General features: G+C 71.6%; 40 protein-coding genes. 22 read left to right on the top strand and 18 right to left on the bottom strand.

Going from position 1 to position 40,669, the window contains the following annotated elements; genetic code table 11:
- Positions 1–124: 124 nt before the first annotated feature.
- From AC2D8W_RS10210 to AC2D8W_RS10190, 5 genes are all read right to left on the bottom strand, one after another.
- Positions 125–1,051, bottom strand: a complete 927-nt coding sequence (locus tag AC2D8W_RS10210) for an alpha/beta fold hydrolase (RefSeq protein WP_484671445.1) — start codon at positions 1,049–1,051, stop codon at positions 125–127.
- Between the two features lie 69 nt (positions 1,052–1,120).
- Positions 1,121–2,785 (bottom strand): long-chain fatty acid--CoA ligase, encoded by a 1,665-nt coding sequence (locus AC2D8W_RS10205; protein WP_484671444.1) that lies wholly within the window; start codon positions 2,783–2,785, stop codon positions 1,121–1,123.
- 25 nt (positions 2,786–2,810) lie between these two features.
- Positions 2,811–3,752 (bottom strand): hypothetical protein, encoded by a 942-nt coding sequence (locus AC2D8W_RS10200; RefSeq protein WP_484671443.1) that lies wholly within the window; start codon positions 3,750–3,752, stop codon positions 2,811–2,813.
- Between the two features lie 115 nt (positions 3,753–3,867).
- Positions 3,868–4,662: a meso-2,3-butanediol dehydrogenase gene (budC, locus tag AC2D8W_RS10195; RefSeq protein ID WP_484671442.1), complete on the bottom strand. Its 795-nt coding sequence runs from the start codon at positions 4,660–4,662 to the stop codon at positions 3,868–3,870.
- A gap of 26 nt (positions 4,663–4,688) precedes the next feature.
- Entirely contained in the window at positions 4,689–5,381 is a 693-nt protein-coding gene (locus AC2D8W_RS10190) for a nitroreductase (RefSeq protein ID WP_484671441.1), read from the bottom strand.
- 118 nt (positions 5,382–5,499) lie between these two features.
- Between AC2D8W_RS10190 and AC2D8W_RS10185 the strand changes: the two genes are divergently transcribed.
- The 4 genes from AC2D8W_RS10185 to AC2D8W_RS10170 all read left to right on the top strand — a co-directional run bounded on the left by AC2D8W_RS10185 (position 5,500) and on the right by AC2D8W_RS10170 (position 9,234).
- Positions 5,500–7,326, top strand: a complete 1,827-nt coding sequence (locus AC2D8W_RS10185; protein WP_484671440.1) for a flavin-containing monooxygenase — start codon at positions 5,500–5,502, stop codon at positions 7,324–7,326.
- A complete protein-coding gene (locus AC2D8W_RS10180) occupies positions 7,323–7,709 on the top strand; it encodes a VOC family protein (RefSeq protein WP_293484276.1) in 387 nt (128 codons plus the stop codon). The genes AC2D8W_RS10185 and AC2D8W_RS10180 overlap by 4 nt, the downstream gene beginning before the upstream one ends.
- Positions 7,710–7,812: 103 nt before the next feature.
- Positions 7,813–8,097, top strand: a complete 285-nt coding sequence (locus AC2D8W_RS10175; RefSeq protein ID WP_484671439.1) for a hypothetical protein — start codon at positions 7,813–7,815, stop codon at positions 8,095–8,097.
- Positions 8,098–8,199: 102 nt separating this feature from the next.
- Positions 8,200–9,234: a BON domain-containing protein gene (locus tag AC2D8W_RS10170; protein ID WP_484671438.1), complete on the top strand. Its 1,035-nt coding sequence runs from the start codon at positions 8,200–8,202 to the stop codon at positions 9,232–9,234.
- Positions 9,235–9,433: 199 nt separating this feature from the next.
- Here the strand turns inward: AC2D8W_RS10170 and AC2D8W_RS10165 are convergent, their stop codons facing one another.
- On the bottom strand, positions 9,434–10,237 hold the full coding sequence (locus AC2D8W_RS10165) for an FkbM family methyltransferase (protein WP_484671437.1): 804 nt from the start codon (positions 10,235–10,237) through the stop codon (positions 9,434–9,436).
- A 38-nt stretch (positions 10,238–10,275) separates the two neighbouring features.
- Positions 10,276–11,034: a bifunctional 2-polyprenyl-6-hydroxyphenol methylase/3-demethylubiquinol 3-O-methyltransferase UbiG gene (ubiG, locus tag AC2D8W_RS10160; protein WP_484671436.1), complete on the bottom strand. Its 759-nt coding sequence runs from the start codon at positions 11,032–11,034 to the stop codon at positions 10,276–10,278.
- A gap of 187 nt (positions 11,035–11,221) precedes the next feature.
- Between ubiG and AC2D8W_RS10155 the strand changes: the two genes are divergently transcribed.
- Entirely contained in the window at positions 11,222–12,469 is a 1,248-nt protein-coding gene (locus AC2D8W_RS10155) for an aspartate kinase (RefSeq protein WP_293484285.1), read from the top strand.
- A 254-nt stretch (positions 12,470–12,723) separates the two neighbouring features.
- Positions 12,724–13,149 carry a hypothetical protein gene (locus AC2D8W_RS10150; protein ID WP_484671435.1) on the top strand — a complete coding sequence of 142 codons (426 nt, stop codon included), beginning with the start codon at positions 12,724–12,726 and terminating at the stop codon, positions 13,147–13,149.
- A 9-nt stretch (positions 13,150–13,158) separates the two neighbouring features.
- Here the strand turns inward: AC2D8W_RS10150 and AC2D8W_RS10145 are convergent, their stop codons facing one another.
- A complete protein-coding gene (locus AC2D8W_RS10145) occupies positions 13,159–14,061 on the bottom strand; it encodes a hypothetical protein (RefSeq protein WP_484671434.1) in 903 nt (300 codons plus the stop codon).
- A 65-nt stretch (positions 14,062–14,126) separates the two neighbouring features.
- Positions 14,127–15,566 carry an MFS transporter gene (locus AC2D8W_RS10140; RefSeq protein ID WP_484671433.1) on the bottom strand — a complete coding sequence of 480 codons (1,440 nt, stop codon included), beginning with the start codon at positions 15,564–15,566 and terminating at the stop codon, positions 14,127–14,129.
- A gap of 52 nt (positions 15,567–15,618) precedes the next feature.
- Here AC2D8W_RS10140 and AC2D8W_RS10135 point away from each other — a divergent pair, with 52 nt between their 5' ends.
- Positions 15,619–16,245 carry a helix-turn-helix transcriptional regulator gene (locus tag AC2D8W_RS10135; RefSeq protein WP_484671432.1) on the top strand — a complete coding sequence of 209 codons (627 nt, stop codon included), beginning with the start codon at positions 15,619–15,621 and terminating at the stop codon, positions 16,243–16,245.
- Positions 16,246–16,291: 46 nt separating this feature from the next.
- Here AC2D8W_RS10135 and AC2D8W_RS10130 read toward each other — a convergent pair whose 3' ends face one another.
- Positions 16,292–16,840, bottom strand: a complete 549-nt coding sequence (locus AC2D8W_RS10130; RefSeq protein ID WP_484671431.1) for a lipocalin family protein — start codon at positions 16,838–16,840, stop codon at positions 16,292–16,294.
- Positions 16,841–17,104: 264 nt separating this feature from the next.
- Positions 17,105–18,829 (bottom strand): alpha/beta hydrolase, encoded by a 1,725-nt coding sequence (locus AC2D8W_RS10125; protein WP_484671430.1) that lies wholly within the window; start codon positions 18,827–18,829, stop codon positions 17,105–17,107.
- Positions 18,830–18,959: 130 nt separating this feature from the next.
- On the opposite strand from AC2D8W_RS10125, the gene AC2D8W_RS10120 reads away from it, so the two are divergent.
- Complete coding sequence (locus tag AC2D8W_RS10120) at positions 18,960–20,135, top strand: amidohydrolase family protein (protein ID WP_484671429.1); 1,176 nt, start codon at positions 18,960–18,962, stop codon at positions 20,133–20,135.
- 61 nt (positions 20,136–20,196) lie between these two features.
- Entirely contained in the window at positions 20,197–20,886 is a 690-nt protein-coding gene (locus AC2D8W_RS10115) for a M24 family metallopeptidase (RefSeq protein ID WP_484671428.1), read from the top strand.
- Between the two features lie 6 nt (positions 20,887–20,892).
- Here the strand turns inward: AC2D8W_RS10115 and AC2D8W_RS10110 are convergent, their stop codons facing one another.
- Positions 20,893–22,254: a cytochrome P450 gene (locus tag AC2D8W_RS10110; protein WP_484671427.1), complete on the bottom strand. Its 1,362-nt coding sequence runs from the start codon at positions 22,252–22,254 to the stop codon at positions 20,893–20,895.
- 150 nt (positions 22,255–22,404) lie between these two features.
- Here AC2D8W_RS10110 and ptsP point away from each other — a divergent pair, with 150 nt between their 5' ends.
- The 4 genes from ptsP (at position 22,405) to AC2D8W_RS10090 (ending at position 27,553) form a co-directional block, all read left to right on the top strand.
- On the top strand, positions 22,405–24,666 hold the full coding sequence (ptsP, locus tag AC2D8W_RS10105; protein ID WP_293484304.1) for a phosphoenolpyruvate--protein phosphotransferase: 2,262 nt from the start codon (positions 22,405–22,407) through the stop codon (positions 24,664–24,666).
- A 54-nt stretch (positions 24,667–24,720) separates the two neighbouring features.
- A complete protein-coding gene (locus AC2D8W_RS10100) occupies positions 24,721–25,890 on the top strand; it encodes a helix-turn-helix domain-containing protein (protein ID WP_484671426.1) in 1,170 nt (389 codons plus the stop codon).
- Positions 25,891–25,967: 77 nt separating this feature from the next.
- Positions 25,968–27,137, top strand: coding sequence for a flavodoxin-dependent (E)-4-hydroxy-3-methylbut-2-enyl-diphosphate synthase (ispG, locus tag AC2D8W_RS10095; protein ID WP_484671425.1), 1,170 nt, complete (start codon positions 25,968–25,970; stop codon positions 27,135–27,137).
- A 122-nt stretch (positions 27,138–27,259) separates the two neighbouring features.
- Positions 27,260–27,553 carry a hypothetical protein gene (locus AC2D8W_RS10090; protein WP_293484310.1) on the top strand — a complete coding sequence of 98 codons (294 nt, stop codon included), beginning with the start codon at positions 27,260–27,262 and terminating at the stop codon, positions 27,551–27,553.
- An 80-nt stretch (positions 27,554–27,633) separates the two neighbouring features.
- On the opposite strand, the gene AC2D8W_RS10085 is transcribed toward AC2D8W_RS10090, so the two are convergent.
- Positions 27,634–27,945 carry a hypothetical protein gene (locus AC2D8W_RS10085; RefSeq protein ID WP_293484312.1) on the bottom strand — a complete coding sequence of 104 codons (312 nt, stop codon included), beginning with the start codon at positions 27,943–27,945 and terminating at the stop codon, positions 27,634–27,636.
- 92 nt (positions 27,946–28,037) lie between these two features.
- A complete protein-coding gene (locus tag AC2D8W_RS10080; protein WP_484671424.1) occupies positions 28,038–28,622 on the bottom strand; it encodes a pyridoxamine 5'-phosphate oxidase family protein in 585 nt (194 codons plus the stop codon).
- Positions 28,623–28,695: 73 nt separating this feature from the next.
- On the opposite strand from AC2D8W_RS10080, the gene prfA reads away from it, so the two are divergent.
- Entirely contained in the window at positions 28,696–29,772 is a 1,077-nt protein-coding gene (gene prfA / locus AC2D8W_RS10075; RefSeq protein ID WP_484671423.1) for a peptide chain release factor 1, read from the top strand.
- 9 nt (positions 29,773–29,781) lie between these two features.
- Here the strand turns inward: prfA and AC2D8W_RS10070 are convergent, their stop codons facing one another.
- The gene (locus tag AC2D8W_RS10070) at positions 29,782–30,798 is read right to left on the bottom strand and encodes a YihY/virulence factor BrkB family protein (RefSeq protein WP_484671422.1); all 1,017 of its coding nucleotides are present in this window, start codon (positions 30,796–30,798) and stop codon (positions 29,782–29,784) included.
- Positions 30,799–30,974: 176 nt separating this feature from the next.
- Between AC2D8W_RS10070 and AC2D8W_RS10065 the strand changes: the two genes are divergently transcribed.
- From AC2D8W_RS10065 to AC2D8W_RS10055, 3 genes are all read left to right on the top strand, one after another.
- Entirely contained in the window at positions 30,975–31,754 is a 780-nt protein-coding gene (locus tag AC2D8W_RS10065; RefSeq protein ID WP_484671421.1) for an MOSC domain-containing protein, read from the top strand.
- Positions 31,751–32,620: a peptide chain release factor N(5)-glutamine methyltransferase gene (prmC, locus tag AC2D8W_RS10060; RefSeq protein ID WP_484671420.1), complete on the top strand. Its 870-nt coding sequence runs from the start codon at positions 31,751–31,753 to the stop codon at positions 32,618–32,620. Before AC2D8W_RS10065 ends, prmC begins: the two co-directional genes overlap by 4 nt.
- 248 nt (positions 32,621–32,868) lie before the next feature.
- Positions 32,869–33,861, top strand: coding sequence for a DUF4167 domain-containing protein (locus AC2D8W_RS10055; protein ID WP_484671419.1), 993 nt, complete (start codon positions 32,869–32,871; stop codon positions 33,859–33,861).
- Between the two features lie 283 nt (positions 33,862–34,144).
- Here AC2D8W_RS10055 and AC2D8W_RS10050 read toward each other — a convergent pair whose 3' ends face one another.
- Positions 34,145–36,175, bottom strand: coding sequence for a TonB-dependent receptor (locus AC2D8W_RS10050; RefSeq protein ID WP_484671418.1), 2,031 nt, complete (start codon positions 36,173–36,175; stop codon positions 34,145–34,147).
- A 104-nt stretch (positions 36,176–36,279) separates the two neighbouring features.
- Between AC2D8W_RS10050 and AC2D8W_RS10045 the strand changes: the two genes are divergently transcribed.
- On the top strand, positions 36,280–36,762 hold the full coding sequence (locus tag AC2D8W_RS10045) for a Fur family transcriptional regulator (RefSeq protein WP_293484327.1): 483 nt from the start codon (positions 36,280–36,282) through the stop codon (positions 36,760–36,762).
- Between the two features lie 141 nt (positions 36,763–36,903).
- Here AC2D8W_RS10045 and AC2D8W_RS10040 read toward each other — a convergent pair whose 3' ends face one another.
- Positions 36,904–37,803 (bottom strand): RcnB family protein, encoded by a 900-nt coding sequence (locus AC2D8W_RS10040; RefSeq protein ID WP_484671417.1) that lies wholly within the window; start codon positions 37,801–37,803, stop codon positions 36,904–36,906.
- A gap of 150 nt (positions 37,804–37,953) precedes the next feature.
- On the opposite strand from AC2D8W_RS10040, the gene AC2D8W_RS10035 reads away from it, so the two are divergent.
- Positions 37,954–38,496, top strand: a complete 543-nt coding sequence (locus tag AC2D8W_RS10035) for a DUF924 family protein (protein WP_484671416.1) — start codon at positions 37,954–37,956, stop codon at positions 38,494–38,496.
- A gap of 25 nt (positions 38,497–38,521) precedes the next feature.
- On the opposite strand, the gene AC2D8W_RS10030 is transcribed toward AC2D8W_RS10035, so the two are convergent.
- The gene (locus AC2D8W_RS10030; protein ID WP_484671415.1) at positions 38,522–38,755 is read right to left on the bottom strand and encodes a hypothetical protein; all 234 of its coding nucleotides are present in this window, start codon (positions 38,753–38,755) and stop codon (positions 38,522–38,524) included.
- Positions 38,756–38,927: 172 nt separating this feature from the next.
- Here AC2D8W_RS10030 and AC2D8W_RS10025 point away from each other — a divergent pair, with 172 nt between their 5' ends.
- Genes AC2D8W_RS10025 through AC2D8W_RS10015 form a run of 3 tightly spaced genes read left to right on the top strand, consistent with a single transcriptional unit; the run spans position 38,928 to position 40,666 of the window.
- Entirely contained in the window at positions 38,928–39,788 is an 861-nt protein-coding gene (locus AC2D8W_RS10025; RefSeq protein WP_484671414.1) for a thymidylate synthase, read from the top strand.
- Between the two features lie 4 nt (positions 39,789–39,792).
- The gene (locus AC2D8W_RS10020; RefSeq protein ID WP_293484334.1) at positions 39,793–40,104 is read left to right on the top strand and encodes a nucleoside triphosphate pyrophosphohydrolase family protein; all 312 of its coding nucleotides are present in this window, start codon (positions 39,793–39,795) and stop codon (positions 40,102–40,104) included.
- A 40-nt stretch (positions 40,105–40,144) separates the two neighbouring features.
- Entirely contained in the window at positions 40,145–40,666 is a 522-nt protein-coding gene (locus AC2D8W_RS10015; protein ID WP_484671413.1) for a dihydrofolate reductase, read from the top strand.
- The last annotated feature ends 3 nt before the right edge of the window (positions 40,667–40,669 follow it).

The following is a 40,669-nucleotide window of genomic DNA, read 5'->3' as shown; positions in this document are numbered from 1 at the left end:
CCACTGCGCCCTGCTCAGCTCGTAGCGCTTCACGCCCATCAACCCGCTCCGAATCAGAAACCCGGAGACGGATTGATTCAGCACCCTTCAGATCTGGGAATCCTGAATGTGGATTGGTCCTAGCTCAGGCCGCGCGCGCCTTCGGGAGCCTGGACGGCAGCAGGGCCGGCAGCTTCGGCCACCGGAACGTCCACAGGGTCGAGCGCTGCGGAATGCAGGACTCGATCGCCGCGAGCAGGACCTCGGCCGGCCCGTCGTTCAGGAAGTGGTTCGCGCCCTCGGTCCGCACGACCCGGATGGGCCGCCGCGTGACCGTCTCCGCCGCCAGCTTCTCGGCCACCTCGACCGGGGCGAAGTCGTCCTGGTCTCCGTGGATGATGTGGATCGGCAGGTTCACGCGCGACAGCGCGCGCTTGGCGTGGCGAAGCTGCGGCTTCTGGCCGGTGACCTCGATCACCGCGTTGCGCAGGTCGCGCGGGATCATCCTCAGCGCCTTGCCGCCCAGGTCGAGCAGCCAGCGCGCCGTCGGTCCCGCCTCGCCGAAGAAGCCGGACAGCAGCACCAGCCCCGCCACCTTGCCGGGGTTCTGGTCGGCCATGATCGAGGCGATGGCCGCCCCGTAGCTCTGGCCGACGAGAAGCACCTTCTGGCCCCGGGGCGCATACAGCACGGGGGCGAGCGCTTCGGCCTGCACGCGGATGTCCGTGACCGGATGCAGGGGCTCGGAGTTGGCGTAGCCCGGCCGGTCGACGACGATCATCTCGCGGTCCTGCGGCAGCTCGGCGAGCGTCTCGGCCCAGTATTCCGCCCAGGACGGCGCGCCGGTGATCACCACGATCTTCCAGGGCGGCGGCGCCTCACGGGGCGTCTCGATGGCCGAGATGCGCCAGCCGTGGCCGCCCCCCGCCATGAAGCTGGTGCGGCGGACCACGCTCTCGGGATAGTCGGCCGACGTCGGGGCGTGTTCGGTCCGCCCTCGGGCCGCGGCCTCTATCGCCGCCCACCCCATCGCCAGCACGCCCTTGGGCCGCTTCCGAGCCACCGAACTCACCTCCTGGCCTCCATTCTCAGCTGTGAAGGCTGAACGCACGGTTCAAGAGGTGGTTCGTTCCTGTTCAGGTCATCGAGTCGATGCGTCCGCCGGGGCCGCGAGCCGGTCGCGAAGTTCCCGCTTCAGCACCTTGCCCGTGGGCCCGATCGGGAGCTCGTCGACGATCCGAACCTCGTCCGGCGTCCACCACTTGGCGACGCGGGCGCCCACGTGCGCCCTCACCGCCTCGGGATCCGCCGTCTGTCCCGGCCGCAGCGTCACCAGCAGCAGCGGGCGTTCGTCCCACTTCGGATGGGGCATGCCCACGGCGGCGGCCATGGCGACGGCGGGATGCGAGCAGGCCGCCTCCTCGAGGTCGAGGGTCGAAATCCACTCGCCGCCGGACTTGATCACGTCCTTCGCCCGATCGGTGAGACGCAGATAGCCTTCAGGATCGAGGGTGGCGATGTCACCGGTGTCGAACCAGCCGTCGTCGGTGAACGCCTGGGCGCCGTCCTGCTTGAAGTAGGCCGAGGACACCCAGGGCCCGCGCACCTGCAGGGCGCCGCTGGACTTCCCGTCGCGCGGCAGCTCGCGGCCGTCCTCGCCCACGATCCGCAGCTCCACGCCCCACAGCCCGCGGCCCTGCTTCAGCTTACGCTGCAGGGTCGCCTCGGCGCTCTCGCCGGCATGGGTCGGCAGCGGCGTGTTGATGACGCCGAGCGGCGAGGTCTCGGTCATGCCCCAGATCTGGCGCACCTTGCCGCCCAGCCGGGCCTCGATCCGGGAGATGAGCGCCGCGGTCGGCGCCGAGCCGCCGATGGCGATGGTGCGGACGGACGTCAGCCGGCCGCCCGTCTGATCGAGGTGGTCGGCCACCCCGACCCAGATCGTGGGCACCCCCAGGAGGAAGGTGACGTCCTCGGCGGCGATGAGCTCCGAGATGCTGGCGCCGTCGAGCGCGCGGCCCGGCAGCACCAGCTTCGCCCCCACCAGGGGCGCGGCGTAGGGCGTGCACCAGGCGTTGGCGTGGTACATCTGGGCGCACGGCATCACCACGTCGCGGGCCGAGAGGTCGAAGGCGTCGGGCAGCGCCAGCGCCAGGGCGTGGAGCACCGTCGAACGGTGGCCGTAGAGCACGCCCTTGGGGTTGCCCGTGGTGCCCGAGGTGTAGCAGAGGCCCGAGGCCTGCTTCTCGTCGAGGTCGGGCCAGGCGAAGTCGGCGGTCTGGGCCGCCAGCAGGTCCTCGTAGACCAGCACCCCGGCCGCGTCGCGCCACGGCGGCGCGTGCTCGGCGTCGGTCATCGCGACCAGCGTGCGGACGGTCTTCATCCGCGGCGCAAGCTCGCGCACCTGGTCCGAGAAGGTGATGTCGAACAGCAGGACCGAGTCTTCCGCGTGGTCGGCCACCCAGACGATTTGCTCGTCGTGCAGGCGCGGATTGATGGTGTGCAGGATCGCCCCGATCCCGGTGACGGCGAAGTAGAGCTCGAAGTGGCGGTGGGTGCTCCAGGCCAGGGTCGCCACGCGGTCGCCCGGCTTCACCCCAAGCGCCAGCAGCGCCTTCGCCATCCGCTTCGCCCGCGCCAGCGCATCGCGGTAGCCATAGCGGTGGATCGGACCCTCCACCGTCCGCGTCACCACCTCCCGGTCGCCGTGGTAGAGCGCCGCGTGCTCCAGGATCGACGGAAGCGTGAGCGGTCGGTCCATCATCAGGGCGAGCATCGTGGGCGGTTCCTCCAGCGGGCGCCGCATTGAACCATGACCGCCGCGCAGATCGCTAGCGCTCGCCGCGCGCCTCCAGGGTGGCGGCGTTCAGCTTGCGGATCCGCTGCTCGTAGAGCTGGGCCAGGCGCGCCGGGTCCGAGACCTCGCTGCGGGCGTCCCGCCACGCCAGCTGCCGCTGCCGCAGCGTCGCGCGGTCCTCGTGCGCATCGAGCGCCCGCGCATAGGCGCGGCGCAGGTCCACCTGCAGCCGCTGCAACCGGGGCGTCTCGCAGATGACCTGATCGGCAGGCGTGCCTTCGGCGCAGGGCCGGGTCGGGGCCGCGTCGGCCTCGGCCGTCTGGACCGGCGCGGCCTCCGGCTCGGGTTCCGTCGCCGGGGCCGTGGCGGGGGGCGGGACGGTCTCGGAGGGAGCTTCCAAGGCGGGAGGAGGTTCAGCCGGATGCTCGGCCGGCGCGTCGACGGCCGGCGCCGCCTCGAGGGGCGCTGCGGCAATCTCCAGGCGCGTCGGCGCGGCGGGGATGTTGGTGGGCACCGGAGGTTCGGCGCGCGGCGGCTCGCCGCTCACGATCTCGGCGACTCCGACCCCGACCATCGCGCCCACGGCCAGGCCGGCCGCGAAGCCGGCCGCGACCCAGGGCGACCGGCGCGGACGGGTCCGGGCCGGCGGCGTGCGGCTGCGCGCCGGCGCAGGCGGAGGTTCCGCCGCCTCGAGAGTCAGGGGCGGCTCGTCCGGCGGCAGGTCGGCGGGCTCGACCAGCTCCGGATCCGGCCGGGGCTCGAGGGGGTCTCCCAGATCGAGGGTGATCGGCCGGGGCTCGACGTCCCGGCGGGCGCGGAGCAGCCGACCGCGACCTTCCCGCGCGTGGCGCTCACGGCGGTCGGCCATCTCCTGGAGGATCCGGTAGCTGAGGTCAGCCTGTCCGCGGCTGCGGGTGGAGTCGAGCAATTGCCGGAGCTCCGGCCCGCTCAGGGAGGAGAGGTCGACCTGCAGCATGCGAAGCAATCCCGGGCGCGTCACAACATTCGTCGCCGGCGCCCGTCACCTCACCAGCTGGACGCAGTGTGCGCTTGCTCCGCGCTTTTGTGAACCGGTCTCCGCGCCGCAGGCGCTAGCCGCCCTGCGCCAGCCCCTGGAGCAGGCGCGGCAGGTTGGGCTGTCCGGTGTGCGCCGTGACGCCGCCGTCCACCGGAATGACGGCTCCCGTGATGTACGAGGCGTCGTCGGACGCGAGGAAGGCCACGACCGCGGCGATCTCCTCGGGTCGCGCGAAGCGGCCCAGCGGCACCACCTCGTTCCAGGCGTCGCGCACGCCCGGCCACTGGTCGATGCCTGCGATGATGGGCGTGTCCACCGGGCCGGGGCAGACGGCGTTGATCCGCACCCCCTCGCGCGCATGGTCGATGGCGGCGGCGCGGGTGTAGTTCACGACGGCGCCCTTGGCGGCGTTGTAGGCCGCGAAGCTGTAGTCCCCGCCCAGTCCCGAGATCGACGCCGTGTTGACGATGGCGCCGCCGCCTCGGGCCCGCATCCGCGGGATGGCGGCCCGGCAGCCGTAGAAGACGCCGTTCAGGTCGATCTCGATCACCCGCCGCCAGTCGTCGGGCTCCAGGTCGGGCGTCGCGGCGAAGCTGCCGACGCCTGCATTGTTGAACATCACGTCCAGGCCGCCGAACGCGTCTTCGGCGCGCGCCGCCAGCGCCTCGACCTGGGCCCAGTCCGCGACGTCCGCGTGCTGGTAGATCGCCCGGTCCTGGCCCAGCTCCGCGGCGACGGCCCGGCCCGCGTCGTCGTTGACGTCCGAGACCACGACGGCCGCGCCCTCGGCGTGGAAGCGGCGCACCGCCGCCAGGCCGATGCCCGACGCGCCGCCCGTGACGACCGCCACCTTGCCCTCGAACCGCATGCCGATTCCTCCCTGCGCGGGCCCGCCTAGTCGTCGAAGCCCACGAACACGGTGGCTTCCTTGACGGACTTCCGTTCCGAGACCACCGCGTTGGCCGGGAAGGTCTCGTCGGGCCAGCCCAGGGCGATGCTCTTCATGATCACCTGGTCGTCGGCCACGCCCGCATGCTCGCGCACCACCGGCGACTGCATGATGCCCTGGCTGTTGATCACCGCGCCCAGCCCGCGCGACCAGGCGGCGTTGACGAGCGCCGTGGCCACCGCGCCGCAGTCGAAGGGCGCGTCGTCCATGCCCTCCAGCTCCTTGTCGAAGGTCACGATGATGCACACGGGCGCGTCGAACTGGCGGAAGCCGCGCAGCACCCAGTCCTGGCGCGCGTCCTTGTCCTCGCGCGCGATGCCCATGGCGCCGAAGAGCTGCTTGGCCACGCCCACCTGCCGCTCGCGGTGCTTGCCCTCGAAGCCCTTGGTCCCGATGCGGAACTCGCGCGACTGCGGCACGCCGGCCAGGTTGCGCTCGGTGTTGCCCGCGCGGATCCGGTCCAGGGGCTCGCCGGTGATGACGTAGAAGTTCCACGGCTGCACGTTCATCGAGGACGGCGAACGCATCGCCAGGGTGATGATCTCCTCGATCAGCTCCCGGGGCACGGGGTCGGGCTTGTAGCCACGGATCGAGCGGCGGCCGAGGACGACTTCGTCGTAGGTCGGGATCTGAGTCATGCGCCGCTTGCTAGCACGACCATCGCGTGACGCAGGGTCCGGCGGAAGCGCTTGAATGACGCTACGTCCGCGCCGCTTGCTGGAGCGCGTTATAGAAAGCTCGGCGAGGAACCCGACGATGGACGACGCCACCGCGGCCAAGGACCCGATCCACGACTTCGATCCTGACGCCCTACGGGCCAGGTACCAGGCCGAGCGGGACAAGCGCATCCGGTCGGACGGCGAGGCGCAGTACATCGAGCTTTCGGGGAAGTTCGCCCGCTACGCGGAGGAGGATCCCTACGCCGATCCGACCTTCACGCGCGCGCCGCTGAACGACGAGATCGAGGTCGCCATCATCGGCGGCGGGTTCTCGGGCATGCTGGCGGCGGCGCGGCTGCGCGAGCAGGGCGTGGACGACTTCCGCATCGTGGAGGCGGGCGGCGACTTCGGGGGGACCTGGTACTGGAACCGCTATCCCGGCGCCCAGTGCGACATCGAGAGCTACTGCTACCTGCCGCTCCTGGAGGAGCTCGGCTACATCCCGAAGGAGAAGTACAGCTACGTCAGCGAGATCTTCGAGCACTCGCAGCGGATCGGGAAGGCGTACGGCCTCTACGAGCGCGCCTGCTTCCAGACCCGGGTGAACGAGCTCAGCTGGGACGAGGGCCTGAAGCGCTGGCATATCCGCACCAACCGCGGCGACGACATGAAGGCGCGGTTCGTGATCATGGCGCTGGGCACCGCCAGCCGCGCCAAGCTGCCGGGCATCCCCGGCATCGAGGACTTCGAGGGGCACACCTTCCACACCAGCCGCTGGGACTACGACTACACCGGCGGCGACACGACGGGCGGCCTGACCAAGCTCGGCGACAAGCGCGTCGCCATCATCGGCACCGGCGCCACCGCCATCCAGTGCGTGCCCTACGTGGGCCAGTACGCCCAGCACCTCTACGTCTTCCAGCGGACGCCCAGCTCGGTCGACCTGCGCGGCAACAAGCCCACGGACGAGGATTGGGCCAAGACCCTGCAGCCCGGCTGGCAGCGGGCGCGGCGGCACAACTTCGCCGACATCGTCGAGGGCCGGCCCTTCAAGGAGGACCTGGTCAACGACGGCTGGACCGACATCTTCCGCAGCCTGGCCGCCGGCTTCCCGCTGGCCCAGTCGCGAACCGCGGAGGTGACGCCGGCCGACATCGCGCGCCAGGTCGAGCTGGCCGACTTCGTGAAGATGAACAAGATCCGCGCCCGTGTGGACGAGCACGTGACGGATCCGGCCACGGCCGAGGCGCTGAAACCCTGGTACCGGCAGTTCTGCAAGCGGCCGACCTTCAACGACGAGTACCTGCCCACCTTCAACCGGCCCAATGTGACGCTCGTCGATGTGAGCGAGTCCAAGGGGGTCGAGCGGATCACCAGGACCGGGGTGGTGGCGAACGGCGTCGAATATCCCGTGGACTGCATCATCTTCGCGTCGGGCTTCGAGATCTCGACGGCGTTCCGGCGGCGGATCGGCTTCGACATCACCGGCCGCGACGGGCTGTCGCTGTACGACTACTACAAGGATGGCTTCCGCACCCTGCACGGCCACTCCAGCCGCGGCTTCCCCAACTGGTTCTACATCGGCATCGGCCAGAACGGCCTCTCGGTGAACATGACCGCCATGTTCGACGACCAGGCCCAGCACATCGCCTACATCATCAAGGAGGTGAAGGCGCGCGGAGCGACGACGGTCGAGCCGACGGCGGAGGCGGAAGACGCCTGGGTGGACGTGATCCGCTCGGTGGCGGTGCTGAACCGCGATTTCCAGAACGCCTGCACCCCCGGCTACTACAACAACGAGGGCGGCGAGCGCTCCGGCGGCCTGACCGGCGGCGTCTACACGCCGGGGATCAACAAGTTCAACGCGCTGCTGGCGGAATGGCGCGCCAAGGGCGACCTCGAGGGTCTGGAGCTGAAGCCGTGACCGTCCTGGCGATGACCAAGCTGATCGTCGCCGACGTCGAGAAGGCCAAGGCCTTCTACGAGCCGGTGTGCGGCGTGCGCGAAGTGCGCCGGATCAACGCCGGATCGGGCGCCTCGGCCATCACCGAGCTGATCATGGCCGCCGACAAGCCAGGCGGCGCGACGCTGGTCCTCTTCCAGTCGCACGGCGGCCCGCCGCCCGCGCCGGGCTCGTGCGTGCTGGTGTTCGAGACCGACGACGTGGACGCCTTCGTGGAGCGGGCGGTGGCGGCTGGCGGCGCGGTGCAGACGCCCGTCACCCGGCTGCCGGAACTGGGCCTCAGCTACGCCTACGTCCGCGACCCGGAGGGGCACATCCTGGAGCCGCTCTGCCGCAAGGCGTGAGGGTCGCCGCGGGTCTTGAAACCCCGTGCGTCCGTTCCAAATCCTTCGCCGACCGCTGCCGACAGCGGCCGATCGGATGAAAGGAACGGATGGAGTCACGGCCATGCGCCTCGCGACGACAGAAAGCTCGGTATACGCCCAGGGCCTCGCGGCTGCGCTCGCCCGCGGCGTTCGCCCCGCGGTGGGTTTCACGATCCCCGACGACGTGCTGAAGGATCCCGACCTCACGCTGCGCGACAAGCGCGAGATCCTGTCTTCCTGGGCGTCCGACGCCTCCGCGGTCCAGGACGAGCCGACGCTCCGGTGGCTGCTCGGCACGCCCGAGCCCGTCCCCTTTGTCGAGGTGCGCGACGCCCTGGCGCGCCTCGATCGGCTCGAGCGGATGTAGCCGGCGCCCCGGACGACGCCGCCGGGAACGATCGCCCTGCCCGAACGGTTGGCGGGACAAGCTTCCTTCGAGAAGCGCCCCCACAAACCAGGAAGGTGAGCCATGAGCGAGTGGAACAGGCGGGATCGCGACGAGGACCAGCGCCGCTACGGGAACGACGAGCGGAGCCGGTCGTCCGGCGGCGGGCAGGATCGCGGCCGTTGGGGCGAGCAGCGGAGCTTCGGGCGGGGCGGCGGATCGCAGGACGACGACTATCGCGGCGGGGACGACTACCGCGGCGGCTATGACGACGACCAGGGCATGGGCCGACAGGCCGGCCGCGGGTCCACTTACGGCGGCATGGGCCGCTACGGGCAGGACGACGGCGGGCGCTCCGGCGGCAGCTGGTCGGGCGGCGGCCGCTCCGGCTACGGCGGCGAGTCCTACGGCGGCGGACGGTCGTACGGCGGGCAGTCGTATGGCGGACAGTCGTACGGCGGGCAGTCCGGCTACGGGGGCGGCCGCGCCTCCGGGTCGTACAGCCAAGGCGGCGGCCACGACTACGGCGAGTCGTCCTACCGCGGCGGCCAGGGGTATGGCGCCGGCGGGCAGTCCTATGGTGGGCAGTCCTACGGCGGGCAATCCTACGGGGGCCAGTCCTATGGCGGCCAACAGGGCGGCCGGCAGGGCGTCTTCGGCGAGAACGAGCGCCTGCAGCGGGTCAGCGACGGCGAGAGCGAACACGGCCACTTCTTCGGCGGCGGCATGACGGGCGGCCAACATCGCGGTCGCGGCCCGAAGAACTACACCCGGTCGGACGAGCGCATCCGCGACGACATCAACGACCGGCTGGGCGACGACAGCTGGCTGGACGCCTCGGAGATCGACGTGCAGGTCTCGTCCTGCGAGGTCACGCTGACCGGAACGGTCAACTCGCGCGAGGACAAGCGCCGCGCGGAAGACCTGGCCGAGCAGGTGTCGGGCGTGAAGCACGTGCAGAACAACCTGCGGGTCCAGCCCCAGGGCGGGGCCTCGCAGGGCTCGACCGGCACGAGCGCGGGCTCCGGGTCCACCTCGATGAGCGGCGCGACGTCCGGGATGGGCGGCGCGGCAGGCCAGTCGTCCACGACCGGCGGCGCGAGCGGCAAGACTCAGTAGGTGTTGCGGGGCGCGCGTCCGACCGGGCGCGCGCCTCGGCCTCAGAATTCAGCAGCTTCCGACCGTCCCGGCGAATGCCAGGACCCAGATCCACGTGCGCGGTCGTGATGGGAAGGTCTCCGAACCGACCGACCCGCATCTGAGCCATTCCATCTGGATCCCGGCCTTCGCCGGGATGACCGGGTGTTGAATACGGCCTCTAGGCCGCCATCCGGGCCTTGAACACGCCGTCGGGAAGTCGTCCCGCCTTCGTCGGATGGATGAAGAAGTAGTCCTTCCAGGGCAGGCCCTCGACCAGGGTCGTGCGCTCCTCGAGGCGGTCGCCGTCCAGCGCGAACATGCGGTAGCCCCGGTCACGGAACACATCCAGCACCGCATCCCCCGAGGCGTCGAACCGCTCGGCCAGCATCGCCGGATGGATCTCGAGCAGGACGTGCGGGCGGTCGCGATCGAGGATCCCGGTGGCGCCCATGAGCGCCTTCAGCTCGGCGCCTTCGATGTCCATCCGAATGAAGTCGACCTTCGCGATCCCATGCTCCTCGCAAAAGGCGTCCAGGGTGACGACGGGCGTCGGCTGCACCTCAACGCCCCGGTCGTCCAGGTCGGGCCGCGCCGGCCCCTGCGGGCGGACCTCGGCGACATAGGCATAGGCGCGACCCATCCGGCCCGAGCTCTTCTTGGGCGTCACGAGCAATAGTTCGCCCGGCTTGTCGGCCACCGCGGCGTGGATCGGCGTCACCTGCCGACCGATGCGGTGCCACGCGACGCAGGTCCGGAGAACCTCGTAGGCGAAGGCCGAGGGTTCGAAAGCGTAGATCCGCGCCTTCGGGGCCACCTGGGTCATCACGTACGAATGGCGGCCGTCGCTGGCGCCCACGTGCAGGCATGTGGGCGACCCGGACAGCAGGTCCGCGAGGTAGGGGGTCTCGGGCTCGTGCTTGGCCCAGGTCCGGTTGCGGCGCCAGGCCCGGAAGGCGTGGCCCAGCACGCGAAGCGACGGCATCGGCTCTCCTCGTCCGCCCCCAAAGCGGCGCGCGAGCGTCAGGCCGCGTCGCGCGTGACTGTCATCATGTAGTTCACGTCGCAGTCGGTGGATTCCGTCCACCGGCCGGTGAGCGGGTTGAATACGACGCCGAACGGGCCGTCCACAACCACGGGCGCGTCGGCCAGGAAATCGCGGATCTCGGCAGGCTTGAGGAACTTGCGCCAGTCGTGGGCGCCCATCGGCAGCCAGCGCAGCACGTACTCGGCGCCGATCTTGGCCAGCGCCAGGGCCTTCAGCGTGCGGTTCAGGGTGGCGACGATCATCAGCCCGCCGGGTTTCAGCAGCCGCGCGCAGTCCTGCAGGTAGGCGGCGGGGTCCGCCACGTGCTCGATCACCTCCATGTTGAGGATGACGTCGAACGGCGGCTCGCCGGCGGCCAGCAGGTCCTCCGCGGTGGAGGCGCGGTAGTCGATCGCAAGCCCCTGTTCGGCGGCGTGGGTCGCCGCGGTCGCGATGTTCTTGGCCGAGGCGTCGACGCCGGTGACCTGGAACCCCAGCCGCGCCATCGGCTCGGACAGCAGGCCGCCGCCGCAGCCGATGTCGAGCAGGCGCAGGCCCTCGAACGGCCGCCGTGCCGCAGGGTCGCGGCCGAAGCGGTAGAGCGCCTGGTCGCGGATGAAGGCAAGGCGCACCGGGTTGAACCGGTGCAGCGGCGCGAACTTGCCCTTCGGGTCCCACCACTCGGCGGCGATCCGCGAGAACGTCTCGACTTCGGCGGGATCGATGCTGGAGCGGGCGGCGGCCATGCGGGCCATTTAGGGCGGATCGGCGGCGAACTGAAGGGCGGGCCGCGCCGCCCGGGGCCCGCGGGGCATCCTTTGCCCTTCGCCGGGCCCCGCGGCCGCCCGCCGCGCAATATTCTGGGCGTTGCGAGGCCGCGCGCACGCCGCTATGAGGCGCAGCCCTTCGGCAGCGCAGCAACGGCGGTCCACGCGTACGTCCATGTCCCGGCTGGTGATGAAATTCGGCGGCACCTCGGTGGCCGACCTGGAGCGGATCCGGCGCGTGGCGCGGCTGGTGGCCGCCGAGAAGGCGGCGGGCCACGACGTGGCCGTGGTGGTCTCGGCCATGGCCGGCAAGACCAACGAGCTGGTGGCCTGGACCGACGGCGCCGGCGCGGCTGCGCAGGGCCTGGCGCCCTCGGACGACGAGTACGACGTGGTGGTCGCGTCCGGCGAGCAGGTGACCGCGGGCCTGCTTGCGATGACGCTCCGCAACATGGGCCTGCGCGCGCGCTCGTGGATGGGCTGGCAGATCCCGATCATCGCCGACGACGCCCACGGCAAGGCCCGCATCGACGACATCCCGCCCGAGAAGCTGGCCGCGGCGCTGGACGCCGGCGAGATCGCGGTGATCGCGGGCTTCCAGGGCGTGACCCGCGACGGCCGCATCGCCACCCTGGGCCGCGGCGGTTCGGACACTTCGGCGGTGGCGGTGGCGGCGGCCATCGGCGGCGCCTGCGACATCTACACCGACGTGGACGGGGTCTACACCACCGACCCGCGGATCGAGTCCAAGGCCCGCAAGCTGTCGAAGATCTCCTACGAGGAGATGCTGGAGATGGCGTCGCTGGGCGCCAAGGTGCTGCAGACCCGCTCGGTCGAGCTGGCCATGGCCTACCACGTGCCGGTGCGCGTGCTGTCGAGTTTTGTGGAGCCGGGCGAGGCGCCGGGCCAGGGCACCATCGTGTGCGACGAGGAGGAGATCGTGGAGAAGCGGATCGTGAGCGGCGTGGCCTACAGCCGCGACGAGGCGAAGATCAGCCTCTTCGGCCTGCCCGACCATCCCGGCGTGTCCTCGACCATCTTCGGCGCGCTGGCGGACGCCAACGTGAACGTGGACATGATCGTGCAGAGCCACGCGCGCACGGCCGACACCGCCAACATGGAGTTCACCGTCGGCAAGCGCGACGCGCAGCGGGCGGTCGACATCGTGCGCGGCCTTCAGGGCCAGGTCGGCTTCGAGGACGTGCGCCTCAACGACGACGTCGCCAAGGTGTCGGTGATCGGCGTGGGCATGCGCAGCCACACCGGCGTCGCCAAGGCGATGTTCGAGGCGCTGGCCGCCAAGGGCGTGAACATCCAGGTGATCTCCACGTCCGAGATCAAGATCAGCGTGCTGATCGACGCCGCGTACACCGAACTGGCCGTCCGCGCCCTGCACGCCGCCTACGGCCTCGAGCAGCTGTAGACCGGCCGGGACGCTCCCCAAGGCTGTCAGCCCGGTTTCCGCGCAGCGGAAGACCGGGACCCATATACTCGTGGGTGCGGATGAGGCGCAGCGGCGCCGCCCGCGGGCCGTCTCCCACGGCGGGCGCGTACGGGTCCCGGTCTTCGCCTGCGGCGAAGCCGGGATGACAACTGTGGGGGGGCCTGGTCTTTACCCGCGAGGTAGTTGCCGCGGGCCGCGCCACCGGAGGAGGCTGGCGGCGAGGAGGCGCACCCATGTCGCGCAAGCAACACAAGGCCTGGCTGAAGGTGACGGCGTTGGTGGTCGCCATCGGGGGGCCGATCTTCTCGCTGGGCGCCGTGCCCGGGATGACCGAGCCGGCGCGGCTGACGCTCGACATCCTGAGCTGGCCGCTGGACGGCGCGACGACCTATGCGTCGGCCGACACGCGCTTCCTGTCCGCGCTGACGGGCGGGTTCCTGCTGGGTTGGGGCGTCATGATCTGGCGGCTCGTCGACCTGGCCTACGACGCGGCGCCCGAGGCCGTGCGGCGCGCGGTGGTCAGCGGGCTCGTGGCGTGGTTCCTGGCCGACAGCGCCGGGTCGATCGCCTCAGGCGCCGCCTCCAACGCGCTGTTCAACGTCGCGGTCCTGCTGATCGCCGTGGGACCGCTGTGGCGCCCGGCCAGGGACCCCGCCTGAGCGGAGCCGTCAGGCGGCGCCCCGGTCCGCGGACCGGGCGGGAGTCTCCCAGGAGAGGATGACGCCGCGCTCGGCCAGCCCGTTGAGCAGCCGCTGCACGTTCACCGCATTGTCGGCGAACAGGTTCGTAAAGCCCGGCCTCTCGAGCCTGTCCGGCGGGATGCCCGCCCCGACGGACGTGCGCGCGCAGAGCTCATCCTCCGACATCTGCACCAGATGACGGCGAATGGTCTCCGGCGGCAGGCGGAGGCGGCGCGAAATCTGGCTCACCGAAAGCCGCGCGTTCGTGTCCCGGAGCGCCGCGGCCAGGATCGCCGTGAGGATCAGCGCTGAGACCACGTTGCCCGCCTCGCGCATCAGCCCTTCGCAGCTGCGCAGCACGTAGTCCGACAGCAGCCGCGCGGCGGCCCGTACCGGCACGGCGTCCTCCAGGCCGTAGGCGGAAGGCGGCAGCTCGTCCACGAGGCCGGCGGCCTGCAGATCCTGGTAGAAAGCCTTCAGACGCGCGTGCCCGACCCGCACGGACTGGACGTAGTCGGGCGAGGCCAGGAAACTCGCGGGCACGACCACGCCCTCGGCCGAGACTGTGCAGACGCCGGCCGCAGCCAGCCTGCGGATGCGCCGGCGGACCGTCTCGAACGGCAGGCCCAGAGAGGCGGCGACCGCGTTGATGCTGACCGGGCGTCGTTCGGCGTCGGGCGCCGGCGCTTCGATCTGGCCGTAGCGTGCGCGGGCGGCGGGGTCCCGGGTGAGCGGCGCGATGTTGGCCTGGTTGACCGCCAGCACGAGCAGCGCCTCCAGCGGCTCGAGACCGCCCACGCCGTTGACCATCTCGTCGAGCAGGAATGCGAAGGACAGCCGCGCGACCCTGCGCTCACGGTGTTTGACCTCAGGCTCGACGACGCCACTCATGCGCACGAGGAAACGCCCTCGCGGCGCAGGACGCAACGGGCTGATAAGGTCGCAGGCCGGGCCCTCTAGTCGGGCCGCGCGACCTCGTGGTCGCGGCGGGTCATGGCGAACAGGGCCCAGACCCCGACCAGCGCCAGGGGAATGGCGGCGAGGAACACCCAGGCCGAGGCGGCGCGCGCGCTAGCGTCGGTGAGACCCTGGTGGAAGCCCGCCAGGTTCGCCGCCACGCCCGATATGGCCGCGCCGGCCGCGGCCCCCGTCAGCCGGACCGCGGTCACCGCGGACGAGCCGATCGCACGGTCCTCGTCGGACAGGGCGCCGAGAAGCCGCGTCGCCATGAAGGCCCAGGAGAAGCCGAAGGCGGCGCCCATGAACGAGCCGCCGACGAGGACCCAGGCGAAGGCGCCGTCGGCCATGGTCAGCGCCAGGATCACGAGGCTGGCCAGGAGCAGGAGCCCTCCCAACCGCATCCAGCGCACCACCCAGGCGCCGGTGACGCCGGCCACGGCCATGGCCGAGACCGTCCAGGCCATCGACTCCGCGCCGATCGCGTAGCCCGCCGCCAGCGGCGAGAAGCCGCGCAGCTGCTGCAGGATCGGCGGGCCGTAGATCGAGAAGCCCATGGAGGCCGCGGTCAGGGCGAACATGGCGAGGTAGCCCGAGCCGCAGACGGTCGCGAGGTCGCCGGCCCGCCGGGGCAGGAGACGCACCCGCAGCCGGCCGTCGATCCAGACCATGAACGCCAGGATCGCCAGTCCCGCCGCCACCATCGCCGCGGAGAGCCAGGGCGTGGCCATCAGGTCCGCGACCGCGATGGCTCCGACCCCCACGGTGAGGATTCCGAGCTGCGTCCAGGGGATGCCGCCCTCCCCCCGGGCGCCCTTCTCGGACCCCACGAGCAGGAACGGCGCGGCGGCGCTGAACACCGCCGTCTGCAGCGCGAACAGCCAGAAGACGTCCCGCCAGTGCCCGAGCTCGACGACCACGCCGCCGAACAGCGGACCCAGCACGGTCGCAATCCCCCAGACGAAGGTGACGGCCGCGAACACGCGCGCGAGATGACGTTCCGGGAACAGCAGGGCGATGGCGACCATGGCGAACCCGGAGATCCAGCCGGAGCCCAGCCCCTGCACGAGACGGCCGGCGAGGAAGGTCCCCACGTCGGGCGCCGCGGCGCTCATCACGCAGCCGGCCGCCATAACCAGGCCGGCGACCGCGGTGGCCGACCGCAGGCCGAAGAGCTCGGAAAGCCGCCCGGCGCTGGCGCCGGCGAGGATCGCGCCCACGAAGAAGCCCGCGGTCGCCCACGAGAAGTACGCGTAGCCGCCGAGGTCGGCGCCGACGCTGGGCAGGATGGTGGCGGTGACCAGGCTGTCCGCCGCGTTCAGCCAGACGCCGAGCATGATGATGGCGAACCGCGGCAGCCGGCCCTCGGCCAGCAGGTCGGCCCAGGTGTTCTGGCCCTCCCCCGGCAGGGGCGCGTTCGTTTTGACAAGCTCGGACATGTCAAATTCCACTAGACCTGCGCCGTAGATTTAGCAATGATGTAATTGTCAAATGCGCACGCCTACCGACCGTATCCTGTTCCACCTGAAGACGCGCGGCCCGTCGGAGACGCTGGCGCTGGCCGCGGCCCTGGGCGTGAGCCGGCAGGCGGCGCTGCAGCACCTCGAGCGCCTGGCCGCCGAGGGGCTCGTGACCTACGCCGACGCGCGGCGCGGCGTGGGCCGCCCCCGCCGGACCTGGTCGCTGACCGCCGCCGCCGAGGGTCGGTTCCCCGACACCCATGCGCAGCTCACGCTGGAGATGCTGGGGGCCGTGCGGGCGGAATTCGGTGAGGCAGGGGTCGAACGGCTGATCGCGCGGCGCGAGTGCCAAACGGCGGCCGCCTATGCGGACGCGTTGCGGCCGCTCGATGGGCTGGAGGCGCGGGTGGCGCGCCTGGCCGAAATTCGGACGTCGGAAGGCTACATGGCCGACTGGTCGTCCGACCCTGCAGGCGGCTTCCTCCTCGTGGAGAACCACTGCCCGATCTGCGCGGCGGCGGCCGCCTGTCAGGGATTCTGCCGCGCGGAGCTGGAGGCGTTCCGCGCCGCGCTGGGGCCGGGGGCGGTCGTGGAGCGGACCGACCACATCCTCGCCGGCGCAAGGCGCTGCGCCTACCGGATCCGGCCTGCGGGCTGACGGCGCCTCGTCGAGGGCCGCCCGCCGCGCGGCGGATTTCTGCGTGTCAGGGCTTGGGCGCGGCCGCCGACTTGTCCCGGCCGGGGGTGGCGAGGATCTCCAGCTCGCCCTTGTAGCCGAGCTCGCGGACCCGCGCCGTGAGGGCCTCGACCTGGTCAAGGGGCGGCGCGACCTCGCGGGTGAAGACGTAGACCTTCTCGAAGCCCGGTTCGGACGAGATGAACCAGCTTCGATCCGGATCGGTCGCGATGATGCGGTAGGTGCGGGACAGGCGCAGCGGGCCGAGGCGGTAGCGCACCTCCAGCGCGGCGTTGGTCCCGGGGTCGCGGATCGTCCCGACGCCGCTGATCGAGCGCTCGGGCGCGTCCTGGCGCTTGTCGTGGCAGGCGTCCTTGACCGCGATCCGGCCGCGATCGTCGCGGCTGTACCTGGTCGTGGCCCATTCGCAGCCGCGGGTCAGGCTGGTGGGCGTGCGCGCCTGCTCGTACCACGTCCCCGCGTAGAAGGTGTCGGGCGCGATGGGCCCCGCGCTGGGCGGCTCTGCGGCGGCCGCCGCGGCGGCGAGGAACAGGCCGGCGGTCAGGGACAGGGGCACGGGCGGGTCTCCGAGGTTGGCTCCGCACGCATATAGGCGGAGCTACGCCGTTCCGCTCGCGCTTCCGGGAACGAAGCGTCGCGTAGCGCTGAATGGAGCGGATCACCCCTGCGGAGGAGGACAGATCGCCGTCCCGGTCCTCCCCTGCAAGGGGGGCGCCTGCGCAGCAGGGTGGAGGGGTCACAAGCGCCTGGTCGGCCCCTCCCCCGCCAGTGGCGATCGCGCGCCGCCGGCGAAGCGCATGCGCAGGCCCTGTCCGGGTCGCTAGCGTCGCGCGGCCGCGCCGGGGAGCTGTGGCTCGAAGCCGGGCTGCCAGTGGTTCGCGGTTCCCGAGGTCACGTACCAGCTGATCAGCAGCGCGCAGATCAGGGCGCCCGGCACGTAGGAGTTTGTTCGCCGGTAGGTCCACGCGGCGATGACGCCGATGACGCCCAGCAGCGGGACGAACTGGATCGCGACGATGATGTTCAGCGGCTCGGTGGGGGTGGCCAGCAGGCCCGTGGCGAACAGGCTGGCGTACTGCCACGCGACCAGCACCCCAAACCCGGCGGCCATGGCGACCTTGGACCAGCCGAGCGCCGCGAAGAGCCCCTCCCCGCGCACGGGGATGCTCGCCGCCAGGCTGCGCAGGGTGACGAGGAAGAAGAGCGTCCAGAGGATCAGGTAGCCGGGCAGCTGCAGCGACCGGGCGGCGTCCAGCGGCTTCAGCCCCAGCACCCAGAAGCGGTAGTCCACCTTGAAGAGGCCGTCGATGACGAGGATCGAGGCGTAGGCGACCGCCATGGTCGCCAGGGCGGCCAGGATCGAGAGGCCCCAGCGGTTCGTGAAGGCCGGCTTGCTGCGGAAGATCTGGCCGATCACCACCGAGATCGCGGCCGTGCCGAGCGCCCAGACCAGGAGCTGGTTGTGCACCCACTGCGGGAACGGCGGCATCGGGAAGAACGCCTGGCCGATCTTCATCAGGGGCAGGTAGGTGATCGCCGGCAGGGCGGCGGTGATGGCGACCGAGAGCCACCAGCGCCAGTCGCGCCGCTCGGCCACCGGCTGGGCGGGCTGGTTGAGGGCCGCGAAGGCGCGCGCGCCGAGCAGCAGGTCGAAGGTCGCCAGGATCAGGCCCACGAGGCCGACGAAGGCGATCAGCGTGCCGACCTCCTTCCAGAGCCAGACCTGCTCGGTCGGCGGCAGGGCCCGGGGCGGCGGGATCGTGCGCTGGAACCAGTCGACGGCGTCGCCGACGCCGGCCCGCGAGAAGTGCTCCCAGGGATGGGTGATCGGCGGGTTGGTGAGGAGCCGCGCCGTGCCGTCTGCGATGGTCCCGTAGACGCGGCCGGGCTCGACGGGGCCGGCGACGCCGAAGACCTTGGCGAGCTTGGGCGACCTGGCCACCTCCGAGCCCTTGGGCACGCCCCACATCAGGCCGGCGAACTCGTCGTACTGGCCGAACACCACCGCGAGGTTGCGCGGATTGGCAGGCGCCGGCGCGCCGAGCAGCCCGGGCGTCGAGCCTTCCAGCACAATGGCCCGGTAGCCGTCCGGGTCGGAGAGGGCGGCGGCCATGACCGGACCGCTGCCCATGGAGTGTCCCTCGAGCCCAATGGCGGCCTTGTCCACGAACGGCAGGCTCTTGAGGTGGGCGAGCGCGGCCGGGCCGCCGAACCCGGCCGTGCCCACGATGCCGCCGGAATAGCCGTGGCCGGTCATGTCCATGGCCAGGACGACATAGCCCCGGCGCGACAGCTCGATCGCGAACGGGCTCTGCATCTCGCGGGTGTTGATGTAGCCGTGGCTGGCCAGGACGGCCGGCGCGGGCGTGGCCGCCGTCGCGCTGCGCGGGACGTAGAGCAGGCCCGAGACCGTGACGCCTTCGCGCGTCGGGATCCGGACCTCCGTCACGGTCACGGCGCCGCCGTCCGTCTGCACCCGGTGCGCCAGGAACCCGCCGCCCAGGATCAGCGCCCAGGCAAGCGCAAAGGCCAGCCACGTCCGCATCACGTCTCCCCCGCCCTCTTCTCGTTGCCGGCGACGATGCGCCCGGCCGCCCCGAACCTCAAGGCGAGGTTCCACGCATGTGACTCGGCCGCGCGCCGGGCGCATAGTCGGGAAAAAGGGGGAGGATCCGATGCCGTACGCGCCAGCCGACCGCGCCTACTATGACGCCGACAGCCACATCATGGAGCTGCCGGACTTCCTGAAGGCCTACGCCGATCCAGACCTGCGCGACGAGATCCCCGAGGTCAGCTACTCGGCGTCGATCGTCACCGACGAGGAGGTGGCGGTGATCGTGGGCCAGGGGAACCGCCACAGCCCGACGCACGTGGCCGAGCAGATCGCGCTGGGCGACCGGCTGATCGAAAAGTCCAAGGAGATCCAGGCGCTGGGCGCGTTCAACGCCGCCGACCGCTCGGTGGCGATGGACCTGCTGGGTTTCCGCAAGCAGCTGGTGTTCGCGACCCATAGCGTGGCGATGCCGTTCTCGCCCTCGTCGAAGCTGGAGCCCCGGCTGCGCTATGGCGCCGCGCGCGCCCACAACCGGCATATGGCGGCGTTCTGCCAGGCGGACCCTCGCCTGCTGGGCGTGGCGGTCGTCCCGCTGGACGACCCGCCTCTGGCGCTGGAGGAGCTGGAGTTCGCGCTGAAGGCCGGCCTCAAGGCCGCGTGGGTGCCGCACCGGCCCTGCGGCGACCGGTCGCCCGGGCACGTCGATCTCGACCCGTTCTGGGCCCGCCTGGCCGAGACCGGCACGCCGTTCCTGCTGCACGTGGGCGGCGCGCCGCTGCAGCTGGCCAAGGCCTGGATGAACAACGGCCGGCCGCCGACCAGGGACTGGCTGGGCGGTGGGGAGAACCTGCGCACCAAGGACATCGCCCTGCTGCATGAGGGCCCCGAGCAGTTCCTGACGATGATGGTGCTGGACGGCGTCCTGGAGCGGCATCCGACGCTCCGCGGCGCCTCGGTGGAGCTGGGGGCCGGATGGGTCCCGGAGCTCCTGCGCCGCCTGGACTGGGTGGTGAAGCACTGGAGCCGCAACGACGAGAACCTGCAGCGCCTCCGCCGCACGCCCAGCGAGCAGATCACCCAGCAGCTCGCATTCACGCCGTTCGTCTTCGAGGAAGTCGGCGCGTTCATCGACCAGTCGAACCCGGACCTCTACCTCTTCTCGTCGGACTATCCGCACATCGAGGGCGGCCGGAACCCGATCGGGCGGTTCGAGACGGCGCTGGGCGACCGTCCGGCCGCGGTGCGCGACAAGTTCTACGCCGAGAACTTCCTGCGGATCTTCCCCGAGGCGGCCTGAACGCTGGACATCATATAAGGATATCTTTATGTCCTTATATAACTAAGACCGGAGCCGTTTGATGTCCGCCGTTTCCCACCCGCCGGAGGCCGTGGGCGCATCGTTCTCGCTGCCCGCCATGCTGAAGGCCCGCGACCTGACGTTCGAGGCGGTCCGCCGCATCGCCGCCCGGATCGGCCCAGGGGTCACGGAGGGACGCGGCGGCGAGATCGCCCAGGAGGTGCTCGAGGCCATGGGCATGGAGCGCCTGTGGCACCGGAACGTGGTGCGTTTCGGCCCCGGGACCCTGGAGACCTTCTTCGGCGCGTTCCAGCCGGACTATGTGCTGCAGCCCGACGACATCTTCTACGTCGACCTGGGCGTGGTGTGGGACGGCCACGAGGGGGATGCGGGCGACACCTTCACCGTCGGCAACGACTCCGAGATGAAGGCCTGCGCCGAAGCGGCGCGCACGCTCTGGGCCGACGTCGCCCGGCGCTGGCGCGACGAGGGCCTGTCGGGCGCGGGCCTCTACGCCTACGCCCGGGACCGTGCGGCGGCCATGGGTTGGCGGCTGAACTGGGAGGTCAAGGGCCACCGGGTCTCGGACTTCCCGCACGCCATTTACAAGGCCGGCGCCCTGGGCGACTTCGGCGCGCCCCCGACCAGCGGCCTTTGGATCCTCGAGATCCAGATCGCCCACCCGACCCGACCGATCGGCGCGTTCTACGAGGACCTGCTCGTTCGCGAACCCGTCGGCGCGGCCGCCTGACGCGACTCAGCGCCGGACGACGGTCATCGGCAACCCGCCTTCCGGGCGGACCACCGAGTTCTCGGCGACCGGCCAGACCCGGTGGCTGGGGTCCGGCGTGAAGTCCGCGCCGCGCACAAAGGTCGCCAGCAGCACGGTGAGTTCCGTCATGGCGAAGGCCGCTCCGAGGCAGATGCGCGGACCGGCGCCGAACGGCATGTAGACGTGGCGGTCCGGCGGCTCGGCGTCCGGCGCGAAGCGGGCGGGATCGAAGCGGTCGGGGTCGCGCCACCAGAGCCGGTGGCGGTGCAGCGCGTAGACGGGCGCCAGGATCCGCTCGCCGGCCTTCACGCGAACGCCGCCCACCTCGGTCGTCTCCACGCAGACCCGGGTGAGCAGGTGATTGACCGGGTAGAGCCGCAGGGACTCCGAGACCACCTGCCGCGCGAAGACCAGCCGCTCAACGTGCTCGGGTCGGATGGGGCCGTCGCCGGCCACCGCCTCGACTTCGGCCCTCAGGCGACGGCGGGTCGGCTCGTGGATCGAGGCGAGCCAGACCGGCCAGCAGAGCGCCGTCGCCGTGGTCTCGTGCCCCGCCACGATGAAGCCCAGGAGATTGTCGCGCAGGATGTCGTCGCCCATCTCGCGCCCGGTTTCGGGATCGCGCGCGCCGAGCAGCAGGTCGACGAGGTCTCCGCGGGGCGGTTCGGCCCGGCGGCGGCGGATCATGGCGTCGACGCCGGCCCGCAGACGGGCCCCTTCCGGCGCCTCGGGCGACACGCGCCCTTCGTGGAAAGTGTCGGGCGCGAAGAAGTAGCTGAGCCGCGTCTTCAGCACCTGGGCGACGAACCGCTCGGCGAGCCCGCGAAGCTCCTCGCGGTCGAAATCCTCGCCGCCCGAAAGAACCGCGTCGAGCAGGACGTCGAGGGTGATGCGGCCGCATTCCTGGGCCAGGTCGATCCTGCCCTGGCGGGTCCACCGCTCTAGCGCCGCCTCGCCGGCGCGGACGATCACCGGCGCAAGGGCGTGCATGTGGGCGGGACGGAACGCCGGCGCGGTGGCGCGACGCTGCCAGCGCCAGGCGGCGCCCTCGGAGGTCACCAGGCCATCGCCCCACACCGGCCGCATCATGCGCCGCCAGAGCGCGCCCTGCGGGAACGCCGCCGCCTTCTCGCCGAAGATCGCGCCCAGGGCGTCCGGATCCATGATGAAGACCGGCAGGCCGGGGACGGGCGGCCGCCACACCCGCTGCTCGTAGATCGCGCGCGGCCAGCCCTCAAGCGGCCGCGAGATCGAGGTGAGGAGCGCGCGGAGCGGCGGCAGGTCCCGCTCGCCCGGCGACGGCGCCGGCGGGATGAAGCCGCGGTCCTGGATCTCGGCGTCGGGCACGGCCGCGCTCTAGCACCGCGCGCGGCGGCGGACCATGCCCGGCGCCTGGGCGCCTCTGCGGGTGGCGGCGCCGCTACGTCATTGAGTCTCGGTTCTGAAAGACAATCCTGCTAGTCAAAGGGTGAGGAAACGGGAGGACGGCACGCCGGAATGGCCCCCCAGGTCGCCATACGCGGACAGCGGAGCCTGCTGCGGCAGATCCGCGAGGCGCTCGCCGGGGGCGGCCCCGCGCAGCAGCGCCTGGACATGGTGGTGCGCATCATCGCGCTCTCCATGGTGGCCGAGGTGTGCTCGATCTACCTGCGCCGCGCGAGCGGCGAGATGGAGCTGTTCGCCACCGAGGGCCTGGACGTGAAGGCCGTCCACGTCACGCGGATGAAGCCCGGCGAAGGCCTGGTCGGCGAGATCATGCGCCTGGGGCGGCCGCTGAACCTGGCCGACGCCCCCGAGCACCCGGCCTTCTCGTACCGCCCGGAAACGGGCGAAGACCCCTACCACGCGTTCCTGGGCGTGCCGCTGCTGCGCGGGGGGCGCGCCATCGGAGTCCTGGTCGTCCAGAACCGGACCGAGCGGACCTACTCCGAGGACGAGGTCGAGGATCTGCAGATCATCGCCATGGTCCTGGCCGAGATGGTGGCCTCGGGCGAGCTGGTCAGTATCGGCGACCTGGAGGGCGTCGAACTCGCCCCCCGCCGCCCGGAGCGCATCAAGGGTTCGAAGTTTGCGGACGGCCTGGCCTACGGCGTGGCGGTCCTGCACGAGCCGCCCGTCGCCTCCTCGCAGCTCCTCTCCGAGGACGTCGTGGCCGAGCAGCAGCGGCTGGTCTCGGCGCTCACGGCGCTCAAGGACCAGATCGACCAGATGCTGGAGGGCCAGCACGGCCTCGTGGACGCCAGCTACGAGGTGCTCGAGACCTACCGCATGTTCGCCCACGACCGGGGCTGGAACCGCAGCCTCGAGGACGCGGTGAAGAACGGCCTCACGGCCGAGGCCGCGGTCGAGCGGGTCCGCTCCGAGCATCGGGCCCGCCTGGGCCAGGCGCGCGACCCCTATCTGCGCGAGCGCCTGCACGACCTGGAGGACCTGAACGACCGGCTGCTGCGCCACCTGTCCGGCGACGGCAGCATGGCGCGCGACCTGCCGGACAACGCCATCCTGATCGCCCGCAACCTGGGGCCCGCCGATCTGCTGGAGTACGACCGCCACAAGCTGCGCGGTCTCTTGCTGGAGGAAGGGTCCTCGGCGTCGCACGCCGCCATCGTGGCGCGCGCCCTGGACATCCCCTGCGTCGGCCGCCTGGCGGGCCTGCGCGACAAGGTTTCCGAGGGCGACCCGGTCATCGTCGACGCCGAGACGGGCGAGGCCTACCTGCGTCCGCGGCCGGACGTCACCTCGGCCATCAAGGCGCGGATCGAGGTGCGCCGCCAGCGCAAGGCCGAGTTCGCCAAGCTGCGCGACACCCCCGCCTTCACCCGCGACGGGGTGAAGATCACGCTCCTGATGAACGCCGGCCTCGACGTCGACCTGGAGAGCCTGGCGGACACGGGCGCCGAGGGCATCGGCCTGTTCCGCACCGAGTTCCAGTTCATGGTGTCCGAGGAGATGCCGCGCGCCGGCGCCCAGACGGCGCTCTACGCCCGGGTCATGGACGCGGCCGGCGACCGTCCGGTGACCTTCCGGACCCTGGACCTCGGCGGCGACAAGGTGCTGCCGTACATGGAGGCGGAGCGCGAGGAGAACCCGGCGCTGGGCTGGCGGGCGGTGCGCATGGGCCTGGACCGGCCGGCCCTGCTGCGCATCCAGATCCGCGCGCTGATCAACGCGGCCCGCGGGCGGCCTTTGCGGATCATGTTCCCGCTGGTGGCGAGCTGCGACGAGTTCCGGACCGCGCGGTCGCTGGTGGACACCGAGATTGCCTGGGCCCAGCGGCGCGGAAAGCCCACGCCCTCGCGGCTCGACGTGGGCGCCATGATCGAGGCGCCGTCCCTGATCTGGCACCTGGACGCCCTTCTGCCGATGACCGACTTCGTCAGCGTCGGGACCAACGACCTGATGCAGTACATCTTTGCCGCCGACCGGGGGAATCCGCGGGTGGCCGACCGCTACGACTTCCTGTCGCCGCCGATGCTGCGGGCGATGGAGGCGATCCAGCGCGCCTGCGCCGAGACCGGCACGCCGGTTTCGGTCTGCGGCGAGATGGCCGGCCGGCCCCTCGAGGCCTTCACCCTGGTCGCGCTCGGCTTCGAGCGGCTGTCGATGCCGCCGACCGGCGTCGGCCCGGTGAAGCAGATGGTGCTGTCCTGCGACCGCGAGGCGGCGCGGCGCGGGGTCTCGGCGCTGCTCAAGTCGTCGGCCGGCTCGGTCCGGAACGAGATTGAAACGCTGGCGCGCAAACTCTACCTCGCCGTCTGATCCTTGCCCGAATCCGGCGAGACTATCGGGGACGGCAGGAGCCCCTGGACCCGCGTGCTGCGCAAACGACCCGCAAAGAAGCTGAGCGACCGGCAGCGGGCGCGCGCCGCCCTGGCCGTCGCAGAGCGCGAGCGGTCGGCGCCCGAGGGGCCGGAGGCGGACGCCCCCGCGTCGGTCCCGCTGGACCCGCTTCTCGCGCATGAAACCATCGGCGAGGCCCTGAGGGCGGCGCGCCTGGACCGCGGCCTCGCGCTCGCCGACCTGGCCGAGACGACGCGGGTGCGGAAGGCCTACCTGGAGGCGATCGAGGAGATGCGGCTGGACGCCCTGCCCTCGCGTCCCTTCACCATCGGCTACATCCGCGCCTACGCCACGGCCCTGGGGCTCGATCCGGACCTCGCCACCGAGCGCTTCAAGTCGGACGAGCCCGTGCTCGACGAGCCGCTGCGCGCGCCGGTGGGCGTGCTGGACGATAAGGACCCCCGCGTCGCCGCCTTCCTCGTGGGCGCGGTCATCATCATCGCCGCGATCGTGCTCTGGAACGTGGCGCAGCGCGCCATGATGGCCGCCGCCCCACCGCCGGCCCTGGCCTCCGAGGCCGAGACCGAGAAGGCCCTCGCGCAGGTAAAGGCGGGCCCGATGGCGCTGGGCGCGCCGCTGCCGGCGCCGGTGGAATCCACCACGCCGACGCCCTACGAGACGCCGGGCTTGCGCAAGTCGCTCGGACTGGAGCCGGCCGCCGACGCAGCCCAGGCCAGCGCCCAGGAAACCCCGACGGTGGACCTGAGCCTGCTGCCCAAGGTGTTCACGCCCCAAGGCCGCATCTACGACATGGGCAATCCGGCGATCCCGTCGGTCGTCACGCTGCAGGCGCTGAAGGGCGGCTCGCTGATCATCCGCGGGGCCGACGGCTCGGTCTATTTCGCCCGCCAGCTGGCCAAGGGCGAGGCGTTCCGGGTGCCGCAGCTGTCCGGGATCACGCTCGACGTCTCCAACCCGCAGGACGTCCAGGTGTTCGTCTACGGCCGCTCCACCGGCGTCCTGCCCTCGGCCCAGGTGCTGGCGTCGAAGCTGGTGGTCGCGCCGCCCGCGACAGCCGGCGCGGCCGCGCCGGCCGTGACCGCGCCGCCCGCAACCGCCGCCCCGCCGCCCAGGGCCCCCGCCCCCGCCACCCCCGCCGCGAAGACCCCGCCCGCGAAGACTCCGGCGCCGAAGACCCCCTGAGGCGGACTGGCGAGCTTGGTCACCCGGCGCACTCGGTGCTTGGGTTCGGCGCCCCCCGGCCCTATTTTCCCCCCGCCATGACGACCGAAGCCCATACCGCCGTGCGACCCTGGCGCGCGATCGACCGCCGCAGGAGCCGCAAGATCCGCGTGGGCTCGGTGGAGGTCGGCGGCGACGCGCCGATCACCGTCCAGTCCATGACCAACACCGTCACGGCGGACGCGGCGGCGACCATCGACCAGATCCGGCAGCTGGAGGAGGCGGGCGCCGACATCGTCCGGGTCTCGTGCCCCGACGAGGACTCCACGGCGGCGTTCCGGACGATCGCCAAGGCGGCCAAGGTCCCGCTCGTCGCCGACATCCACTTCCACTACCGCCGCGGGATCGAGGCGGCGGAGGCAGGCGCGGCGTGCCTGCGGATCAATCCCGGCAACATCGGCTCGGCCGCCCGCGTGCGCGAGGTGATCCAGGCCGCCCGCGACCACGGCTGCTCGATGCGGATCGGGGTCAACGCCGGATCGCTGGAGCGCGACCTCCTGGAGCAGTACGGCGAGCCCTGCCCCGAGGCCATGGTCGAGAGTGCGCTGCGTCACGCCCGCATCCTGCAGGACCACGACTTCCACGAGTTCAAGATCAGCGTGAAGGCGTCCGACCCGTTCCTGACGGTGGCCGCCTACCAGCAGTTGGCCGAGGCCATCGACTGCCCGCTGCACCTGGGGGTCACCGAGGCCGGCGCCACGCGGACGGGCACGGTGAAGAGCGCCATCGGCATCGGGGGCCTGCTCTGGGCCGGGATCGGCGACACCATCCGCGTCAGCCTCGCCGCCGACCCGGTCGAGGAGGTGAAGGTCGGCTTCGATATCCTGAAGAGCCTGGGCCTGCGCCACCGCGGCGTGAACATCATCGCCTGCCCGTCCTGCGCGCGGCAGGGCTTCAACGTCATCCAGACCGTCGAGGCGCTGGAGCAGCGGCTGGCGCACATCGCCACGCCCATGAGCCTGTCGATCATCGGCTGCGTGGTGAACGGCCCCGGCGAGGCGCTCATGACCGACCTCGGCTTCACCGGCGGCGGCAAGGGCTCGGGCATGGTCTACGTGGCCGGCAAGCCGGACCACAAGATGGACAACGAGCGGATGGTCGACCACATCGTGGAACTGGTCGAGGCCCGCGCCGCAGAGCTGGCGGCCGCGTCGACGCCGCACCGGCAGGACGAGGGTGGCGGGGCCCCGATCGTACCGGCCCTCTGAAGCCTTGCGCCGCGGACCCGGGACAAGCGGGAGCCGCGAGGATAGGAAAATGACGCCCGCGTCACCCTTGCGCCGGCGCCCCTTCCGCGCTTAGGTGGCGCTCCAATTTCAGGAGGGACAGGATGTCCGCGGACGGCAACTGGAAAGTCACCATCAACACGCCGATGGGCGCGCGCACCATGAACGTGAACATCGCCACCTCCGGCGACAGCTTCACCGGCAAGGTCGACAGCGAAATGGGCGCCCAGGAAGTGACCGGCAAGGTCGACGGCGACACGCTGACCTGGAGCACGGACATCACCAACCCGATGCCGATGAAGCTCGAGTTCACCGCCAAGGTCGACGGCGACAAGATGAGCGGCAACTGCAAGCTCGGCATGTTCGGCAACGCCTCGCTCACGGGCGAGCGGGTCTAGGACCTTCCGCCAGACACGAAGAGGCCCGCTCCGGCGACGGAGCGGGCCTTTTGCGTTTCTGCGCCGCGTCTGGGCGGACGTTAGTTGGGCGTCACCGCGTCGGCCGCGCGGTCTGCGGCGCCTGCCACGCCCTCGGCGGCGTTCGAGGCGGAGTCCGCCACGCTGGACGCGGCGCTGGTGACCGCTTCGGTGCGGAGCGCGTCGTTGCGGTTCGACTGCAGCAGGAAGAAGGCGATGATCGCCACCATCGCCAGCACGGCGATGCCGATGATCACTCCGCCCATGCCCGAGCCCCGGCCCGTGTCGACGTAGGTCGTGCCGCCCGCATCGCGCTCGACGACGCGTTCGCTGGTCAGTCCGTCGGTCCGCTCGGTGACCCTTTCGATGGCCATGTTCATCTCTCCATGTGTCCCGCGGGGCGAAAACACACGGATCGGCGCGGCGTTCCCCGCCCGCCGGGCGCAACCTCGACCTTGTGAGCGGTTCAGGCCCGGCGCGGCGGGACCACGTCGGCGAAGTCCGGGAAGCTCTTCCACTTGGGCTCCACCGGGACCTGACCGGCCTGCGGCGCGTCGCTGGAGGCCGCCTGGAGCGCCATCTGGGGGATGTAGCGCGGGCAGTTCGGGAAGATGTCGACGGGCGTCACCTTCACCAGCAGCTGGGCCCCCGGGATCGCGGCCATCAGCGGATCTTCGGCCACCACCTCGGCCGCGCCGTTGACCCGCAGGCGGCCGGCCTTCTCGCTCATGGCGATGAACAGCAGGCCCACGTGCGGATTGGACCGGATGTTCCCCAGGCTCTTGAACATGCCGTTGCCGTCGTAGTCCGGGAACACCAGCAGGTCCGGGGCCACGATGCGCGCGAAGCCGGGCGCGCCCCCCTTGAACGAGCAGTCGGGCCGACCCTGGGCGTCGGCCGTCGCCAGGAAGAAGAAGGGCTGGGCCTGGATGAAGGCCGCGTCTGCGTCGGTGAAGCGGTCGTGGCGCAGCCGCTCGTCCAGACGGTCGGCCAGAGCGCGGCTGCCGAAGGCGTCCTGGAGCTCGCGGTTGCCCTCGTGGAACATCGACATGAGCGGTCCTCCCTGCCCGCGAGCATAGCGCGGAATTGGCGCCGTGGCCGGGCTCGGCTAGACACCGCTCCCCATGCGACTTCCCCAGGCCAGGCTCGACCAGGTGCTCGACCGCTTCCGCGAGATCGAGGCGCGCATGGGCGCGGCCACCGACGGGGCCGAGATCGTGCGCCTGTCCAAGGAGCACTCCGAGCTGAAGCCGGTGGCCGACGCGGTCACCGCGCTGGAGCGCGTCCGCGGCGAGGAGCCCGAGCTGCGCGAGATGGCCGAGAGCGGCGACGCCGAGATGGCCGAGTTGGCCCGGGCCGAGCTGGAGGCGCTGAAGGAAAAGTTGCCCCTGCTGGAGCGCGACGTGGCGCTGCTGCTCGCGCCGAAGGACAAGGACGAGAACGCCTCGGCCATCCTGGAAGTGCGCGCCGGCACCGGCGGCGACGAGGCGGCGCTGTTCGCCGGCGACCTGTTCCGCATGTACCAGCGCTATGCCCAGTCGCGCGGCTGGCGGGTGGAGATCGACTCCATCTCCGAGGGCGACGCGGGCGGCTACAAGGAAATCATCGCCTCGATCACCGGCGACGGCGTGTTCGGTCGGCTGAAGTTCGAGAGCGGCGTGCATCGGGTGCAACGTGTGCCGGCCACGGAGGCGCAGGGCCGCATCCACACCTCGGCCGCGACGGTCGCCGTCCTTCCCGAGGTCGAGGACGTGGAGATCGAGGTCCGCGACCAGGACCTGCGCATCGACACCTACCGCTCGTCGGGCGCGGGCGGGCAGCACGTGAACAAGACCGACTCGGCCGTCCGCATCACCCACCTGCCGACCGGGATCGTCGTCACCAGCTCGGAGAAGAGCCAGCACCAGAACCGCGCGCGGGCCATGAAGGTGCTGAAGGCGCGGCTCTACGAGCAGCAGCGCGAGGCGCTGGATTCCGCCCGCGCCGAGAGCCGCAAGAGCCAGGTGGGCTCGGGCGACCGGTCCGAGCGCATCCGCACCTACAACTTCCCGCAGGGGCGGGTGACCGACCACCGCATCAACCTGACCCTCTACAACCTGCCCAAGGTGATGGAGGGCGAGGCGCTCGACGACGTGATCGATCCCCTGATCGCCGAGGACCAGGCGGCGCGGCTGGCCGCGCTGGAGGACGAGTTCGGCTGACGCCGCCGGCTAGCGCCGCTTCACGCGGCCGAGCAGACCGTCCAGCAGCCCCCGCAGACCGCCGAACCGCACGCCGACCGTGTCGGCCATCGTGGCGCCGCGTTCCCCGAGCGGCTCTGCCGGCCCGGTCGTGGAGTCCAGCGCCGTCTGATGCTCGATCTCGGCGTTCAGCTCCGCGCCGACCAGCACCACGATGACGGAAAACCAGATCCAGATCATGAAGGCGATGACGGCGCCGAGCGGGCCGTAGGTCCGGTCCAGCCCCGCGATGTTGTTGACGTACCAGGAGAAGCCCGCGGAGCCGACCATCCAGAGCGCGGCCGCGACGGCGGCGCCCAGGGTCAGCCAGCGCCAGCGCGCGCGCTCGCGGCTCGGGCCATAGCGGTAGGCCACGCTGAAGGCCGCGCTGGCGAGCAGGTAGACCAGCGGCCAGCGGATCGCGATGAGCCAGTCCTCGGCGAGTCCGACCGCCGCGAGCGCGAGCGGCGCGGCGACCAGGATGCCGCTGATCACGATCAGGAAGAGGACCAGGGCCAACGTGAAGCCGTAGGTGACGGCGGCGCGGGCCAGGAAGCTCCGCCGCTCGACCTCGTCGTAGGCGATGTTCAGGCCGTCGAAGAGCGAGCGCATCCCGGCGCTGGCGCTCCAGAGCGAGAGGAGGAGGCTGACCAGGAAGGCCAGCGACAGGCCGCCCGCATCGCCGGTGGCGAGGCGCACCATCTGCTCGCCGATCAGGCCCACGACCGCGGGCGGGAAGACGGCGGAAAGCTGGGCCAGCTGTTTCTGGACCTCGCCCACGTCGGCGAAGAGGCCGTAGAGCGAAACGAAGACGCCGATCGCGGGGAAGATGGCGAGGAGCGTGTAGTAGGTGACGCTGCCGGCCACCACGGTCAGCCGGTCGGCGTTGGTCTCCTGCCAGGTGCGCCACAGGATGTCGCTCCAGCCCCGGAGCGGGATCTGGCGCGGCGACGTGGCGAGACGCCCCCGGCCGGGCTCCCGCGCCTCGAAGCTCTCGGGCGTCGGCAAGGTGCGCCCCGGCCGGCCCGCTGTCCGGGACGGGCTGCGTGGCCGCGACGCGCGGCCTCCTCCTTCGGATGTGATGCTCACCCCATGCCTCCCTGCCGACCTTTCAACTCGGCGCGGAGGTCCCTGTTCCGCCGGACCGCTTGAGCCGCGGGCCGCCTTGGGCCAGAAGCCCGGCCATGAGCGGGCACATCGCGGCGATCTTCCGGCATCCGGTGAAGGGCTTCACGCCCGAGAGCCTCGCCCACGTCGACCTGGCGCCCGGCCAGGGGTTTCCGGCCGACCGCGTCTGGGCGGTCGAGAACGGGCCCTCGGGGTTCGACCCGGACGCGCCGGCTTGGATGTCCAAGCAGAAGTTCACCGTCCTGGCCGCGATCCCGAAGGTGGCCGCGGCGCGGACGCGCCACGACGACGCCACCGGGGTGTTCACCGCCGAAGCCGCCGGGAGGCCGACCTTCGCGGGCCGCCTGTCCGAGCCCGCGGGCCGTGAAGCCTTCGCGGCCTGGCTCACGGCGTTCCTGGAGCCGGACGACCTGCGCGGCCCGCTCCGGGTGGTGGAGGCGCGCGGGGACTTCCGCTTCACCGACCACCCCCTCGGCCAGGTCTCGATCGTGAACCTGGCGAGCGTCCGCGATCTCTCGCAGAAGATGGGCGTGGAGCTCGACCCGCTCCGCTTCCGCGCCAACCTCTACGTCGAGGGCTGGCCGGCGTGGGCCGAGAACGATTGGGAGGGCCGCGAGTTGATGGCCGGCTGGGCGCGCACCCGGGTGTACAAGCCTATCGTCCGCTGCGCGGCGACCGAGGTGGACCCGGCGACGGGCGCAAAGGACCTGGATGTGGTGAAGGCGCTGTTCGACAACTACGGCCACATGAACTGCGGGATCTACGTGCACGCGACGGCGGCTGGCCGGGTCGGGCTGGGCGATGCGATCACCGCGCCCATGCAGGCGGCGCCGTGACCCTCACCCTGGTGCAGGCCTGGAGCCGGGCCAAGGCGCGGCTGGAGGCCGCCGGCCTGCCGGGCCCCGTGATCGACGCGCGCCTGCTGGTCGAGGCCGCGGCCGAGGCGACCCGCACGGACATCGTGACCGATCCCTACCGGGCGCTGAGCGAGGCCCAGGAGGCCCGGCTCGACGACTACCTCGCCCGCCGCGAGCGGCGCGAGCCGGTGAGCCACATCCTGGGGCGCAAGGGCTTCTGGAAGATCATGCTGTCGGTGACCCCCGACGTGCTGACGCCGCGGCCCGACACCGAGACCGTGGTGGAGTACGTCTTGCGGGACTTCCCGGAGCATGCGTCCTGGCGGATCCTGGACCTTGGCGTCGGCTCGGGCGCGATCCTGCTCGCGATCCTGGCCGAGCGGCCCGCGGCCAAGGGGTTGGGCGTGGACATCTCGGAGGAGGCCCTGGCGGTGGCCCGGGACAACGCCGCCGCGCTCGGGCTTGCGAACCGGGTCGCTCTCCTGCGCAGCGACTGGACCGCGGGGCTCGAGGCGAACGAGTTCGACGTCGTGGTCTCGAACCCGCCCTACATCGCGTCCGAGGTGATCGAGACCCTCGAGCCCGAGGTCCGCGATCACGAGCCGCGGGTGGCCCTGGAAGGCGGCGCCGACGGCCTGGCCCACTACCGGATCCTGGCGCCGGAGATCCTGCGGGTGTTGAAGCCGGGCGGCCGGTTCGCGGTCGAGATCGGCTACGACCAGAAGGATGCGGTCGAGGCGCTGTTCCGCGAGGCCGGCGCGGTGTTCGTGAGAACGATCCGTGACCTCGGCGACCGCGACCGCGTCGTGACGGGCGAGAAAAAGACCTTGGAAACGGCGGCCTGACTCGCTACATCAGGAGCCGTCTCCACCCAAATTCGTCGGTGTTGCAGGTAGATGCGTCCCCATGAAGGACGCCCGCCCGACCCGACAGGCGCGAGCTTCTCGACATCGGGCAGGCCTCTCGCTGATGAGCTTCCGGGCGGAAGACGGGGAACACTTACGCCTTCACATCGCGACTGGGCCGAGGTCGGATCGAGCTGGAGGCGAGACGCCGCAGAGGCGCTCAGGAAAGACCGAACGGTTTCTGGATTATGAGAGATTTCAAGGGCATGAAGCGCCAGCGCGGGCGCAACCGGGGCGGTGGCGGCGGCGGCGGCAAGCCACAGCAGAACGCCAACCGGGCGTTCGATTCCAACGGCCCCGACGGCGTGAAGGTGCGCGGCAACGCCCAGCACGTCTTCGAGAAGTACCAGCAGCTGGCCCGCGACGCGAACGCGGCGGGGGACCGCGTCCTGGCTGAGAACTACCTGCAGCACGCCGAGCACTACTTCCGCCTGATCCGCGCCATCCAGCCGAACCGTCCGGCCAGCGAGATCATCGGCCGGGACCAGTTCGCCAGCGGCTACGACATCGACTTCGAGGACGAGAGCGGCCAGGCCGCGGCCCAGGCGGCCGACGAGGCCGCGGAGGCCGGCGTCGAGGCGCGCAGCGACGACCCCGAGGCGAACCGGGAACGCAACCGCGAACGCGACCGCGGCGACTGGCAGGGCCGCGACCGGGATCGGGACGGCGGCGGCCGCGACCGCTGGCGCGAGCGGGACGGCCGCGACGGCCGGGATCGGAACCGCGATCGGGATCGCGACCGCCGCGACGACCGCCCGCGCGGCGACGACGACCGCTTCCGGGACGACCGACCCCGCGACGACAGGCCCCGCGACGAGCGCCCGAGGGACGAGAGGCCCCGCGATGATCGGCCTCGCGATGATCGGCCGCGTGATCGGGACGAGCGCCCGCGCGAGGACCGGCCCCGCTTCGAGCGCGATCGCCGCGACCGGGAGGACCGGCCCGAGCGCGATCCCATGCCGGTGGTCGAGCCCCAGGGCGACAGCCGGCCGGAACCCGCGCCGACCCTGCGCGACGCCGATGGCGAGCATTCGAACGTCCCGGCGTTCCTGCGGCCCACGCGACCCGTCGCCCCGCCGCCGGAGGCGGCCGCCGACGACGAGAAGCCCGCGCGGCCCCGCCGCCGCCGTGCTCCACGCAGCTTCGAGGCCGGCGAGACGTCTTCAGAGGGCGAGGGCTAGGGACACGGTCTCGCGCTCTCAAGCGCGACCCTCAGCCCCCTCCGCCGCGCAGAGCCACCTTCCCTTGCGGGCAAGGCTATCGCCTATGGCCGACGGCCTTCTGTGAGCGCGCCGCAGGCGTTCGAAGACGCAGAGCGCGCAGAGATCTCCGCGTCCTCCGCGCGTCCTCCGCGATCTCTGCGGTTAAGTCGGGCGGCTCCACCGCCCCGCCCGACCTTCACATGCGATCGCTCTCCCCTTGCGGGGAGGATCAGGCAGCCAACGGCCGAGGCGCCGGCCGGCCTCAGAACCGGTAGCCAAGGCCGACGCGGACGTTGCGGCCCGGCAGCGGGGCGATGTCCTTGAGGAACGAGGCGTGCTCGCGGGCCTCGACGTCCCCGAGGTTCCGGCCCTCCACGAACAGGCGCAGGTCCTTGTCTTCGAACGGGCGGACGGTGAGCTGGGCGTTGACGAGGGTGTAGCCGTCGGTCGGCAGCTCGAAGTCGGCCACTCGATCCTGCCCGCCCACGCGACGCACCTCGAGGCTCCCGCTCCACCAGCCGCCGTCGTAGATGCCCCGGCCCGTCACGGACCACGGCGGGATGCGGGCGGGTGGTCCAAGGTCGGTCTTGCCCCGGACGTAGTCCGCCGCGGCCTCGAACCGGAGGCTGCGGCCGCCATCCTCCCACGCGCGGAACGACCCCTCGATCTCGGCGCCCACGAAGCGCGCGTCGGTCTGCTCGAAGAGGAAGATCGGCAGCCCGGAGTCAGCGTCCTCGGCGCCGGTCGGGCGCAGGTCGATGAAGCCCTCGTAGCGCACGGCGAAGAGGTGGGCGTCGACCTCGAACGGGCCGCGTTCCACGTGGCCGGTGAGGTCGAGGGCGTAGGACACCTCGCTGTCGAGCGTGACGTCGCCGACCTCGAACGAGCGCGTCGCCGGGTGCGGACCGTTGGCGAACAGCTCCTCCTGCGACGGGCCGCGCTCGGTCCGGGACCCGCTCACCGAGAGAAACACGCCCTCGGCGGGCCGCACGAAGGCGCCCAGGGAGGCGGACACGCCCGTGAAGCTGCGATCGCCGACGACGCTCTCCAGGTCCTTCTGCTCGATCCGCAGGCCGCCCTCGAAGCCCCAGGTCTCGCGGTCCCAGCGCTGCAGCGTGAACACGCCCCACTCCGTGGTGCGGGTCGCCGGCACGAAGGCCTCGTCGCCGATGGCGTTGAAGTCCCGCTTCAGGCCCTGCAGGCCCACCGCGCCCTGCCACCCGTCGCGGTTCGGCTGGACCGCCTCGATGCGGGCTTCCCAGCCGTCAGACTTGAAGACCGTCCCCGGCGCGCCGCCTTCGAACTCGGTGTGGGTGTAGTCGGCGTAGCCTGCCAGGAAGCGGACCTTCTCGAACGGCCCGAAATCGCCGTTCTGCTCGGCGCGCAGGTCGTAGCGGGTCTGCTCCAGGTCGATGGTGACGACCTCCTCCTCCTCCTCCTCGCCGGCGTCCTCTTCGTGCGCGTGGCCCGGCACGCCATAGTCGGTCTCCGTCCGCTTGACGCTGAAGCCCACGAAGCCGTCGGCGCCGACGTAGGAAAGCCCGGCGCCGTAGGCCGACAGGTTCGCGAAGGTGTTCTCCACCTTGGAGTCCACATCCCCCGGGAAGGGTTCGCCGTCGGCCTCGAGCTGGCGCCGGGATTCGGGGAAGGTGGGGACGTCGTAGTCCTTCGTCTCGCGACGCACGCCGTCGATGCTGAAGACGAAGGGACCGGCTCCGCCCTTCAGCGCGCCGGCGGTCATCCAGCCGTTGTCCACCGACGAGTACGACGCCAGCGCACGGCCCTCGAAGGCGCCGTCCAGCCTGTGGGTCGGAATGCGCTCGTCGATGATGTTGACGACGCCGCCGATGGCCGAGCCGCCATAGGCCAGCGCAGAGGGGCCGCGCAGCACCTCGATGCGCTCGGCTTCCTGGGGATCGGTGGCGACCGCGTGGTCGGGCGAGAGCGCGCTGGCGTCCACCTGGCCGAGGCCGTTGGAAAGAACGAGGACGCGCGGTCCGGAAAGGCCGCGGATCACCGGGCGGCTGGCGCCCGGGCCGAAAGCGCTGGAGCGGACCCCCGCCACGCCGCTCAGCGCGTCGCCGATGCCGCCGACCGGCGCCTGGTCGATATCCTGGCGCCGGAGGATGTCGACGCTGGTGGTGGCGGAATCAAGGGTGACCGGGAACGGCGCGGCCGTGACCACCACCTCGCTGACCTCGTGGCCCGGCCGGCCCTGGACCTGGGCCAGCCCGGGGGCGGCGGCGAGGAGGGCCACGGCGGCCGCCGCGGCGAAGAGCTTCGGTTTGAACATGGAGCGCCTGGGAGGGACTTGCGAGAAGCGCTCACCGTTATGAAATAACATAACCGCTCGTCAAGCGCGTTGCCGCCGGCGCCGGATCGGAGTTACCTCAGCCCATGTCCACGGCGTGCGATCATCACGAGGAGCACCAGCACCACGGGCTGCGCGGCGCGGCGCTCGCGGCCGCGCTGACGTCCGCGGAGGCCCGGTGCGCGGCCACCCAGGAGCGACTCACGGCGCCCCGCCGGCGGGTGCTGGAGCTGCTGCTCGGCGCAGACGCGCCCCTGAAGGCCTACGACCTGATTGCAGCCTTCGGCGACCGCGGCGAGCCTGCCAAGCCGCCCACGGTGTACCGTGCGCTCGAGTTCCTCGAACGCCTGGGATTTGCGCACCGGATCGAGAGTCTGAACGCTTATGTGCCATGCCGCATCGAGGGGGCGCACGTGGCGGCGTTCCTGATCTGCGACTGCTGTGGCGAAGCCGCCGAGGTCCAGCCCGACCTCGCCGCGCAGGTCCGGGCCATGGCCCGGGCCACCGGCTACGAGGTGCGAGGCGTGACGCTGGAAGCGCACGGACTGTGCGCGGGCTGCCGCCCGTAGAGCCGCCGGACGGCGACGCGCCCGCAGCCGGCTAGGGCTGCGGGCGTCTGGTCGATCGAGGCGGACAGGGTCAGGCCCAGGGCCTCACCCGTTCAGACGGAACCGTCTGGCCGGGATCGGGGGCGGCCTGTCGCTTCGCGATCACCAGAAGACGTTGCGCACGACCTGGACGACCCGGCCGCTCCACTCGTCCACCAGCAGGGCGTCGTCGCCGGCGCGGACCCAGTTGAAGCCGGGCGGCGGAAGCGGAAGGTCGTAGTACCAGGGATCGACGATCCACCAGTTCGGGCCGAACCAGGTCCGCGGCAGGAAGTCGCCATAGGTCCAGCTGCGCACGTAGAAACCCACCGGCGGGCGCCAGACGTGCCGGTAGCGATAGCGGTTCGGGCTGAAGTAGCTCGACGGATAGCGCCCACGCTCCCAGCGGCGGTGATCGCCCCGATGATCGCGGTCCCCGCGGCGCTCCCAGTCGCGGCGACCGTCGCCGCCCCAGCGGCGATCACCGTCCCGCCGGCCGTCCCGGTCGAAGCGGCCGTCCCCGCGGGGTCCGTCGTCGCGGCGCCCGTCGCTGCGGGGCCCATCGCCGCGGCGGTCGCCGTCGCGCCAGCCGCCGGCCCGCTCACCGCCATCGCGCCGATCGCGACGGTCGCTGTCGCCCCAGTCTCGCCGGTCGCCGCGGCCTTCCGGACCGCCACGACCGCGACCGTCGCCGCGTCCGCCCCACTCGCGCCGATCGCCGCCGCCGCGCGCTTCGCCGCGCTCCCCGCCATCGCGGCGGGGCTGAGCCGCGGCCGGCGCCTGCGGGGCCGAGGGCGCCTCGCGCGCCACCGGGGGGCCCTCGCGCCGACCGCCCCCGTCGCGTCGGCCGCCGCCGTCGCGCCGGCCGCGGTCGAAGTCGCGAGACGCGCCGTCCCGCTGCGGCCGGTCTCGCCGCTCCAGGCGTTCGGCCCGATCGCCGCCCCCCGGCTGGGCCGAGGCGGGCGCGGGGATCGCCGCCGCCGCCAGGATCACGACCGCCAGGGCCGTCATCGCCGTCTTCATCGTCGTTTCATCCGATTGCGGTCGCCTTTCGGCGGCCGGTCAGTCCCTTCATGGGACAGTTGGCGCGCTCGGGCCTGAACCGTGCTTGAACGGCGCCGCGGACGCCACGGGATGATGCGCGGGACGGGGACAGGACTGTAGGATGAGCCGATGAGCGCGACTCCCCACGACATCCTCGGCTTCTGGACCCAGGCCGGGCCCAAGCAGTGGTTCTCGAAGAACCCGAGGTTCGACGCGGCCATCCGCCTGAAGTTCGAGCCGGTGCACCATGCCGCGGCGCGCGGCGAGTACGATCACTGGGCCGACACCGCCGAGGGGACTTTGGCGCTCCTGATCCTGCTGGACCAGTTCCCCCGCAACCTCTTCCGGGAGAGCGCGCATGCGTGGGCCACGGACCCCAAGGCGCGCGTCCTGGCCCGCGCGGCGGCCGAGAAGGGCTGGCACCGCGACGCCCCGGCCGATCTCCGGCAGTTCATGCTGCTGCCGTTCGAGCACTCCGAGGACCTGGCGGACCAGGAGTACGGCCTCGAACTCGCGCGCGACCTCGGCGACGCCGAGATGATCAAGTGGCACGAGATCCACCGCGACATCATCGCGAGGTTCGGGCGATTTCCGCACCGCAACGCGGCGCTGGGACGTGCGACGACGGCCGAAGAACAGGCGTTCCTCGACGAGGGTGGTTTCTCGGGATAGCGCTGGGCGCGCGCCGCCGGAGAGGCTACTCGGGCCTGGTCTGGCCCTTGTCCGCCGGCTCGGCGGCGCCTTCGCCGGGCTTGGTGGCGGCCTTGACGGGCTCGTTGCGGCACGTCCTGCGCTTGAGGTTCGAGCCGCTCACCTCGTAGGTCACGCAGACCTTGCGCATCTCGGGCTGGGCCGCCTTGGCCGCTTCCCCGGACTGCGTGGCCTCGGGCGCGACGAAGAGCGCGATGGCCGCGAACGCGGAAATCAACATGGAAACCCCTACTCATGGATCCTGTAAGTCGCCCTTAGCCGTGGGGAACGGGCACGCGGAGGCTGGAATCGACCAGCGGTCGCTCCCGCGTTGCATCCTGCCTGTGGATGAGGCGCCGGCGTCGGCTGATTCGCCTGTCTCCGAATCACTTGCTGCGCGAGGCTGACGCTTGATGAACGCCCACGCCGCCATCGCCCCGCGCCCCTACGCCGCTCCGGACCACCCCGAGCGGCAGTACCTCGGCCTGCTGGAGGACATCCTCGAGAACGGCGTCCGCCGCGGCGACCGGACGGGCGTCGGCACGCTGGGCGTCTTCGGCCGGCAGATGCGCTTCGACCTGTCGCAGGGCTTCCCGCTGCTGACGACGAAGAAGCTGCACCGCAAGTCGATCATCCTCGAACTGCTGTGGTTCCTGCGCGGCGACACCAACGTGCGGTGGCTGCAGGAGCGCGGCGTCAGCATCTGGGACGAGTGGGCCGATCCGGCCGGCGAGCTGGGCCCGGTCTACGGGAAGCAGTGGCGCTCTTGGGCGGCCCCGGACGGCCGGGTGATCGACCAGATCGCCGCCGTGGTGCGGGGCCTGAAATCCAATCCCGACAGCCGCCGCCACATCGTCTCGGCCTGGAACCCGGCCGAGGTGGAGGACATGGCCCTGCCGCCCTGCCACTGCCTGTTCCAGTTCTTCGTGGCCCCAAGTGACAAAGGGGGCGGGAAGCTCTCGTGCCAGCTCTACCAGCGCTCGGCGGACGTGTTCCTGGGCGTGCCGTTCAACATCGCCAGCTACGCGCTGCTGACGCTGATGGTGGCGAAGGTGTGCGGATACGAACCCGGGGAGTTCGTGCACACCCTGGGCGACGCGCACCTCTACCTGAACCACCTCGACCAGGCGCGGCTGCAGCTGTCACGCGAGCCGCTGCCCCTGCCCGTCATGCAGATCGCCGACAAGGACGACCTGTTCGGGTTCGACTACGAGGACTTCAAGCTCGTGGGCTACCAGGCGCACCCGTCCATCGCCGCCCCGATCGCGGTCTGAGCCCTTGAAGGCGCCGCTCACGCTCCGCGAGGTGACCGAGTCGGCGGCGCGGATCTCGGACATCTACGCCGGCAAGTACGCCATCGCGCGTGACGACGACTGGTACCTGATCAAGCTGCAGGAGGAACTGGGCGAGCTGGCCCAGGCGCACCTGCGGCTGTCCAGCCGGGGCCGCGGCGAGGCCACCGAGCACGACCGCGCCGACGAGGCGGCCGACGTCCTGTGCATGCTGCTGCTTTACTGCCGCCGCTTCGACATCGACGTCGACGCCGCCGTGCGCCGCAAGTGGCTGAGCTGGCTCGAGCCGGCGCGCTGATCCGTAGCGCCCGGCCCCCGCGCGCGCTAACGAGGGGCCCATGTCGTCCAACGTCATCCTCGCCGCCGGTCCGATCGCGCGCGCCCGCAACGGCGTGATCGGACGCGACGGGACCCTGCCCTGGCGCCTGCGCACCGACCTCGCCAACTTCCGCGCGGTGACCATGGGCAAGCCGGTCATCATGGGCCGCAAGACCTGGGAAAGCCTGCCGAAGAAGCCGCTCGTGGGGCGGACGAACGTCGTGCTCAGCCGCGACGGCTCGTTCGAGCCCGCCGGCGCCGTGGTGTGCGAGGACTTCTCCGAGGCCGTGGCGATCGCCCGCGAGCAGGCCGAGGACGACGGCGCGCGCGAGGTGTGCGTGATCGGCGGCGCCTCGCTCTTCGAGCTCGCCCTGCCGAAGGCCCGCCGGCTGTATCTGACCGACGTGGACGCCGATGTGGAGGGCGACGTCGTGCTCTCGCCGATCGACGAGAGCCGGTGGACCGAGGTTCGGGCCGAGCGTCACGAGGCGTCGGAGCACGACGAGCATCCGTTCACGATCCGGGTGCTCGAACGCCGCTGACGC

Source organism: Phenylobacterium sp. T106, assembly GCF_057219735.1.
The sequence above is the reverse complement of the archived record's forward strand: the minus strand, read 5'-3'. Positions and strand labels throughout refer to the sequence as shown.

Excerpts from the sequence above, each read along its gene's own strand:
- AC2D8W_RS10205 (WP_484671444.1), bottom strand. The coding sequence starts at position 2,785 with ATGCGGCGCCCGCTGGAGGAACCGCCCACGATGCTCGCCCTGATGATG.
- AC2D8W_RS10200 (WP_484671443.1), bottom strand. The coding sequence starts at position 3,752 with ATGCTGCAGGTCGACCTCTCCTCCCTGAGCGGGCCGGAGCTCCGGCAA.
- budC (WP_484671442.1), bottom strand. The coding sequence starts at position 4,662 with ATGCGGTTCGAGGGCAAGGTGGCGGTCGTCACGGGCGGCGCGTCGGGC.
- AC2D8W_RS10190 (WP_484671441.1), bottom strand. The coding sequence starts at position 5,381 with ATGACTCAGATCCCGACCTACGACGAAGTCGTCCTCGGCCGCCGCTCG.
- AC2D8W_RS10185 (WP_484671440.1), top strand. The coding sequence starts at position 5,500 with ATGGACGACGCCACCGCGGCCAAGGACCCGATCCACGACTTCGATCCT.
- AC2D8W_RS10175 (WP_484671439.1), top strand. The coding sequence starts at position 7,813 with ATGCGCCTCGCGACGACAGAAAGCTCGGTATACGCCCAGGGCCTCGCG.
- AC2D8W_RS10170 (WP_484671438.1), top strand. The coding sequence starts at position 8,200 with ATGAGCGAGTGGAACAGGCGGGATCGCGACGAGGACCAGCGCCGCTAC.
- AC2D8W_RS10165 (WP_484671437.1), bottom strand. The coding sequence starts at position 10,237 with ATGCCGTCGCTTCGCGTGCTGGGCCACGCCTTCCGGGCCTGGCGCCGC.
- ubiG (WP_484671436.1), bottom strand. The coding sequence starts at position 11,034 with ATGGCCCGCATGGCCGCCGCCCGCTCCAGCATCGATCCCGCCGAAGTC.
- AC2D8W_RS10155 (WP_293484285.1), top strand. The coding sequence starts at position 11,222 with ATGTCCCGGCTGGTGATGAAATTCGGCGGCACCTCGGTGGCCGACCTG.
- AC2D8W_RS10150 (WP_484671435.1), top strand. The coding sequence starts at position 12,724 with ATGTCGCGCAAGCAACACAAGGCCTGGCTGAAGGTGACGGCGTTGGTG.
- AC2D8W_RS10145 (WP_484671434.1), bottom strand. The coding sequence starts at position 14,061 with ATGAGTGGCGTCGTCGAGCCTGAGGTCAAACACCGTGAGCGCAGGGTC.
- AC2D8W_RS10140 (WP_484671433.1), bottom strand. The coding sequence starts at position 15,566 with ATGTCCGAGCTTGTCAAAACGAACGCGCCCCTGCCGGGGGAGGGCCAG.
- AC2D8W_RS10135 (WP_484671432.1), top strand. The coding sequence starts at position 15,619 with ATGCGCACGCCTACCGACCGTATCCTGTTCCACCTGAAGACGCGCGGC.
- AC2D8W_RS10125 (WP_484671430.1), bottom strand. The coding sequence starts at position 18,829 with ATGCGGACGTGGCTGGCCTTTGCGCTTGCCTGGGCGCTGATCCTGGGC.
- AC2D8W_RS10120 (WP_484671429.1), top strand. The coding sequence starts at position 18,960 with ATGCCGTACGCGCCAGCCGACCGCGCCTACTATGACGCCGACAGCCAC.
- AC2D8W_RS10115 (WP_484671428.1), top strand. The coding sequence starts at position 20,197 with ATGTCCGCCGTTTCCCACCCGCCGGAGGCCGTGGGCGCATCGTTCTCG.
- ptsP (WP_293484304.1), top strand. The coding sequence starts at position 22,405 with ATGGCCCCCCAGGTCGCCATACGCGGACAGCGGAGCCTGCTGCGGCAG.
- ispG (WP_484671425.1), top strand. The coding sequence starts at position 25,968 with ATGACGACCGAAGCCCATACCGCCGTGCGACCCTGGCGCGCGATCGAC.
- AC2D8W_RS10090 (WP_293484310.1), top strand. The coding sequence starts at position 27,260 with ATGTCCGCGGACGGCAACTGGAAAGTCACCATCAACACGCCGATGGGC.
- AC2D8W_RS10085 (WP_293484312.1), bottom strand. The coding sequence starts at position 27,945 with ATGGCCATCGAAAGGGTCACCGAGCGGACCGACGGACTGACCAGCGAA.
- AC2D8W_RS10080 (WP_484671424.1), bottom strand. The coding sequence starts at position 28,622 with ATGTCGATGTTCCACGAGGGCAACCGCGAGCTCCAGGACGCCTTCGGC.
- prfA (WP_484671423.1), top strand. The coding sequence starts at position 28,696 with ATGCGACTTCCCCAGGCCAGGCTCGACCAGGTGCTCGACCGCTTCCGC.
- AC2D8W_RS10065 (WP_484671421.1), top strand. The coding sequence starts at position 30,975 with ATGAGCGGGCACATCGCGGCGATCTTCCGGCATCCGGTGAAGGGCTTC.
- AC2D8W_RS10055 (WP_484671419.1), top strand. The coding sequence starts at position 32,869 with ATGAGAGATTTCAAGGGCATGAAGCGCCAGCGCGGGCGCAACCGGGGC.
- AC2D8W_RS10050 (WP_484671418.1), bottom strand. The coding sequence starts at position 36,175 with ATGTTCAAACCGAAGCTCTTCGCCGCGGCGGCCGCCGTGGCCCTCCTC.
- AC2D8W_RS10045 (WP_293484327.1), top strand. The coding sequence starts at position 36,280 with ATGTCCACGGCGTGCGATCATCACGAGGAGCACCAGCACCACGGGCTG.
- AC2D8W_RS10040 (WP_484671417.1), bottom strand. The coding sequence starts at position 37,803 with ATGAAGACGGCGATGACGGCCCTGGCGGTCGTGATCCTGGCGGCGGCG.
- AC2D8W_RS10035 (WP_484671416.1), top strand. The coding sequence starts at position 37,954 with ATGAGCGCGACTCCCCACGACATCCTCGGCTTCTGGACCCAGGCCGGG.
- AC2D8W_RS10030 (WP_484671415.1), bottom strand. The coding sequence starts at position 38,755 with ATGTTGATTTCCGCGTTCGCGGCCATCGCGCTCTTCGTCGCGCCCGAG.
- AC2D8W_RS10025 (WP_484671414.1), top strand. The coding sequence starts at position 38,928 with ATGAACGCCCACGCCGCCATCGCCCCGCGCCCCTACGCCGCTCCGGAC.
- AC2D8W_RS10015 (WP_484671413.1), top strand. The coding sequence starts at position 40,145 with ATGTCGTCCAACGTCATCCTCGCCGCCGGTCCGATCGCGCGCGCCCGC.